The following is a 54,979-nucleotide window of genomic DNA, read 5'->3' on the forward strand; positions in this document are numbered from 1 at the left end:
GGGTGTTGCGCGTGGCCCCCCCGGCCGCCAGGTCGGAGACCCGGGGCGCCCGCGGTGAGTGGGGGGTGGGGGGGGGGGGGGGCGGCCCCCCCCCCCCGGGCCGAGCGTCCCATCCGGGCCACCGGGCGTCGAGACGCCGGTCGAGGTGACCGGAGGACCCTGGTGCGACCGCCCCTGGACACGGGATGCCGCCTGGCCGACCCAGGGACCGGGTCGGACCGGCCGGCGGGGCAGGCACCGGGCTCGACCGGTGCGGGACGAGGAGGCGGCCGTGCCGCAGACGCTGACGGTGTCCCAGCCGGGGACGGTCCTGGGGTCTGGGCCCATCCGGACGACGAGGCCTACCTGTCGGCCGCGCTGATGGCCGAGGCCGGGGACGCGGGGGCGGACCGTCGTCGTGGTCACCGCCACCGACGGCGAGTTCGCCGGGAGGGGGACGGTCCGGTCGCCGACCTGCGGCGGCTGGAGGTGGTGGCGAGCCTGGCCGCGGTCGGCGTCACCGACCACCGGTGGCTCGGCTCCCGGGACGGGCGGTGCGCCGCCGTCCCTCCGGACGACGGCGGCCGGGCGGTGCGCGCCCTGCTCGAGGACGTGCGGCCGGACACCGTGGTCACCTTCGGCCGCGACGGGCCGTCGGGGAGGACCCCCACCTCCGCTGGTGGTCGGAGGAGAGCTCCGGCCGGGTCCCCGCACCGCCGGTGGTTCCCGTCCCCACGCCCCGGGCCCCGGGTGATGCGGTTCCGCGGGGGGTGTCCGGTGGGGCGGCCCGCTGACCCGTTCCGCCCAGGGGGTCCTGCCGCCGCGCACCGCTCGCGCAGGATGGGTCGGTGCGCGCGGTGGTGAGCAGGGTGTCCTCGGCCTCGGTGACCGTCGACGGGGCCGTCATCGGGGAGATCGGGACGGGCCTGCTCGCGCTGGTCGGCGTCGGCCGGGACGACGACGCCGACCGGGCCCGCACCCTGGCCCGGAAGGTCCACGAGCTGCGGGTGTTCCCCACCGGGGACGGCGCCCGCTCGGCCGGCGACCTCGGCCTGCCGGTGCTCGTGGTGAGCCAGTTCACCCTCTACGCGGACACGCGGAAGGGCCGCCGCCCGTCCTGGGACGCCGCCGCGCCCGGGGACGTCGCCGAGCCGCTGGTGGACGAGGTGGTGGCGGAGCTGCGGCGGCGCGGGACCGGCGTGGCGACCGGCGTGTTCGGCGCGCGGATGGCGGTGGCGTCGGTCAACGAGGGGCCGATGACCTTGCTGCTGGAGGTCTGACCCGGCGACCGGACGGGTACGGGTGGTGACCGAACACACGGCCTGTGCGTTCACTGTGAACCCGGGCCGCGTGGAACACCCGGCCCCGTCGGGACCGTTGTACGGGGCGAAACACAACGGACCACAACGGACGAACGAACCGTGGGGGCCCCGCCGGACAACGGAGCCCCACCCCCCGACGCGGGTGCGCCACCGCCACCGGACAGCCGGCGGCGCATCCGAACTCCGAGCAAGGACGAAGACATCCCGTGACGCTCCTCCAGTCTTCCCCCAGTGACGCCCTCGAGGTCCGCTCGCCCCGCCGCGAGCCGGACACCAGTGGCCTGGTGTCGACCGACCTGGTGCGCGTGTACCTCAACACCATCGGCAAGACCGCCCTGCTGACCGCCGAGCAGGAGGTGGAGCTGGCCAAGCGCATCGAGGCCGGTCTCTACGCCGAGCGGCTGCTCGCCGAGCGGCAGCTCACCCCTGCCCTGCAGCGCGACTACAAGGCCCTCGCGGTCGACGGCAAGGCCGCCAAGCGGCACCTGCTCGAGGCCAACCTGCGCCTGGTCGTCTCGGTGGCCAAGCGCTACACCGGCCACGGCATGACGTTCCTGGACCTCATCCAGGAGGGCAACGTCGGCCTCATCCGCGCCGTCGAGAAGTTCGACTACACCAAGGGCTTCAAGTTCTCGACCTACGCGACGTGGTGGATCCGCCAGGCGATCACCCGCGCGATGGCCGACTCCGGCCGCACCATCCGGCTGCCCGTGCACCTGGCCGAGCAGGTCAACAAGGTCGTGCGGACCCGCCGGCGGGTGCACCAGGAGCTCGAGCGGGAGCCCACCGCCGAGGAGCTCGGCCTCGAGCTCGACATGACGCCCGAGCGGGTCACCGAGCTGCTCGAGTACAGCCGGGACCTGGTCAGCCTCGACCAGACGGTCGGCGCCGACGAGGAGTCCCGCCTCGGTGACTTCATCGAGGACGCCGACGCCGCGGTGGCCGAGGACGCGGTGGCCTTCCAGATGATGAAGGGCGACGTGCGCAACGTCCTCTCCACGCTGGAGGAGCGCGAGCGCGACGTGGTGGTGCTGCGCTTCGGCCTCGACGGCGGCCAGCCCCGCACGCTCGAGCAGATCGGCAAGCAGTTCGGCCTGTCCCGCGAGCGGGTCCGCCAGATCGAGCGCGAGACGATGGCCAAGCTGCGCGACCCGCAGCGCGCCGACGCCCTGCGCGACTACCTGGCGTAGACGGAGGACCCCTCTGCCCCCCACCGCTCGCACGCTCGCGGCGGGACCCTGCAGAGGGCCGCACCGAGAGCCGGCTCCCCCTCGCGGGGAGCCGGCTCTCGGCGTTGACAGGGGTCGCGCCCCGGGCCAGGCTCGTGCTCAACCGAACGGTTGAGGAGGCGGCCATGGCGGGCACGGCGGAGCGGTGGGCGAGGCTCGCGGACGACTTCGGCCGCAGGGTCGACGGCGTCCCGCCCGGACGCTGGGACGACCCGGCGCCGTGCGAGGGCTGGGTGGCCCGCGACGTCGTCCGGCACCTGGTGGAGTGGATGCCCGCGCTCTACTTCCCCGCGGTGGACCTCCCGCTGCCCGCGCACCCCCCGGTCGACGACGACCCCGCGGGCGCCTGGCGGGCCACCGACGCCGCGATCCGGGCCCTGCTCGCCGACCCGGACCTCGCCCGCCGGCCGACCAGCACCCGGGCCGGGGACATGCCGCTCGAGGACCTCGTCGCCATGACCGGCCTCATGGACCTCCTGGTGCACGCCTGGGACCTCGCCCGCGCCACCGGCCAGGACGAGACGATCGACGCGGACGAGGCCTCGGCGTTCCTCGCCGGCATCGAGCCGTGGGACGCCGCGCTGCGCGGCAGCGGCCACTACGGCCCGCGGGTGACCGTGCCCGAGGACGCCGACGACCGGGCGAGGCTGCTCGCCTTCACCGGCCGCCGTCCCTGAGGCAGGCGCGCCGATGAGTTCCGGCGCCGCCGGCGGTCAGCCCCTCGTCGACACCGAGGGAGGGACCGTGGGCCAGCTGTTGAGGGTGCAGAACTTCACCGTCTCGAGCGACGGGTACGGCGCCGGCGAGGGCCAGAGCCTGGAGCGGCCGTTCGGGCACGCCGACCCCATGACGTTGATGGCCTGGGCGGTCGCCACGGCCAGCTTCCCCAACCGCACCCGGCCGGGCGGCAGCCGCGGCCTGGACGACTACTTCACCCGCGACTTCACGCACGGCATCGGCGCCGAGATCATGGGCCGGAACAAGTTCTCGCCCCACCGCGGCCCCTGGGAGGACCTCGAGTGGCAGGGCTGGTGGGGCGAGGACCCGCCGTTCCACACGCCGGTCTTCGTGATGACCCACCACGTGCGGCCGTCGTTCACGCTGTCGGACACGACGTTCCACTTCGTCGACGCCGACCCGGCCACGGTGCTGGAGAAGGCGCGCGCGGCGGCCGGCGGTGCCGACGTCCGGCTCGGGGGCGGCGCCACGGTGATCCGCCAGTTCCTCGACGCCGACCTCGTCGACACGCTGCACGTCGCCGTCGCACCGGTCGAGCTGGGCGCCGGCTCCCGGCTGTGGACCTCGCCCGACGAGCTGCTCGACCGCTTCCACCACGAGGTCGTGCCCAGCCCGAGCGGCGTCACCCACCACCTGTTCTGGCGGAGGTGACCCGCCCTGCGGTGTCGTGCCCGAGCGGGGCCGGAGGGCTCCGCGGGCGGTGCCGGCCGGAGGCCGACGGTGTGATCAGTCGCGCATGCGGCGGGGACCCGGATCGACCCGGGCGGTCGGCGGCCCGACGCGCACGGTGCCGCCGGCGACCACGAGCGACCGGCCGCCGTGCCAGGGGTTCGCCGGGCCGACGATCACCGGCGACAGGGCGAGGCCGAGCACCTCGGGCAGGTCCTCGGCGAGCCGGGCCACCCGCAGCAGCAGGTCCTCCAGCGCCGCGACGTCGACCCGCTCGGCCCCCCGCCAGCCGTCGAGCAGCGGCCACGCCCGGGGCGCGCGGACCAGCTCGGCGGCGTCGAGGTCGGTGAGCGGCAGCGTGCGGTAGGCGCGGTCGCCGAGCAGCTCGGTGGCCACTCCCCCGAGGCCGAAGCTGACCAGGGCGCCGAACGACGGGTCGTCGACGACCTCGATGACGGTGGCCACGCCCGGCGCGGCCATCTCCTGCACGATCACCGGGTCGCCGGCCGGGATGGCCTCGAACGCGGCACGGACGGCGCCGGCGTCGGGCAGGTCCAGCCGCACACCGCCGAGGTCGGTGCGGTGCCGCAGCCACGGCGCCGTCGACTTGAGCACCACCGGGTAGCCGATCGCGCCGGCCGCGGCGACCGCCTCGTCCGCGGTGGTCGCCGTCCGCGTGCCGAGCAGCGGCACCCCGTAGGCGCCCAGCAGGGCGATGACCTCGTCGTCGCGGAGCTGCCGCCCCCCGGGGGACCCCGCCATCACGCCGAGCACCACCGACCGCGCCCGGTCGGCGTCGACGCCGGGCAGCTCGGGCACGGTGCCGGCCGGCCGGCGGCGCCAGCGGGCGTACTCGGCGACCCGCGCCAGCGCGATGACCGCCCGCTCCGGCGTCGCGTAGGACGGGACCGAGCCACGGGCGGGCATGCCCTCATCGTCGGGCACGGTGAGCTCCGGCGGGATGCCCTCCGCCGACAGGAACGTCGCGAGCACCGGCTTGGCCGAGCCCTGCGACACCTCGCGCAGCGCCCGGCCGTACGCGTCGGGCGAGGTCCGCACCAGCGGCGGGAGGAACACCGCGACGACGGCGTCCACCCCGTCGTCGTCGACCGCCTCCTGCAGCGCCGCGCGGAAGGCCTCCGGGGTGCCGGCGGTGCCGATGTCGACCGGCGCCTCGTGCGCCAGGGTCAGGCCCTGGTCGAGGACGGCGTCGGCGACCAGCACGCCCAGCGCCGTGGAGTTGCCGACGACGGCGACCCGGTCGCCCGCCGGCAGCGGCTGGTGGGCCAGCAGCATGCCGACCTCGAACAGCTGGGCGACGGTCTCCACCCGGATGACGCCGGCCGAGGCGAACAGCGCCGCCACCGACTGCTCGGGCACCGCGACCGACGTGCCGGCCAGGCCCGGCGTGAGCCCGCCGTGCCGGCCGCTCTTCACCGCCACCACCGGCTTGGTGCGGGCGACGCTGCGCGCGAGCCGGGCGAACTTGCGGGGGTTGCCGAAGCTCTCCAGGTGCAGCAGCACGACCTCGGTGCCGGGGTCGGTGGCCCAGTACTGCAGCAGGTCGTTGCCGCTGACGTCGGCGCGGTTGCCGGCCGAGACGAAGCTCGACAGGCCGATGTTGCGGCTGGCCGCCCGCTCCAGCAGGGCCACGCCGAGCGCGCCGGACTGGGCGAAGAAGCCCACCCGCCCGCGGCCGGGGACCCGCGGGGCGAGGCTGGCGTCGAGCCGGATCGCCGGATCGGTGTTGACGATGCCGAGGCAGTTGGGGCCGACCACCCGCATGCCCGAGGCCCGCGCCGCGGCGACCAGCCGCCGCTCGGCCTCCCGGCCCTCGGGCCCGGTCTCGCCGAACCCGCCGGAGATGACCACCAGGCCGCGGACCCGCTTGCGCCGGCAGGCCTCCACCACGTCCGCGACCTCGTCGGCGGGGACCGCGACGACGGCGAGGTCGACGTCGCCGGGGACGTCCTCGATGGAGGCGTAGGCGGGGACGCCGCGCACGTGCCGGGTGCCGGGGTTGACCGGGTAGACCGGCCCGTCGAAGCGGTAGTCGAGCAGGTTGCGCAGGACGAGGTTGCCGATCTTGCCCTCGTCGTTGCTGGCGCCGACCACCGCGACCGACGACGGGGTGAGCAGCCGCGCGATCGACCGGGACTCGCTGCGCTGCTCGCGCTCGTAGGCGACCGCCAGCGAGGTCTCGGTGGGGGCGATCGGGAAGGTCAGGTGGACCACGCCCTCCTCGTAGGAGCGGCGGGCCTGGTAGCCGGCGTCGAGGAAGACCCGGACCATCCGGCCGTTCTGCGACAGCACCTCGGCGACGAAGGTGGTGATGCCGCGCTCGCGGGCGGCGGCGGCCAGGTGCTCCAGCAGCACCGAGCCGAGCCCGCGGCCCTGGTGGGCGTCCTCGATGAGGAAGGCGACCTCGGCCTCGGTGGTGCCCGGGAGGCGGTCGTAGCGGCCGACGCCGATCAGCTGGTCGCCGAGCAGCAGGACGAACGCGACGCGGGTGTCGTGGTCGACGTGGGTGAACCGGTGCAGGTCCCTGTCCGACAGCCGCTTCATCGGCCCGAAGAACCGGTAGTAGCGGGTCTGGTCGGAGCTGCGGTCCATGAGCCCCGTCAGCCCCTCGGCGTCCTCCGGGCAGATCGGGCGCAGGTGCACCGTGCCGCCGTCCGCGGCGACGATGTCGGCCTCCCAGTGCGCGGGCGGCTGCGGCGCCACCTCGGCTGGGGCCTGGTCGACGGTCTGCTGCTCAGTCACGGGGGTCGTCCGGGTCGAGGCCGAACCAGGGGAAGGACGCCTTGCGGGTGCGGGAGATCGCCCGGTCGACGCGGGACTCGGTGAACGGGTCCCACGCGGAGAAGCCGGTGTAGCCGCCCTCGGTCATGTGCGTGGGCGGCCGGGCCCGCAGCCCGCGGGCGACGACGTCGTCGCGCCAGGACTGCGGGATCGCCGTCACCGGGTCCAGCCGCTCCCCCGACGCCTCGGCGAGCAGGTGCGTCCAGGCCCGCGGCACGCAGCGCACCAGCCCGTACCCGCCGCCGCCGAGGGCGACCCAGCGGCCGTCGCAGACCTCGTGCGCGAGCTCGTGCACCGCCCGGTAGCTGGCCCGCTGGCCGTCGACGGTGAGCGCGAGGTCGGCCAGCGGGTCCTCGTGGTGGGCGTCGCAGCCGCACTGGGTGACCAGTACCTGCGGGGCGAACGCGCGCACCACGCTGGGGACGACGGCGGTGAAGGCGCGCAGCCAGCCGGAGTCGTCGGTGCCGTTGGGCAGGGCGAGGTTGACCGCGGTGCCCAGCGCCTTCTCGGGGTCGCCGGTCTCCTCGGGGAAGCCGGTGCCGGGGAACAGCGTCAGCGGGGTCTGGTGGACGCTCACCGTGAGCACCCGCGGGTCGTCGTAGAACGCGGCCTGCACGCCGTCGCCGTGGTGCACGTCGAGGTCGACGTAGGCGATCCGCTCGTAGCCCTGGCCGAGCAGCCAGGCGATGGCGATCGCGGCGTCGTTGAACACGCAGAAGCCCGAGGCGCGGTCGCGCATGGCGTGGTGCAGGCCGCCGGAGATGTTGACCGCGTGCTGCGCCTGGCCGGAGTGCACCAGCTCGGCGGCCTGGACGCTGCCGCCGGTGATGAGCGCGGCCGCCTCGTACATGCCCTCGAAGACCGGGTTGTCGGCGGTGCCCAGGCCGAACGCCTCGTCGGGGTGGGTGGGCGCGCGCCGCACCGCCTCCAGGTAGGCGGGGTCGTGCACCAGGGTGAGCAGGTCCTCGCCGGCCGGCGTGGGACGGACCACCTCCACCCGGCCCGGTGCCAGCACGCCCAGCCCGTCGGCCAGCCGCATGGTGAGGTCCAGCCGCACCGGGTGCAGCGGGTGGTCACCGCCCATCGTGTAGCCGAGCAGGGCGTCGTCCCAGACGACGGCCACCGAGTCGCTCACGAGCCCTCCCTGTCGCCGTCCCCGCCGGGCGCGCCGCCCGGGCCGGTGCCCGCGCGGGTGGTGCCCGGTCCGGACGCTACCGCCGCGCCCTCCGGCCGTCCCCTCCACGGCACCGCGGCCGTGGCCTCGGTCGCCCGCCCGGGAACCCCGTCCGCGATCCCCGGAACGGGGCGCAGCGCACCGTACGATCGGGTCCGACACGGAGGAGTGCCAGTGAACGACCTCATCGACACCACCGAGATGTACCTCCGCACGATCTTCGAGCTGGAGGAGGAGGGCATCGTCCCGCTGCGGGCGCGCATCGCCGAGCGGCTGCACCAGAGCGGCCCGACGGTGTCCCAGACCGTGGCCCGCATGGAGCGCGACGGCCTGCTGACCGTCGAGGGCGACCGCCACCTGCAGCTGTCGGAGACCGGACGCGCCCTCGCCACCGCGGTCATGCGCAAGCACCGGCTGGCCGAGTGCCTGCTCGTCGACGTCATCGGCCTGGACTACGCCGAGGTCCACGAGGAGGCCTGCCGCTGGGAGCACGTCATGAGCGAGGCGGTGGAGCGCCGGCTGCTGTCCCTGCTGGGCAACCCGACGGTCTCGCCCTTCGGCAACCCGATCCCGGGCCTGGACGCGCTCGGCGGGGAGACCTCGGCCGTCCTCGACGCCCTGACGCTGCTGTCGAACACCGCGACCGCCGAGGGCCGGCAGGTGACCATCCGGCGGATCAGCGAGCAGCTCCAGGAGGACGCCGCGCTGCTCCGGCAGCTCGCCGACCAGGGCATCCGACCCGGCGCCACGATGGTGGCGCAGTCGGTGAACGGCACGATCAGCCTCGACGGGCACCCGCTGCCGCAGGGCGTGGCCCAGCACCTGTTCGTCTCGGCCATGGACGAGGACCTGACCCCGGTCGAGGCCGCCGCCCAGCTCTGAGAGGACCCCGCCGCCCCCACGCCTCGCGGGCTCGGCGCGGGGCCCGCAGCGGGGCCGTTCCAGCACGTCACCGAGCCCGGCGCCCGGTCCCCCGCTCCGGTGGGGGGCCGGGCGCTGCTGGTTACGGTGGGCGGCACCGTCCCGTCGTCCCCGCGAGGAGCCCCGGTGAGCCCGTCCGACGCCGTGCCCGAGACCGCTCCCGATCCCGATCCGGCGCACCCGTTCGCCCGGCTGGCCGACTTCGTCGCGATCCCGCGGGTGACCGGCCTGGCGCTGGCCCACGACGGCCGGCTGGCGGTCTCGGTGCAGACCCTCGACGCCGACCGGAAGAAGTGGGTCTCGGCGCTGTGGGACGTCGACCCCGACGGGCACCGCCCGCCGCGCCGGCTGACCCGCAGCGCGCCCGGGGAGGCGGCGCCGGCGTTCGCCCCGGACGGCACGCTGCTGTTCCTCTCGGCCCGCCCCGACCCCGCCGCCGGCAAGGACGGCGGCGACCCGAAGCCGGCGCTGTGGGCGCTGCCGCCCGGCGGCGGGGAGGCCCGGCCGGTGGTGACCCGGCCCGGCGGCGTGGGCGGGTTCGCCGTGTCGGCCGACAGCGGTGAGGTCGTCGTCGTGGCCTCGACCATGCCCGGCGCTGCCGACGCGGACGAGGACGAACAGCGCCGCAAGGCCCGCACCGACGCCGGGGTGTCGGCGGTGCTGCACGAGGCCTATCCCGTCCGGTACTGGGACAGCGACCTCGGGCCGGCGGCCCCGCACCTGTTCTGGGCCGGCGCGCTGCCCGCGGAGGACCCCGCCGGCGAGCCGGCCGGGCCGGTGCCGCTGCGCGACCTCACGCCCGACGCCCTCCCACCGCTCGGCGCCGGGGAGGCGGTGGCCCTCTCGCCCGACGGCCGGCTGCTGGTACGCGTGGACTCCGTCGCCGACGGCCCGGCCGGCCGGCGCGACCGGCTGGTCCTCGTCGAGACCGCGACCGGTGACGGCCGGGTCCTGGTCGACGACCCGCTGGCCGACGTGTACGCCGCCGCGTTCTCCCCCGACGGCGCCTGGGTGGTCTGCGTGCGCGAGTCGATGACCACCTACGCCGAGCCGCCGGACTACACGCTGCTGCTGGTCGACGTCGCCTCCGGGGACGCCCGCGACCTGACCCCGGACTTCGACCGGTGGCCCAGCGCCCCGCAGTTCAGTGCCGAGGGCGACGCCGTCTACTTCCTCGCCGACGACGACGGCCGGCACGCGCTGTTCCGGGTGGAGCTCACCGGCGGCGCCCCGGTCCGGCTGACCGCCGACGGCGCCTACAGCGACCTGCGGGTGGCCCGCGACGGCAGCGCCCTGTTCGCGCTGCGCTCGGCCTACGACGAGCCGCCGGCGCCGGTGCGCCTGGACCCGCGCGCCACCGGCCAGCACCCCGAGCCGCTGCCCGCCCCCGGCGCGCTCGGGCCGCTGCCCGGCACCCTGCACGAGGTGCGCGCCACCGCCGCCGACGGCGCCGAGGTGCAGTCGTGGCTGGTGCTGCCCGAGGGTGCGAGCGCCGAGGACCCGGCGCCGCTGCTGCTGTGGATCCACGGCGGGCCGCTGATGAGCTGGAACTCCTGGTCGTGGCGCTGGTGCCCGTGGGTGATGGCCGCCCGCGGCTACGCCGTCCTGCTGCCCAACCCGGCGCTGTCGCAGGGGTTCGGCCAGGACTTCGTCCGCCGCGGCTGGGGCGAGTGGGGCGGTGCGCCCTACACCGACCTGATGACCGCCGTGGACGCCGCCCTCGAGCGGCCCGAGGTGGACGCGGAGCGAACCGCGGCGATGGGCGGCTCTTTCGGCGGCTACATGGCCAACTGGGTGGCCACCCAGACCGACCGTTTCCGGGCGATCATCACCCACGCGAGCCTGTGGGACCTCGACTCGTTCGTCGGCACCACGGACGCCGCCTACTACTGGGAGCGGGAGTGGGGCGCGCCGCTGGTCGAGCCCAAGCGCTACGAGCAGAACTCCCCGCACCGGTTCGCCGACGCCATCCGCACGCCGGTGCTGGTGATCCACGGCGACAAGGACTACCGCGTGCCGATCGGCGAGGGCCTGCGGCTCTGGTACGACCTGCAGAAGCGCGGCGTCCCGTCGAGGTTCCTGTACTTCCCGGACGAGAACCACTGGGTGCTCACGCCCGGGAACGCGACGGTCTGGTACGAGACGGTGATCGCCTTCCTCGCCGAGCACGTCCTCGGGCAGGGGTGGCAGCGCCCCGAGCTCGTCTGAGCCCGCTCACCCGGCCTCCTCGAGGGTGCTGCTGATCAGCACGCGCAGCTGGGCGGGCGGCAGGCACTGCGCCAGGCCGTCGGCGAGCAGCCGGGGCAGCCGGGCGTCCGGGTCCGCGGCCAGCGCGCGGTCCAGGGCCACGTTGGCCGTGGCGCCGTCGCCGCGCAGCCAGGCGCTGACCGCGAGCAGCGTGGCCGGCGGCCCGTCGAGCGGTACCGGCGCGCGGCGGGTGCACTCGGTCCACAGCACCTCGGCGGCCGCGGCGTCCTCGCCCAGCGCGAGACCGAGCGCGCGGTCGCGGACGTCGGGGACGGTGAGCCCCCACAGCACCCGGGCCACCCGGGCGTCGGCGAGCCGGGTGGCCGCGGTGGCCGGTCCGGGCCGGCAGTCGGCCAGGGCCGCGGCGATCGCCGCGCCGGCCTCCGCGGCGACCACGTCCCGGCCGAGCGCCCGGAGCCGGGCGGCGTGCTCGCGGCCCTCCGCCAGGCAGGCCGCCGCCATCGCGGGCGCCGCCAGGTCGCCGTCGGGCGGGGTGATCCGCGCGGCGAGCGCGGCGCGGTCGGCGGCCAGGACCGCGCCGCCGGCCACCGCCGCGGCGGCCAGCGGGCTGGCGCCGGCGGGCAGCGGCGTCCCGGAGCCGGGCTCGCAGCACGGGTACGGGCAGTCGTAGTCCCACCAGCGGCCCGACCGGACCAGCAGCGCCTCGCGCACCGGCACGTCCCGGGCGTCGAGGGCGAGCACGAGCTCGTGCACCAGGTCGCGGTGCGGGAGCTCCGGGGCCGGCTCCCCCGGCCCGGACGGGAGGACGGGGACCGACCGGTCGTCGGGGACCATGACGTCGGGGACCATGACGTCGGGGACCATGACGTCGGGGGCCACGACGTCGGGGGCCACGACGTCGGGGACCTCGGACACCACCGCCAGCAGCACCGCGACGGGGTCGTCGGTGAGCACCTTCCCGGCCAGCGTGACCGCCAGCGCGCGGGCCGCGGCGGGCGGCGGGAGGTCGGCGCGCACGGTGAGGCCGACGCGGCTGCCGTTCGGGCCGCGCAGGCCGACCAGCACGATCGACTCGGCGGGGTGGAAGCCGAGCAGGTGGGGCAGGGCGGCGGCGACCTCGCCGGTGTCGCCGAGCCGGATGACGGGGATGCGGGGTTGGTCCACCCGGCCGACCCTGGGGCCGGACGGGCCCTCGCTGGGCTCGCGCAGGGTGCCTGTGGAGGGGGCCCGCTCCTGTGGACGGCCGGGACCGGGGGTGTCGGTCCTGGCTAGTCGAGGGCCTCGGCCTGCGTCTCGTACGCCTGCTCGAGCAGGCCGGTGAACGCCGTGGGGTCGGGCCGCCCGCCGGAGGTGTCGGTGGTCAGCAGCACGACCACCCGGTCCCCGTCCTGCACCACGCCGACCAGCGCCGGCACGGTCAGCTGCTGCCCGTCGGGCCCGGTCACCGTGGTCGTGTAGGTGACCCCGGCGGAGCCGTCACCGAGGTCGGGGACGTCGAGCCCGGCGAAGGCGATGGTGACCGTGCCGACCTGCGGCGCGCTGACCTGCACCTCCCGGCACCGGTCGAGCTGCTGCCCGAAGCCGGCCAGCGCGTCCTCGGCCGGGCCGCCGGAGGCCAGCGCCTGCACGGTGGTGACCGTCCCGGTGACGGCGACCTGCGCGGCGACGTCGTCGTACTCGTCGAAGGACGGCTGGGTGCCCTGCACCGCGGGCCCGCACTCCGGCGGGGTCACCTGCAGGTCCTCGGCCGTGCCGCCGGCCACCGCCGCGCCCTGCGCGAGCTGGGCCTCGGTCAGCGGGGTGACCTGCGCGCCCGCGCCGAACGCCTCGGCCGGCAGCAGGCCGGGCGCGAGGTCGGTCCCGGCGGACGAGGACGGCGACGCCGAGGACGAACCCGAGGCCGAGGACGACGAGGAGGTGGAGGCGGGCGAGGCCGCGCCCCGGACGTCCTCCCCGCCGCAGGCCGCGAGCAGCGGGACGGCGAGCAGGCCGGCGGTGGCGAGGACGGGGCGGCGTCCGGTCATGCGCCGGACGCTATCCAGCACCGGGCAGAACCGCAGGTCAGCCGACCGATCGGGTCACAGCTCGTACTGGACGGCGCTGCGGGCGGCCAGGTACGGGCGCACGTGCTCGGCGATGACCGCGAGGTGCACCCGGTCGGTGGCGTAGCGCCGGAAGGCCTCGGCGTCGGGGAAGTCGGCGACCAGGACCGCGTGCGCGTTGCCCTCGACCAGGCCGGCGTCGGGGGCGACGGTGAACCCCAGCGACCCGGGCACCTGCTCCGGCAGCCGGCGCAGCGCGGCCACCGTCTCGGCCCGCCGGGCGTCGTCGGCGGCGTCGGACCAGGTGAAGTGCACGACGTGTCGGATCACGCCGGTCACCCTGTCAGGCGGGCCCGGAAAGTGGACCGGACGGGGTCGGTAGGGTCCGGCGCATGGGACGACGGCTGCGGATCGCACTGCTGTCGTACCGCAGCAAGCCGCACGGCGGCGGCCAGGGCGTCTACGTCCGGGCCCTCTCGCGCGAGCTCACCGCCCTCGGCCACGACGTCGAGGTGCTCTCCGGCCAGCCCTATCCCGAGCTCGACGACGGCGTCCCGCTCACCCCGGTGCCGAGCCTGGACCTCTACCGCGAGCCCGACCCGTTCCGGACGCCGCGGCCCTCGGAGTTCCGCGACCGGATCGACGTCCTGGAGTGGGCGGCGATGTGCACCGCGGCGTTCCCCGAGCCGCTGACCTTCACGCTGCGCGCCGCCCGGCTGCTGCTCCCCCGCGCGCACGAGTTCGACGTCGTGCACGACAACCAGAGCCTGGGCTACGGGCTGCTGCGGCTGGTCCGCGCGGGCATCCCGACCGTGGCCACGGTGCACCACCCGGTCGCCATCGACCGGCAGCTCGAGCTCGCCGCCGCGCCCACGCTGCGACGCCGGCTGACCCTGCGCCGCTGGTACGCCTTCACCGCCATGCAGGCCCGCGTGGCCCCCCGGCTGGACGCGGTCACCACCGTCTCGGAGAGCTCGCGGCGCGACATCGAGACCCACCTGCACGTCCCCGCCGCGGCCGTCGAGGTCATCCCCGTCGGCATCGACCCCGACGTCTTCACCCCGCCGCCGGCCGACCGGCCGCGCGAGGCCGACTCGATCGTCGTCACCACCAGCGCGGACGTCCCGCTCAAGGGGCTGGTCCACCTGCTCGAGGCGGTGGCCAAGCTGCGCACCGAGCGGCCGGTGCGGCTGACCGTCGTCGGCACCGCCCGGCCCGGCGGTCCGGCCGAGTCGGCGCTGGACCGCCTCGGCCTGCGCGACGCCGTCCGCTTCACCGGGCCGCTGCCCGAGGCCGACCTGGTGCGGCTGCTGCAGACGGCCACCGTCGCCGCCATCCCCTCCCTCTACGAGGGCTTCTCGCTGCCCGCGGTCGAGGCCATGGCCTGCGGGACGCCGCTGGTCACCACCGACGCCGGCGCGCTGCCGGAGGTGGTCGGCTCCCAGGCCGGCCTGCGGGTGCGCGCCGGGGACGTCGACGAGCTGACGGCGGCGCTGAAGCTGGTGCTCGAGAAGCCGTCGCTGCAGGAGCAGCTCGGCCGCGCCGGGCGCCGCCGGGTGCTGGCCGCCTACACGTGGCGCTCGACCGCGGAGCGGACCGCGGACTGGTACGCCGGGGTGCTGGACCGGAAGGGGCGCCGCGGATGACGCCGGGCCCGACGCGCGACCGGGAGGGCCGTCCGTGCTGACCGTCGACTACGACCTGCTCGACCTGCGCCCCGGCATGACCGTGCTGGACCTCGGCTGCGGCGAGGGCCGGCACGCCTTCGAGGCCTACCGCCGCGGCGCGTCCGTGGTCGCCATCGACTGGGGCGTGCCCGAGGTGGAGACGACCAAGCGGTGGCTGGGCGCGATCGCCGAGGCCGGCGAGGCACCGGCCGGGGCACACCACGAGGTGGTCCGCGGCGACCTGCGGCACCTCCCGTTCCCCGACGGCAGCGTCGACCGGGTGATCGCCTCGGAGGTGCTCGAGCACATCCCCGACGACGGCACCGCGATGACCGAGATCGCCCGGGTGCTCAAGCCGGGCGGGCGGGTCGCCGTCACCGTGCCGCGGTACGGCCCCGAGCGGGTGTGCTGGGCGCTGTCGGACGCCTACCACGCCAACGAGGGCGGGCACGTCCGCATCTACCGCGGCGACGTGCTGCGCGCCCGGCTGTCGGTGGCGGGCCTGGTGCCCGGGCGCAGCCACCACGCGCACGCGCTGCACGCGCCCTACTGGTGGCTCAAGTGCGCCGTCGGGGTGGACCGGGACGCCGCCGTCGTCCGGGCCTACCACCGGCTGCTGGTGTGGGACCTGACGAGGCGGCCGTGGGTGACCCGGCTCGCCGAGAGGGTGCTCGACCCACTGATCGGCAAGAGCCTCGTGGTCTACGCGGACAAGCCCCGGGTGCCGGCGGCGGGCGCCCGCCCGGAGCGGGAGAAGACCGCTGCGGTCCGCTGAGCTGCCCGAGCTGCCCGGCGTCCTCGACGGGGCCGCCGTGCGGCGCACCGTGTCCGCCATCGCCGCCGAGCAGGGCCGCGACGGGTCGCTGCCGTGGTTCCGCGGGGGGCAGCTGGACCCGTGGGACTCGGTCGAGGCGGCGATGGCCCTCGACGTCGGCGGGGAGCACGCGCGGGCGGCGGCGGCCTACCGCTGGCTGGCCGCCCGGCAGCGCCCGGACGGCTCCTGGGCCGCCGAGTATCGCGACGGCGCCGAGACCCAGCCCGCCGTCGAGAGCAACCACGCCGGCTACCTCGCCGTCGGGGCGTGGCACACGTGGCTGGCCAGCGGCGACGAGCGACTGGTCCGCGAGCTGTGGCCGGCCGTCCGCCGCGGCCTGGACCTCGTCGTGGACATGCAGCTGGCCTCCGGCGCCATCGGGTGGGCGCTGCGGCCCGACGGCACGCCGGACGACGTCGCGCTGCTCACCGGCAACGCCAGCCTGTTCCAGGCGCTGCGCTGCGGCATCGCGCTGGCGGAGCTGGCCGGGCAGTCGCAGCCGGACTGGGAGCTGGCGGTCACCGGCCTCGGCACGGCGCTGCGCACCGAGCCCGCCGCCTTCGCCGACCGCTCCCGCTGGTCGATGGACTGGTACTACCCGGTGCTGGCCGGCGCGGTCACCGGCGGGCCCGCCCGCGCCCGGCTGGCGGCGGACTGGGACCGCTTCGTCGTCCCGGGCCTGGGCGCCCGCTGCGTGGCCGACCGCCCGTGGGTGACCGGCGCGGAGACCTGCGAGCTGGCGCTGGCGCTCGTCGTCGCCGGGCAGCCGGAGGCCGCCCTGGAGCAGGTGGCGGCCATGCAGCACCTGCGCCACGACGACGGCTCGTACTGGACCGGCTTCGTCTACCCCGACGACGCGCGCTGGCCGGTCGAGCGGACGACGTGGACCGCGGCGGCGGTGGTGCTCGCCGCGGACGCGCTGGCCGGCGCCACACCCGCCTGCGGGTTGTTCGCCGACCCGGCGGCGCTGCCCGCGCCGGGCACCGAGGACGCCGGTTCGGCAGCGACGCTGCCGGGCAGTGCCTCCGCGTGACGCGCACGTCGGTACGGCCCCGCACCCCCCGCACCCCCACCCCCGACGGCGTCAGCGTCGTCGTGATGAGCCGCGACCGGCGCGCGGACCTGCTGGCCACGCTCCCGCGCCACGAGGCGCCGGTCGTGCTGGTGGACAACGGCTCCACCGACGGGACCGTCGACGCCGTCCGCGCCGCGCTGCCGCAGGTGACCGTGCTGCCGCTGGTCGAGAACGCCGGGGCCCACGCCCGCACGATCGGCGCCGGGCACGCGGGCAGCGAGTTCGTGGCCTTCGCCGACGACGACTCGTGGTGGGCGCCCGGCGACCTCGCCCGCGCCGCGGCGGTCATGCGCGCGCACCCGCGGCTGGCGGTGCTCAACGCGCGGGTCCTCGTCGGCCCGGAGGAGCGGCTGGACCCGCTGTGCCCGGAGCTGGCCGCGAGCCCCCTCGGCACCCCGGCGCACCTGCCCGGACCGCGGCTGCTCGGCTTCATCGCGTGCGCGGCGATGGTGCGCACCGAGGCGTTCCTGTCCGTCGGCGGCTTCGACCCGGTGGTGCGCTTCCCCGGCGAGGAGGAGCGGCTGTCGCTGGACCTGGCCGCCGCCGGCTGGGACATCGCCTACGTGGACTCGGTGACCGTGCACCACCACCCCTCGGTCCGGCGGTCCGACCCCGCCGCCCGGCAGGCCGCGATCTGGCGCTCGAAGCTGCTCACCGCGGTGATGCGGCTGCCGCTGCGCGACGTCGCCCGCACCGTGGGCGCCGCGCTCCGGGCCGGGGCGCCCGGGCGCCAGGGGGTGCGGCGGGCGCTGCCGGACCTGCCCGCCGCGCTGCGCCGCCGTCGCCGGCTGCCCGCCCAGGTCCTGGCCGACCTGCGCCTGCTGGCCGGGGACGCCGCGTGACGGCCACCGCCGCACGGCCGCAGGAGATCGGGAGCGACCCGCGGGTCGCCGTCGTCGTGATCACCCACCAGCGCCGCGACGAGGTGCTCGGGGCGCTGTCCCGGCTGCGGGCGCTGCCCGAGCGGCCGCACGTGGTGGTCGTCGACAACGGCTCCACCGACGGGACCGCGGAGGCGATCACCCGGCGCTTCCCCGCCGTGGAGCTCGTCGCCAGCCCGGAGAACCTGGGCGCGATCGGCCGCAACGTCGGCGTCGGCCGGCTGGACACGCCGTACGTGGCCTTCTGCGACGACGACACCTGGTGGGACCCGGGGTCGCTGCGGACGGCGGCCGACGTCCTCGACGCGCACCCGCGGCTGGCCGTGGTGACCGCGCGGATCCTGGTCGAGCCCGGCGGCCGGGAGGACCCGATCGTGCCGGAGCTGCGCGACTCCCCCGTCCCCGGCGCCGGCTGGCTGCCCGGCCCGGCGCTCGGGTCCTTCCTCGCCGGCGCGAGCGTCGTCCGGCGGGAGGCGTTCCTCGAGGTCGGCGGCTTCAGCGAGCGGCTGTGGCTGGGTGGGGAGGAGGAGCTCATGGCCGGCGACCTCGCCGCCGCCGGCTGGGAGCTGTGCTACCTGCCCGAGCTGACCGTGCACCACCAGGCGTCGAAGGCCCGCGACGGGCACCGCCGCCGCCGCGACGGCATCCGCAACACCCTCTGGACGACGTGGCTGCGGCGCCCGCTGCGCCCGGCGCTGCGGCGCACCGTGCACCTGCTGGCCACGCTGCCGCGGGACCGGGTGACCGCGCAGGGGCTGTGGGCCGCCGTCCGCGGGATCCCCTGGCTGGTGCGCGAGCGGCGGGTCCTGCCGCCGCACGCGGAGGCCCGGTTCGCCGCGCTCGACGCCGCCCAGCGCCGCTCCACCGCCCGCCGCTACGTCAGCTGAGGGGACCCCGTGACGCCGCCGGACCACCGCACCGACCCGCCGCTGGTGGCGGAGGAGACGGCCACCGTCCTGGGTTTCCTCGAGTACCAGCGGCAGACGCTGGAGTGGAAGTGCGCGGAGCTGACGCCGCGGCAGCTGGCGACCCGGGCGGTGCCGACGTCGGAGCTGACCCTGCTGGGGATGGTCCGGCACCTGGCCGCGGTGGAGGCCGGCTGGCTGGTCGGGTTCGGCGGGCTGCCGTTCGACCTCTGGCCCGACGTGGTGCGGGACCGCGACGAGCAGTTCCGGGTGGACCCCGCGACCGTCACGGCGGCCGACGTCGAGGCGGCGTGGGCGACGTGGCGGGCGGTCGCGGAGGCGGTGCGGTCGGTCGTCGGCCGGCTGCCGCTGGACACCGCGGACCGGCCGTGGGGCCGTGACGACGAGTTCTCCCTGCGCTGGATCCTGGTGCACCTGGTCGAGGAGTACGCCCGGCACAACGGCCACGCCGACCTGATCCGCGAGGCCCTGGACGGCGTCACCGGCGAGTGAGCGCCGGCGCTCCGGCGCCCGGTGTCGACCTGCTGCTGTCTCGGCCCCGCTGAGGCGGCACCAGGTCGACGACGGGCGCCCCGGGACCAGGCCAATCCGGGCGATTGGCCCGTAGGAGCCGGGCCGGGCGCGCAGCAGAGTGGCGGTCGTGTTGCAGCACCGTCCGGTTCCCGTGTCGGCCCGTCTCCCGCGCCGCCTCGTCCAGCTCTACGCCGGCCTCGCGCTGTACGGGGCGTCGATGGCCCTGCTGGTGCGGTCCTCGCTCGGGGTCACGCCGTGGGACGTGCTGCACCAGGGCCTCGCGCAGCGGCTGGGCTGGTCGCTCGGGCTGGTCACCGTGGTCGTGGGTGCGCTGGTCCTGCTCGCGTGGATCCCGCTGCGGGAGCGGCCGGGGATCGGCACGGTGAGCAACGTCGTCGTCATCGGCGTCGCCGTCGACGGCACGCTCGCCGTCCTGCCCGCGCCGTCGCACCTGGCGGCGCAGGCGGCGTTCGCGGTGTCGGGCATCGTCCTCAACGCCGTCGCCACGGCCGCCTACGTCGGGGTGCACCTGGGGCCGGGCCCGCGGGACGGGCTGATGACGGGGCTCGTGCGGCGCACCGGCGGGTCGGTGCGGCTCGTGCGCACCACGATCGAGGTCGCCGTCGTCGCGACCGGGTGGGTGCTCGGCGGCACCCTCGGCGTCGCCACCGTCGCCTACGCCCTCGCCATCGGCCCGCTCACCCAGCTGCTGCTGCCCCGCCTGTCGGTGCGAGCGGAGGTCAGCGCGCGCAGCTGATGCAGGTGCGGGCGGTGGGCCGGGCGGCCAGGCGCTCGGGCGCGATCGGCCCGCTGCAGGTCTCGCAGCGGCCGTAGGTGCCGGCCTCGACGGCGGTGACGGCGGCGTCGACGTCGGCCAGCCGGCGGCGCGCCTGCTCCAGCAGCGCCGCCACCTGCTGCCGCTCGAAGGCGATGGTGGCGCCCTCCGGGTCGTGCTCGTCGTCGGCGTTGGACGCCCGCGACGCGGCGACGATCTCGTCGAACTGGCGGGTGAGCGCCTCGATCTGCGCCTGGGCGGCCGCCCGCTCGGCGCCCAGCGCGTCAGCGGACACGGCGCAGCAGCCGCAGCGAGCCGGTGCCCGGCAGCTCCTCGAAGTCCCCGGACGCGAGCACCCGGCGGTACACGCCGAAGGGTGCCTGGCCGCCGTCGGCGGGGTCGGGGAAGACGTCGTGGATGGCCAGCGTGCCGCCGACGGCGAGCTTGTCCACCCAGGCGTCCTGGTCGCGGCGCGCGGACTCCTCGGTGTGGCTGCCGTCGAGGAACAGCAGTGCCAGCGGGGTCGTCCACAGCGGCGCGAGCACCTCCGACCGCGCGACGACGGCGACGACGACGTCCTCGGCTCCCGCGTCGGCGATCGTGCGGCGGAACCGCGGCAGGGTGTCGATGCGCCCGACGGCGGGGTCGACCAGCGACGGGTCGTGGTACTCCCAGCCGGGCTGGTGCTCCTCGGACCCGCGGTGGTGGTCGACGGTGACCACCTGCCGGCCGGTCTCCCGCGCCGCGGCGGCGAGGTACAGCGCCGACTTGCCCATCCACGAGCCGATCTCCAGCAGCGGGCCGGGCACCGCCACCGCGCGGGCGGCCTCGTAGAGGGCGCGGCCCTCGTCGGCCGGCATGAACCCGGGTGCGGCCTCGGCGGCCGCCAGTAGTCGAAGGACCCCGTCCTCCTCCCGCCTCGCGAGCTCGGCGCGAGCCTCTGGACGGGGCCGGTCGGTGCGCGTGTTCACCGGGCGAACCTCGCACGCAGGCCCGACAGGCGTCGCTCCGGGGCCGCGCCGGCCGCCGTCCCGGCCGCGGTCGCGAAGAACGCGCCGACCGCCGTCGTCACCGGGACCGCCAGCACCAGCGCGATCGCGCCGACCAGCGTGCGGATGACCTCCTCGGCCACCGCGGCGCTGGTGAGCGTGACGCCGGCGGGCTGCGTGTAGACCTCGAACAGCAGCAGCAGCGGCAGCGCGGCCCCCGCGTAGGCGAAGACGATCGTGTAGACGGTGGAGGCGATGTGGTCGCGGCCGACGGCCATGCCGCGGCGGTACAGCTGCCGCCACCCCATCGCCGGGTCGACCTCGTTGAGCTGCCAGATCGCCGAGGCCTGGGTGATCGTGACGTCGTTGAGCACGCCGAGGCCGGCGACGACGACCCCGGCGATCACCAGGCCGGAGAAGTCCAGCGTCGGGTCGAACGTCAGCAGCTGGATGGTCTCCTCGCTGGTGAGCCCGGTCAGCCGCGCGACGTCGACGGCCACCGACCCCAGCACGGTCACCAGCGCCAGGCCGAACAGGGTGCCCACCAGCGCCGTCGTCGTCCGGGCGGAGAAGCCGTGCGCGAGGTACAGGACGACGAACATGATCGCCGCCGAGCCGACCAGGCTGACCAGCGTCGGCGAGGACCCCTCCAGCAGCGCCGGCAGCACGAACCGCAGCAGCACGAAGAACGCGAAGGCGAGGCCGACCAGCGCGGCGAGCCCGCGCAGCCGCGCGACCGCCCCGACGACGAGGGCGAACGCCACCGCGAGGACGACGATCGGCGTGGTCCGCTCGAAGTCGGCGAACTGGTAGTCCGGGCCGCCCTCGGCGCCGGGGTCGCGGGTGAGCACGAGGGTGTCGCCCTCGCCCACCCCGTTGGCGACCACCTCGGCCGACAGGTCGACCTGCTGGTAGTCCCCCGCGCCGTCGCCCTCGAGCACCTCGACGACGGCGGTGGCGCACGTGGCCTGCCCGGTCCCGGCCTCACCGCAGGGCAGCGTCTGCAGCGAGACCACCCGCGCGTCGGCGTAGGTGGTCCCCGCCGGGAGGAAGGTGGCCGCGACCTGCTCGGCGCGGGTCGGCTCGCCGCCGGGCCAGAGCGCGACCAGGCCGACCACGGTGGCCAGCCCGACCGGCACGAGCAGCAGGAGCATCAGCGTGACCGCGCGGCGTCGCCGGGTCAGCGTCTCCGGGCTCGGCGGGGGCGCGTCGGGGTCGGGCCCGTGGCTGTGGGTGTGGGGCGGCACCCGGCCAGGCTAGGAGCAGCCCCCGGCCCGGGACCGCCCGACACCGCGGTCGCGCGGCGCCGGTCAGGCGCTGCGGCCGTCCGGCCCGTCCGGGCGCCGCGAGGGACCCCCCGACGGCGGCGCGCCGCCGGCGTCGGCCGGTCCGGCGCCCTCGCCCACCACCTCGAAGCGGCGCCACAGGCCGGTCAGCTGCAGCGGCCGCGCGACCGCGGCCGGCGGCTCGACCAGCGCGACGGTGACCGCCCGCGGCTGGGTCATCCGCTGCAGCTGCACGAGGACGGCCATCCCGGCGGAGTTCATGTAGGAGACGCCGCTCAGCTCCAGCTCCACCCGCGAGAGCGTGGGCACCGACAGCAGCTGGTCGGTGACCACGCGGACCAGCGGCCGGCGGGCGGCCTCGGTGAGCTCACCGGTCACGGTGATGCAGCTGACGTCGCCGTCGAGCCGGGCGTCGACCTGGGGCTCGCCCTCGTGGGGCGCGGCGCCGGGGTCCTCGGCCGCGGGTCCACCGGTCTCTCGGTGCTCGTCCATGCCCGGGGTCTGCCCCCGTTGCCCGCGGTCCATGCGCGGCCGGGAACAATAGCCGACGAGAGACGTTTACAAGGGTGTCCGGTCGAGGTAATCTCCAGTTGCCACTGGAGGTTCATCCCCGGGCAGCGAACTCCACACCGGATCTCCCAGGAGGTTCACCAGCCATGCTGACCGCGTACGACCCGTTCGCCGCCACGTCCGCCGCCTTCCGCGCGCTGGACCAGCTCACCGGCCGCCCCGGCACCGCCCGCGCCCTGTCGGGCATGCCGATGGACGCCTACCGCGTCGGTGACAAGTTCGTCGCCCACTTCGACCTGCCCGGCGTGGACCCGGGCTCGATCGACCTGTCGATCGAGGGCACGACGCTCACCGTCAGCGCCGAGCGCTCCGTCCCGCAGCTGGAGGGCGCGGAGTGGGCCGTCGCCGAGCGTCCCTACGGCGCCTACACCCGGCAGCTGGTCCTCGGCCGCAGCCTCGACACCGACCGGCTGGAGGCCAGCTACCACGACGGCGTGCTCACCGTGAGCATCCCCGTGGCGGAGAAGGCCCGCGCCCGCAAGATCACCGTGACCCGCGCCGACGTGCCGGCCGCGGTGGAGAGCCGGACCATCGAGGGCGAGCAGGAGCCCGCCCAGGGCGAGACCCGGGCCGTCGAGAGCTGATCGGCGTCCCGTCCGCGGGGGCCGGGCCGGTACGGCCCGGCCCCCGCGCCACATCCGGGGCCCGTCGGGCCCCGGCACCGCAGGGAGGAGGAGGTCCCGTGGCCGGCCCCGACGACCGCCGGCAGGGCGAGCCGCAGCAGGCCGACCCGGCGGCCGACGCCGTGCGCCGGCTCGACGACCCCGACTTCCCGGCGCTCACGATGAGCCAGGCCGCCGCGCTGCTCGGTGTCCAGGCCGCCTTCCTGCGCAGCCTCGACGGCTCCGGGGTCCTGCAGCCGCACCGCTCCCCCGGCGGCCACCGGCGCTACTCGCGCCACCAGCTCGTCCTCGCCGCGCGGCTGCGCGGCCTCCTCGACGACGGCCACACGCTCGCCTCCGCCGAGGTCATCCTCGGCCTGCAGGACGAGCTCGCCGACGCGCGCGCGGACACCGTGCGGCTGCGCGAGACCGTCGCCCGCCTGCGCGCCGGCCGCCCGGAGGAGCCGGAGCAGGACGGAAGTTGATACCCCCTGGGGGTAGGGGTACAGTCGTCCGCGTGACCGACTCGGAGAGCGCCCCCGGCCACGTCCACGGCTACATCCACCGCAAGGACGACCACCTGAAGCGGCTGCGCCGCATCGAGGGCCAGGCCCGCGGGCTGCAGCGCATGGTCGAGGACGAGAAGTACTGCATCGACATCCTCACCCAGGTCTCGGCGATGACCTCCGCGCTGCAGTCGGTGGCGCTGAGCCTGCTCGAGGAGCACCTGTCGCACTGCGTCGCCGAGGCCGTCGCCACCGGCGGCCCGGAGGCCGACGCGAAGGTCCGCGAGGCCTCCGCCGCGATCGCCCGGCTCGTCCGTTCCTGATCCCCACCCCCACCCGGAGGACCCCGCCATGAGCACCGCCAGCTACACCGTCACCGGCATGACCTGCCAGCACTGCGTCGCCTCGGTCACCGAGGAGGTCAGCGGGATCTCCGGCGTCACCGACGTCGAGGTCGACCTGGCCAGCGGCGGCCTGACCGTCACCAGCGACGCCCCCGTCGACGACGCCGCCGTGCGCGCCGCCGTCGCGGAGGCCGGCTACGAGGTCGCCGGCCGCTGACGCGGCCGGTCGGGAGGGAGCCGTCGTGCGCACCGCCACCCGGGTCGCCGCCACGCTCGGCGCCGCGGCCGCCGTCCTCGGCGCCGGCTGGGGCGTGGGCGCCCTCGCCGGCCCGGTGGGCGGACCACCGGCCGCCACCGGGGACGCCACCGCGGAGCACGCGGACGAGGGCGGGCACGCGGCGGCGGCTCCCGCCGAGGAGCACGACCTGCCCGCCGGGCTCGCCGTCTCGGCCGAGGGCCACACCCTCGACCTCGCCGACGACGTCCTGCCCGCCGGGGCCGCCGTCCCGCTGTCGTTCCGGCTGCTCGGGCCCGACGGCGACCCGGTGACCGCCTACGAGACCGTGCACGAGCAGGACCTGCACCTGGTCGTCGTCCGCCGGGACCTCACCGGCTACCAGCACGTGCACCCCGAGCTGTCCCCCGACGGCACCTGGACGACGACGGTCGCGCTCGAGCCCGGCGCCTGGCGGGTGCTGGCCGACGCCACGCCCACCGACCTCGGGCGCGACGTCGTGCTCGGCGCGGACCTCGCCGTCGGCGGCGCGTGGGAGCCCGCGCCGCTGCCCGCCCCCGCGGCGACCGCGGAGGTGGACGGCTACACCGTCACCCTCGACGGCGACCTGGTGGCCGGCCGGGAATCCGAGGTCGTGCTCACCGTGAGCCGCGACGGCGCGCCGGTGACCGACCTGCAGCCCCACCTCGGCGCCCGCGGCCACCTGGTCGCGCTGCGCGCCGGGGACCTCGGCTACCTGCACGTCCACCCCACCGGGGACGCCGGCGGGCAGGTGCGCTTCGCCGTCGAGGTGCCCGCGGCCGGCGAGCACCGCCTGTTCCTCGACTTCCGCCACGGCGAGGTCGTCCGGACCGCCGCCTTCTCCCTCACCGCCCGGAGCGCCCCGTGACCACCCCCACGCAGATCGAGCTGTCGATCGGCGGCATGACCTGCGCCTCCTGCGCGGCCCGCATCGAGAAGAAGCTCAACCGGCTCGACGGCGTGACCGCCACGGTCAACTACGCGACGGAGAAGGCCCGGGTCACGTTCGGCGACGGCGTCGCGCCCGAGGACCTCGTCGCGACCGTGCAGAAGGCCGGCTACACCGCCGCCCTCCCCGTTCGGCCCCGTCCCGAGGCTCGCCCCGAGCTCGCGAGGGGTGAGGAGGACGGGGCCCTCCCACCGGACGCCGGGCTGCGGCAGCGGCTGCTCGTCTCCGCGGCGCTCAGCCTGCCGGTCGTGCTGCTCGGGATGGTCCCGGCGCTGCAGTTCGAGTACTGGCAGTGGGCCTCGCTGACGCTGGCCGCCCCCGTGGTCGTGTGGGGCGGCCGGCCGTTCCACCGCGCCGCCTGGACCAACCTCCGCCACGGCGCGGCCACCATGGACACCCTCGTCTCGCTGGGCACCCTCGCCGCGTTCGGCTGGTCGCTGTACGCGCTGTTCCTCGGCACCGCCGGCGAGCCCGGGATGACGCACCCCTTCTCGCTGGCCGTCACCCGCGGCGACGGCAGCGGCGACGTCTACCTCGAGGCCGCCGCGGGCGTCACCACCTTCCTGCTGGCCGGCCGCTACGCCGAGGCGCGCGCCAAGCGGCGGGCCGGGTCGGCGCTGCGGGCGCTGCTGGAGATGGGCGCCCGCGAGGTGTCCGTCCTGCGCGGTGACCTCCGCAACGGTGGCGCCGAGGTGCGCGTGCCGGTGGAGCAGCTGCACGCCGGCGACCTGTTCGTCGTCCGGCCCGGCGAGCGGGTGGCCACCGACGGCGAGGTCGTGGAGGGCTCCTCCGCCGTCGACGCCTCGATGCTCACCGGCGAGCCGGTGCCGGTGGAGGTCGGCCCGGGCGACGCCGTCGTCGGGGCCACGGTCAACGCCGGCGGCCGGCTGGTCGTGCGGGCCACCCGGGTCGGCGCGGACACCCAGCTCGCGCAGATGGCGCGGCTGGTCGAGGAGGCGCAGAACGGCAAGGCGCAGGTGCAGCGGCTGGCCGACCGGGTGTCCGGGGTGTTCGTGCCGGTCGTGCTCGCGCTGGCGCTGGCCACCCTGGGCTTCTGGATCGGCACCGGCGCCGGCGTGGCCGGGGCGTTCCCCGCCGCCGTCGCCGTGCTGATCATCGCCTGCCCCTGCGCCCTCGGGCTGGCCACGCCGACCGCGCTGATGGTCGGCACCGGCCGCGGCGCGCAGCTCGGCATCCTGGTCCGCGGCCCGGAGGTGCTGGAGTCCACGCGGCGGGTCGACACCGTCGTGCTCGACAAGACCGGCACCGTCACCACCGGCCGGATGAGCCTGGCCGGCGTCGTCGCCGCCGACGGCGAGGACGCGGCCGAGGTGCTGCGTCGGGCCGGCGCGCTGGAGGACGCCTCCGAGCACCCGATCGCCGCGGCCGTGGCGTCCGCCGCCCGCGAGCGCACCGGCGCACTGCCGGCCGTCACCGGGTTCCGCAGCGAGGCCGGGCTGGGCGTCCGGGGCACCGTCGAGGGTGTGCCGGTCGTCGTCGGCCGGCCCGCGCTGGTGGGCCCGCTGCCCCCGGAGCTGGCCGCGGCGGTCGCCGACGCGGACGCCGCCGGGCGCACCGCGGTCGCCGTCGGCTGGGAGGGCGCCGTGCGCGGCGTGCTCGTCGTCGCCGACACCGTCAAGCCGACGTCGGCGGCGGCCGTGCGGCAGTTCCGCGCGCTCGGGCTGCGGCCGGTGCTGCTCACCGGCGACTCAGCCGCCGCCGCCCGCGCGGTCGCCGCCGAGGTCGGCGTCGACGACGTGGTCGCCGAGGTGCTGCCGCAGGACAAGGTCGACGTCGTCAGGCGGCTGCAGGCCGAGGGCGCGACGGTGGCGATGGTCGGCGACGGCGTCAACGACGCGGCGGCGCTGGCGCAGGCCGACCTGGGGCTGGCGATGGGCACCGGCACCGACGTCGCCATCCAGGCCAGCGACCTCACCCTCGTCCGCGGCGACCTGCGCGCCGCCGCCGACGCCGTCCGGCTGGCCCGCCGCACGCTCGCGGTGATCAAGGGGAACCTGTTCTGGGCGTTCGCCTACAACGTCGCCGCGCTGCCGCTGGCGATGGCCGGGCTGCTCAACCCGATGATCGCCGGGGCCGCGATGGCGTTCAGCTCCGTCTTCGTCGTCACCAACAGCCTGCGGCTGCGCCGGTTCCGCCCGCTGCCGGGCAACGACACCTCCGCGGTGCCGCCCGGCACACCGGCGCCCGCCGCCGCGTTGGACCCGGCATGACGAGCAGCTGGACCCCCGCCGACATCCCCGACCAGACCGGGCGCACCGTCGTCGTCACCGGTGCCACGAGCGGGCTGGGCCTGGCCACCGCCCGGGCGCTCGCGGAGCGGGGCGCGCGCGTCGTGCTCGCCGTGCGCGACCCCGCCCGCGGCGAGTCGGCCGCCGCCGGCCTGCCGGGCGACGTCGAGGCGCGCTCCCTCGACCTCGCCGACCTCGCCTCGGTGCGTGCCTTCGCCGACGCCTGGGACGGTCCGCTCGACGTCCTCGTGAACAACGCCGGGATCATGATGGTGCCGCAGGGTCGCACCGCCGACGGCTTCGAGCTGCAGTTCGGCACCAACCACCTCGGCCACTTCGCGCTCACCAACCTGCTGCTGCCGCACCTCACCGACCGGGTGGTGACGGTCGCCTCGACGGCGCACCGGATGGGCGGCCTCGACCTCGCCGACCTCGACTGGCAGACCCGGCGCTACTCGGCCGAACGCGCCTACGGCGCCTCGAAGCTGGCCAACCTGCTGTTCACCCTGGAGCTGCAGCGCCGGCTCACTGCCGCCGGCTCGCCGGTGCGGGCGCTGGCCGCGCACCCGGGCTGGGCGGCCACCAACCTGCAGGGCCGCACCGGCAACCGGCTGAAGGACGCGTTCGCGCTGCTGGGCAACCGGGTGGTCGCCCAGTCCGCCGAGCAGGGCGCGCTGCCGACGCTGTTCGCCGCGACCGCCGACCTCCCCGGCGGCAGCTACGCCGGCCCGGGGCAGCTGATGGAGACCCGCGGCGCCCCGACGCTCGTGGGGCGCTCCAACGCGGCGAGCGACGTCGCGACGGCGGCCCGGCTGTGGACGGCGTCGGCCGAGCTCACCGGCGTCGACTTCCCCGCGACGCTGCCCACCCGGGCCTGAGCACCTCCGCGGAGGCGCCCCTCAGAGGGCGGGGAGCAGGAGCAGGACGGTCGGGACCAGCAGGAGCAGGCCGGCGCAGAGCAGGGCGACGGCCCGGGCGGCGGCCGGCAGCGGGGCGGGCGGGCTGACCAGCCGCAGCACGCGGGCGGCGACCGCGCCGCCGGTCACCGCCAGCGCGCCGCTCGGCACGCCCCCGCCCGCTCCCCCGGCCGTGACGACGATCGCCTGCGCCAGCGTGCGCCGCGGGTCGGGCCCGGCCAGCGAGGTCACCGCCCGGTCGTCGGCGCGCATCTCCACCAGCTCGCGGACCGCGGCGTGCGCGCGGGCGGCCGCGGGCAGCACCGGCAGCGCCGCCTCCCACGCGACGAACGGCAGCAGGTAGAGGTGGTGGTGCTCGGCCAGGTGCGCCCGCTCGTGCGCGACGACGGCGGCCAGCTGCCCGTCGTCGAGCTCGGCGACCATCCCCGAGGACAGCACCAGCAGCGGGCGGGCGCCGGGGATGCAGAACGCCACCGGCGCGGGGTGCTCGAGCAGCCGGGCGTCGGGGGCGGCCGGCGACGGCTGCACGACCAGCTCCAGCAGCGCCCGGTGCCGCCGCCGCGTGCGCGCGGTCCGCACCCACGACAGCGCGAGGACGCCGAGCAGCTCGGCGGCGAGGACGCCGGCCAGGGTGAGGGTGACCCAGTGGTCGCCCCGGACCGGGTCGCGGGCGGGGTGCCCGGTCAGCACCGCCCAGCCGGCCTCCGGCAGCGAGTGCCCCCACGGCGCCAGCCCGTGCACGAGCAGCGCGCCGATGATCGACAGTCCACCGGCCAGCCCGATCGCCTGCCAGCAGACCAGCGCCACCAGCGGATCGCGCCGGGGCCACCGGGCACGGCCGAGCAGCGCCGGCACCGGCCAGGCCAGCAGGGCGGCGAGGACCGCGAGCGCCGCGGCGGTCGCGGGCAGCACGTCAGCGCGCGTCCGGCGCCGTCTCGCTGAGCAGCTGCCGCAGGAGGCGGGCCTCCTCCGGGTCGACGCCGCCGACGAACCGGGCGAGCACCGCCTGCCGGTCGCCGGCCTGGCCGAGGACCTCGTGCATGAGCTCGGCGGCGTGGTCGGCGCGGCTCGCCCGCGGCCGGAAGCGGCGCGGCCGGGCGTCGTCGTGCTCGACGAAGCCCTTGGCCTCCAGCCGGGACAGCACGGTGTGCACGGTGGTGAGCGCCAGCTCGCGGTCGGCCAGCGCGTCGCGCAGCTCGGCCGCCGCGACCGGCCCGTCGGCCGCCCACAGCACGTCCATGACGGTGCGCTCCAGGTCTCCCAGCGACGCCACGACGACTCCTCCCCCGGCCCGGCTTCTCTACCCAGCGTAGAACGTGCTCCGCCGGCCGGCCGTGCCGCAGGTCCCCGCCCCCTCCGGAGGGAGGTCCCCGCCTGTCCGCGACCTCACACGCCGGTCGTCTACACGTTGTAGAAAATAAGTTCTACGAGGCGTAGAAAGAAGGTGTCGGCGCAAAGCACAGACGAGGAGCGGCGCGCGTGGACGTGCTCGACATCGCCCGGTGGCAGTTCGGCATCACGACCGTCTACCACTTCCTGATGGTCCCGCTGACCATCGGACTCGGGATCCTGGTGGCGGTCATGCACACCCTCTGGGTGCGCACCGGCAAGCCGGAGTGGCTGCGGATGACGCGGTTCTGGGGCCGCGTCTACCTGGTCAACTTCGTGCTCGGCGTGGCCACCGGCCTGGTGCAGGAGTTCCAGTTCGGCCTGGCGTGGAGCGAGTACTCGCGCTTCGTCGGCGACGTGTTCGGCTCGCTGCTGGCGATGGAGGCGCTGCTCGCCTTCTTCCTCGAGTCGACCTTCCTGGGCCTGTGGATCTTCGGCTGGGGCCGCATCCCGAAGAAGCTGCACCTGGCGGCGCTGTGGGCCGCGGTCATCGGCTCGATCGTCAGCGCGTACTTCATCATCGCGGCCAACTCGTGGATGCAGCACTCGGTCGGCGTCACCGTCGGCGACGACGGCCGCCCGCAGCAGGTCGACTTCCTCGCCGTCCTCACCAACAACACCGCCCTGGCCGCCTTCAGCCACGCGATCGTCGCCGCGCTCATGGTCGCCGGCGCCCTGCTCGTCGGCATCGGCCTGTACCAGCTGCGCAGGCGCGAGCTGGCCGGCGCCCCCGCCACCGACGTCGACCACTCGGTGTGGCGCCGCTCGGTGCGGCTCGGCGGGTACGTGTCGCTGGCCGCGTTCGTCCTGGTCGCCGTCACCGGCGACTGGCAGGGCAAGCTCATGTACGCGCAGCAGCCGCTCAAGATGAGCTCCGCCGAGGCGCTCTGCGAGACCGAGGCGCCCGCGCCGTTCTCGGTCTTCGCCTGGGGCAAGCTCGGCTCCAACGAGTGCGACGACGTGCACAGCTGGACCGTTCCCGGCCTGCTCTCCTTCCTCGCCCACAGCGACTTCGAGACCGCCGTCCCCGGCGTGAACGAGCTGCAGGAGGAGTACTCCGCGGTCTACGGCGCCACCTACCCCGACGACCCGTCCTTCGGCGACCGCGCCGGCCAGCCGATCGACTACACGCCGGTGCTGGCGGTCACGTACTGGAGCTTCCGGCTCATGATCGGCATGGGCGCGGTCTCGGCCGGCGTCGCGGCCTACGCACTGTGGGCGACCCGCCGCGGCCGGGTGCCGACGTCGCGGATCGGGGTCTACGGCTCGCTGCTCGCCGTCGGCGCGCCGTTCGTGGCCAACGCGACCGGGTGGGTGTTCACCGAGATGGGCCGCCAGCCCTTCGTCGTCTACCCGAACCCGGACGTCCCGGTCGGCGAGCAGGTGTACTTCTTCACCGCCCAGGCCGTCTCCCCCGGCGTCACCGCCGCCGAGGTCTGGACCTCGCTGATCAGCCTCGGCCTGCTCTACGGCGCGCTCGCGGTGGTCGAGCTGTTCCTGCTCGTCCGGCTGGTCCGCCGCGGCGTCACCACCGGCGACACGACGCCGACCCCGCCGGCGGTCGGGTCGTCCCGCAGGGACGACGACGACCCGCGTCCGGGCGACGACCGGGCCGACGACGACGTCCTCTCCTTCGCGTACTGACCGGAGTGCCTGACATGGACCTGCAGACCCTGTGGTTCGCCGCCGTCGCGGTGCTGTGGACCGGCTTCCTGCTGCTCGAGGGGTTCGACTTCGGCGTCGCGGCGCTGCTGCCGGTGCTCGGGCGCCGCACCGCGGACAAGCACCTCATGCTGCGGACCATCGGCCCGGTCTGGGACGGCAACGAGGTCTGGCTGATCACCGCCGCCGGCGCGGTGTTCGCCGCCTTCCCCGGCTGGTACGCCACCTGGCTGCCGGCGCTGTACCTGCCCTTCGTCCTGGTGCTGCTCGGCCTGATCGTGCGGGCGGTGGCCTTCGAGTGGCGGCACAGCTCGCACGACCCGCGCTGGGACGCCACCTGGACCCGCGTCATCACCGGCGGCTCGCTGGTGGCCGCGGCGGGCGTGGGCGCGGCGCTGGCCGCCACCACGCTCGGCCTTCCGATCGACGCGGCGGGCACCCGGGTCGGCGGCGCGTTCGCCGGGCTGGGCTGGTCCTCGCTGCTCGGCGCGGCCGCGGTGGTCGGCTACTCGCTGGTGCACGGCGCGCTGTTCCTCGCGCTCAAGACCGACGGCCCGGTGCGGCTGCGGGCGCGGGCGTTCGCGCTGCGCTGGTCGCCGCTGGCCGCGCTGCCGCTGCTGGTGTGGGCCGGGCTGGTGCAGCTGCGCTCGGGCACGGCGCTCACCGGCGCGCTGTGGCTGGTGGCCGCGCTCGCCGTCGTCGTCACCTGGACCCGGGTGCGGCTGGACCGCGAGGGGCAGGCCTTCGCCGGCTGGGCCACCGTGCTGCTCGCCTCGGCGGCCACGCTGTTCGGCTCGGCCCACCCGGTGGTGGTGCCCTCGACGGTCGACCCGGCCTTCGACGTCACCGTCGCCGAGGCCGCGGTCAGCGACTACACGCTCACCGTGATGACCTGGGTGGCCGCGGTCGGCCTGCCGGTGGTGCTCGCCTACCAGGCCTGGACGTACTGGGTGTTCCGCCGGCGCCTGACCGCCGAGCCGCAGTCCGAGCCGGTGGCCGCGTGAGGAGCCCGGTGCACGACAGGGGCCCCTCGCGGGGGCCGCTGGCCCCGCTGGCCGGCGTGCCGGGGCTGCCCGGCGCGCTGGCCCGGGCGGCGGCCGCCGCCCTCGGCTCGACGGCGGGGCTGGTGCTGCTCGCCGCCGGCCTCGCGCACGCCGTCGCCCGCGCCGCCGGGTACGCCGACGGCGCCCTGACCGGCCCGCTCGCGCTCGCCGCCGGCGGCGCCGTGCTGCGCGCGCTGGCCGGCACCCTCGGCGACCGCGCCGCCGCCCGCGACGCCCGCCGCGCGGAGGACGCGCTGCGCCGCGCGCTGCTCGACCGGCTGGCCGCCTCCCCCGCCGCGGTCGCCGCCGCGGGCGGCCCGGCCCCCGCCGCGGTGCTGGCCACCACCCGGCTGGCCGACCTCGCGCCCGCCCTCGCCACCTACCTGCCGGCGCTCGCGCAGACCGCCGTCGTCCCGCCGGTGCTGCTGGTCGTGCTCGCCGCCACCGACCTGCTGTCGGCCGGCCTGGTCGCCGCCACCCTGCCGCTGGTGCCGCTGTTCATGGCGCTGGTCGGGCTGGCCACCCGCGACGGCACCACCGGCGCCGCCCGCGCCCTGGACCGGCTGGCCGCGCACGTCGCCGAGCTGGTCCGCGGGCTGCCGGTGCTGGTCGGCCTCGGCCGCGCCGCCGACCAGGTCACCGCGCTCGCCGAGCTGGGTGAGGCCACCCGCCGCCGGACGCTCGCCACCCTGCGCCTGGCGTTCCTCTCCGCGCTGGTGCTCGAGCTGATCGCCACGCTGTCGGTGGCGCTGGTCGCGGTCACCGTGGGCCTGCGGCTGGTGCACGGCGACCTCGGGCTCGCCGTCGGGCTCACCGCGCTGCTGCTCGCCCCCGAGGCCTTCGCGCCGCTGCGCGCACTGGGCACCGCCCACCACGCCGGCGAGGCCGCCACGCTGGCCGCCGCGGAGGCGCGCGCCGTGCTGTCCGCACCGGCCGCCTCCGCTCCCCCGGCGGCGGACGACGACGACCCGCGCGGCGCCGACGTCGTCGTCTCCGGGCTGACCGTGCGCCACCCCGGCCGCGCGCTGCCCGCCCTCCCGCCGGTCGACCTCGCGCTGCGGCCGGGCGAGCTGGTCGTGCTCCGCGGCCCCAGCGGCTCGGGCAAGTCCACCCTGCTGGCCGCGCTCACCGGCGCGCTCGACCCGGCCGCGGACGTCGCCGGCACCGTCACCGGCGTCCCCGCCGGCGGGATCGCGCTGGTCCCGCAGCACCCGCGGACGACGGCGCGCACGGTGGCCGACGAGCTGCGCCGGCACGCCGCCGCCTCGGCGGGCGTGGACGCGGTGGTGGCCGAGGCGTTCGTCGTCGAGGCGCTGCAGCGGGTGGGCGCCGAGGCGCTGGCCGGGCGGGACTGCACCACCCTCTCCCCCGGTGAGCTGCAGCGGGTGGCGGTCGCGCGGGCGCTGGTGCGCGTGCGCCGCGGCGCCCGGCTGCTGCTGCTCGACGAGCCCACCGCGCACCTCGACGAGGCGTCGGCGGCCCGCGTCGCCGCCGTCCTGGCCGGCCTGCGCGGCACGGTCACGGTCCTGCTGGTCACCCACGACCCGGCGCTGGCGGCGCTCGCCGACCGCAGCGTCACGCTGTCCGGTCCCGCTGTCGCCGCGTCCCCCGGCGCGACATCGGCGGTCTCGGGGCGATCGGCGGCTGATGGCCACGAGACCGCCGATCTCGCGGGCCCGGCGACGGCCGCCCCCGCGACCACCCCGACGGCGGGGCTCGGCTGGCCGCGGCGGGCGCTGCTGCGGGCCGTCGCCGCCGGCACCGCCTCGGCCGGCGCGGGCGTCGCGCTCACCGCGGTGAGCGGCTGGCTGATCGTCCGGGCCGCGGAGATGCCGCCGATCCTCACGCTGCTGGTCGCCATCGTCGGCGTGCGCGCCTTCGGCCTGGGCCGGGCGGCGCTGCGCTGGGTCGAGCGGCTCACCGCGCACGACGCCGCCCTGCGCACGGCCGCCGGCCTGCGGGTGCGGGTGTGGCGGGCGCTGGCCGCGCAGGGCGTGGCCGCCGACCGGACGCCGGGCAGCGCGCTGGCCCGCGTGGTCGGCGACGTCGGACTGGTGCAGGACCTGTCGGTGCGGGTGGTGCCGCCCGCCGTGGTCGCCGCCGCCGTCCCGGTGCTCACGCTGGCCGCGCTGGCGCTGCTCTCCCCGGCCGCCGCGGGCGCCGCGGCGGCCGTCCTCGCGCTCACCGCGGCCGGCGTGCTGCTGGCGCACCGGCGGGTCGACGCCGGCGCCGCCCGCACCGAGGGCGCGCTGCGGGTGGCCGCGCTGCGCGACGTCACCACCGCCCTCGACGGCGCGGCCGACCTGCGCGCGCACGGCCTCGCGGCCGCCACCGCCGCCGACCTGGCCGCGGTGGCCGGCCGCCGGTCCGCCGTCGCCGCGGCCGGCGCCCGGGCCGGCGCGCTCGGCACCGGCCTGGTCGTCCTCGGCACCGGGCTGGCCGCCGTCGCCGCCACCGCGGTCGGGGCGGCATCGGGCCTGGGTGGCCCGGAGGTCGCGGTCCTCGGCCTGGCCCCGCTGGCGCTGGCCGAGCCGCTGGCCGGCCTGGTGTCCGCGCTGCAGCGGCGCGGCGCGCTGGGCGACGCCCGCGCCCGCCTCGGCGCCGTCCTCACCGCCCCGGCACCAGCGGACCCCGCCGATCCGCTGCCCGCGCCCGCGCCGGTGCGCGACCTCGACGTCGCCGACCTGGTCGCCGGCTGGCCCGGCGGCCCCGACGTGCTGCGCGGCCTCACCGCGCGGGCGGCCGCCGACGGCGGCTGGCTGGTGGTCCGCGGCCCGTCCGGCGCCGGCAAGTCGACGTTCCTCGCCGTGCTGCTCGCGGCGCTGCGCCCGCGGGCGGGGCGCTACGCGCTCGGCGGCACCGACACCGCCCGGCTGACCGGCGCGGCCGTCCGCGCGCGCACCGCCTGGCTCCCGCAGGACGCGCACGTCTTCGCCTCGACGATCCGCGCCAACCTGGCCCTGGCCGCCCCGCGCGGTGAGCTGGCCGGCCCCGGCGGCGAGGCGCGGATGACCGCCGCGCTCACCGCCGCCGGCCTCGGCCCGCTGCTGGCCGGGCTGCCCGACGGGCTGGACACCCCGGTCGGCGCCGGCGGCACCGCGCTGTCCGGCGGCGAGCGGCGGCGGCTGGCCGCCGCCCGCGCCCTGCTCGCCGACCGCGACGTCGTCCTGCTCGACGAGCCGACCGCGCACCTGGACCCGCCGACGGCGGCCGCCCTGGTGCGGGACCTGCGCGACGCGCTGGCCGGCCGGGTCGTCGTCTGCGTCACCCACGACGACGCCGTGGAGCAGCCCGGGGACACCGTGCTCGACCTGGGCGACCGGCTGGCGCTCACCGGCTGAGGACAGGATCCGACGGCGCACGTCCCGGCGCCGCCGGCCCCGCCCGGGGCCCGCCCCGAGCCTGCGGGGGTCCTTCCTCAGGCGGCAGCGGCGCCGGACCAGTGGCGGACGCCGGGCCGGACCCGGCGCACCTCGAAGCCCGGGCTGGCGGGCAGCCGCGGGTCGACGACGAGCGGCACGCCGGCCGGCTCACCGAGCGAGCGCGGACCGGTGCCGTGCCGGCCGAGCTGCGCGCACAGGCGCTCGTACAGCTCCGGCCGGACGGCGATCTCGCGGGGCGGCGCGGTGCCGGGCGCCCAGGCGACGGCGAGCAGGTCCCCGGCGGCATCGGACGGGCCGGGGTGCGTGCTCGCGGGGAGGGAGACGACGGTGAGGGTCGTGGTGGCCATGACGAGCCTCCAGGGGCGGTTCCCCCGTGCTCCCGTACAACGCCGGGGGGAACGAGGTCATGCCTACCGCCTGGGTCCGACAGTTCCCCGTCAGTACCCAGGAGACGGCCGCGGACACCGCTGACGCAGGACTCCCGCGCGGGGACGGACGGCGACCGCCACACCGGGTCGCGCACCGGCCCTCCTCCGGCACCCCCGGCGGGTCGACACTGGCGGAGCCGTCCACGGGGGACCCGTCCTCGGGAGGGAGAGCACCGTGTCCGAGCACCCCAACCTCGTCCGCAGCCGCGAGGGCTACGAGGCGTTCGCCAAGGGCGACCTGGCTTTCCTGACCGAGCAGTGGCGCGAGGACGTCCGCTGGCACGAGCAGGGCACCACCGAGCTGGCCGGCGACTACGAGGGACCGCAGGCCGTCTTCGGCATGTTCGCCCGGATCATGGAGCTGACCGAGAGCAGCTTCCGCGCCGAACCGCTGCAGATGTGCGCCGACGACGAGTACGGCATCGCCCTGGTCCGGTTCACCGCCCGGCGCGGGACCGCGCACCTGGACACGCTGACCGCCCAGGTGGCCCGCTTCGACGGGAACGGGAAGCTGGCCGAGTTCTGGAACTGCCCCACCGAGCCGGCCGTCCTCGACGCCTTCCTCGGCGAGCAGCGGGCATGACGGATCCGGAGCACCCCAACGTCGTCCGGATCCACGAGGCGTACGCGGCCTTCGGCAAGGGTGACCTCGACCGCCTCCGTGAGCTGTTCGCCGAGGACGTCCGCTGGCACGAGCCCGGGCAGAACCAGCTCAGCGGCGAGTTCACCGGCGCCGACGAGGTCTTCGGGATGTTCGGGCGCCTCGCGGCGATCACCGAGGGGACCTTCCGGGTCGAGGTGCGGGCCGCCTTCGCCGACGACACCGACGGCGTCGGCGTCCTGCGGCTCACGGCCTCCCGCGGTGACCGGGCCCTCGACGTCCTCACGGCCCCCGTCTTCCGCTTCGAGGACGGGCGGATCGCCGAGTTCTGGGAGGCGAACACCGACCAGGCCGCGATGGACGCGTTCTACAGCTGAGCCCGCCGACGACGAGGAGGCGACCGTGGCCGGCTCCCCGCACCCCCACGCCACCGTGCTGCTGGAGGCCTGCGAGGCCTTCGGCAAGGGCGACCTCGACCGCCTGCCCGAGCTCTGGACCGACGACGTCCGGTGGCACGAGCCCGGAGCGCACCCGCTCGCCGGCGACCACACCGGTCCGCAGGAGGTCGTCGGCCTCTTCGGTCTGGCGTTCGAGGTCACCGAGGGCAGCCTGCGGGTCGAGGTGAGATCCGCCTTCGCCGACGACACCGACGGCGTGGCGGTCGTCCGCATGACCGCCTCCCGCGGCGACCGGCACCTCGACGTCCTCGCCGCCCAGGTGCACCGCTTCGAGGACGGGCGGATCGCCGAGGTCTGGGACGCGCACACCGACCAGGCGGCGGTGGACGCGTTCCTCAGCTGACCCCGCCCGCGGGGAGCACCGGCCCCTCGTCCTTGAGCGCGACGCCGGAGGCGCCCAGCTCGCGGGCGGCCGACAGCAGGGCGGCCACGGTGTCGGCGGCCTGCGCGTGGGACAGCCCGTGCGGCGGGCGGACGTTGGAGACGCAGTTGCGCTCGGAGTCCACCCGCCCCGGCCGCGGGTCCCAGGTGAGGTACACGCCGAGGGAGTCCGCCGACGACAGCCCCGGACGCTCGCCGATCAGCACCACGACCGCGCGCACGCCGAGGGCCTCCCCCACCGCGTCGCCCAGCGCCACCCGCGCCTGCGTGGCGACCACCGGCGGCGCGACCGACCAGCCGGGCAGCCGCTCGAGCAGCGCGGCGGCCAGCGCCGGCCCGTGCGCCTGCACCGCCCGCGGGGACAGCCCGTCGGCCAGCACGACCGCGAGGTCGGCGCCGGTCCGCGGCAGCGCCGTCCCCTCCGCGAGCTGCCGGCCGAGGTCGGGGCGCTGCAGGTAGGTGGCGCGGTCGGGCGCGGCCGAGGCGACGGTCAGGACCTCCCCGCCGAGCGCCGCGCGGACCGCGTCGACGTCGAGCGGCGAGTGGACGGCGTCCCGGGCGGCGGCGTGCGCGGCGCGGAACTCCAGCTCGCGGTGCGTGGGCAGCGCGTCCCCGGCCCGCCCGAGCGCCACCCGCGCCCGGGTCGCCGCACGCAGCACCGCCCACGGGTCATCACCGTCCACGCGCGGGAGGCGGTCGCCGGTCACGAGGACGCCGCCGCGAGGAGGGCCCGCGCCGCCGGGGCGTCGGGGGCGAGCTCGCGCACCCGGCCGGCGTCGTCGAGCAGGTCCATCCGGGCCAGCCACGCCTCGAACTCCGGGGCCGGGCGCAGGCCGAGCACCTGCCGGGTGGTGAGGACGTCGGAGAACGACAGCGACTGGTAGTGCAGCATCACGTCGTCCGAGCCCGGGACGGCGATGACGAACGAGCAGCCGGCCGCGCCGAGCAGCAGCACGAGGGAGTCGGTGTCGTCGCCGTCGACCTCGGCGTGGTTCGTGTAGCAGACGTCGACGCCCATCGGCAGGCCGAGCAGCTTGCCGCAGAAGTGGTCCTCCAACCCGGCGCGCAGCACCTGCTTGCCGTCGTAGAGGTACTCCGGGCCGATGAACCCGACGACGGTGTTCACCAGCAGCGGGCGGAAGTGCCGGGCGACGCCGTACGCGCGCGCCTCGAGCGTCTGCTGGTCCACCGGCCGCCCGCCGACGCCGAGGTGCGCGCCGGCCGACAGCGCCGACCCCTGCCCCGTCTCGAAGTAGGTCACGTTCTCCCCGACGGTGCCGCGGCCCAGCGCGAGCGCCCCCGCGCGGGCCTCGGCGAGCAGGTCGAGGGTGACGCCGAAGCCGCGGTTGGCCTCCTGGGTGCCGGCGACCGACTGGAACACCAGGTCCACCGGCGCGCCCTGCTCCAGCGCCCGCAGCGTCGTCGTCACGTGGGCGAGCACGCACGACTGCGTCGGGATGCCGTAGCGGCCGATCACCGCGTCGACCAGCTCCAGCAGCGCCACCGTGCGGGCCGGGGAGTCGGTGGCCGGGTTGATGCCGATGACCGCGTCGCCGGAGCCGTGCAGGAGCCCGTCGACGATCGAGGCGGTGACGCCGACCGGGTCGTCGGTGGGGTGGTTGGGCTGCAGCCGGGAGGCGAGCGTGCCGGGCAGCCCGACGGTGCTGCGCAGCCCGGTCACCACCCGCGTCCGCCGGCCGACGGCGACCAGGTCGGCGTTGCGCATGAGCTTCGACGTCGCCGCCACCATCTCCGGGGTGAGGCCCGGCGCGAGCGCGCTGATCGACGCCTCGTCGCCGGCCGCCGCCCAGGCCAGCAGGCGGTCGCGGAACTCGCCCACCGTCAGCGAGGCGACCGGCGCGAACGCCGCGGCGTCGTGGGTGTCGAGCACCAGCCGGGTGACGTCGTCCTCGTCGTAGCCGACCACCTGCTCGTCGAGGAAGGTGGCCAGCGGCAGGTCGGCGAGCACGGTCTGGGCGGCCACCCGCTCGGCGGCCGACCCGGCCGCGCACCCGGCGAGCACGTCCCCGGAGCGCAGCGGGGTGGCCTTCGCCAGCAGCTCGACGAGGGTGGGGAACTCGTAGGTGGAGCCGCCGAGGGTCGTGCGGCGGACGGTCACGGCGGCTCCCCGGGTCGGCGGCCCGGTCAGCGTGGCCCGGCGCCGCCCGGCGGGTCAACGGGGCGGGACGGAACCGGACGCGCCGCTCACGGGATGCCGTGCCAGCGCCCCTTCTCGGCGTTGCCGGCCGGCCGGGACCGGAAGACGTTGCCCTCCGTCGGCTCCGTCCGGTGGTCGTCGGCGAGGGCGAACACGCGCAGCAGCGGCCCGACGAGGGCGTCGTAGACCGCCGGGAGCAGCCGGAAGCCGAGGATCACGGCGGGGTTGGCGAAGCCGGACTGGATCAGCCGGCGCGGCCGGTCCAGCCGGGCGACGACCGAGCGGGCGACCCGCTCCGGCGAGTAGACCGGGATCGGCGGGCGGCCCTTGAGGCCGATGTAGCTGCCGGCCTGCGAGTAGATCGGGGTGTTCACCCCGCCCGGCGCCACCGCCGACACGTGGATGCCCGCGACGTCGCGCGTCTCCTGCTGCAGGACGCGGATCAGCCCGAGCTGGCCCCACTTGGCGGTGATGTAGCTGCCCATGAGCGGCGTGGTCACCGAGGCGAGCAGCGAGCTCACCACCACCAGGTGCCCGGTGCCCTGGCGGCGGAACTGCGGGAGGACGACGCGGGCCAGGTTGGCCGTGCCGTGCAGGGCGGTGTCGACCACCCGCTCGTACACCGCCTTCGGCACGTCCTCGATCCGCCCGTAGGCGACCACCTGCGCGGCGTGGACGACGACGTCGAGGCGGCCGGAGCGGACCACGGTGCCCTCGACGACGTCGCGCAGCGCGTCCTCGTCGAGCACGTCGGCCGGGCAGACGACGACGTCGGCCGCGCCCTCGGCGCGGACCTCGGCCGCGGTCTCCTCCAGCGCCTCGCGGCCGCGTGCCAGCAGGACCAGCGACGCGCCCCGCCGGGCGAACAGGCGGGCGGTGGCGCGGCCGATGCCGCTCGAGGCACCGGTGATGAGCACGGTCTGGGGCATGCGGGGACGACTCCTCGGCTCGGCGGTCCTCCCCCGCTACCCCGGTCGGTTGCCCGCCATGCGATCGAGCACGCCCAGCAGCCAGCCCGGCCCGCGGACGTCGGTGCCGGCGGGCAGCCGGGCGCCCAGGCCGCGGTCGGCGGTCACCGCGAGCACCGTCCGGCCGGTGCCGGCCAGCGCGGCGGCCTCCGCGGCCAGGGCGTCGTCCCCGCTGCCGGCCGCGCGCACCAGGCGGACGCCCTCGGGGGCCGGGACCTCCCGCGCGGCGCCCTCGACGACGACCACCACCTCGTCGACCACCACCTCGTCGACGTCCACCCCGCCGACGTCCACCCCGCCGTCCCGGAGCGCCGCGTCGGCCAGCCGCCGCAGCAGCCGGGTGGTCGCGCCGGCGCGGTCGCGCCACCAGCCGTCGGGGCGGGCGCCGACGACGTTGGCGGCGTCGACGAGCAGGACGGCCACGTGTCCTCCCTGCGGGTGACCTCGTTCGCGCAGGTCCGGAGGCGGGTACCGGGGCGCCAGTTCCCCCAGACGAGGAGGTCCGATGGCGAGCACCGACCGTACCCACCACGACCACGACGCGACGGCGACCACCGAGGGCGCGCACGCCACCCGCGGCGCCGCCCGCGACGCGATCGACGCGCAGCGCCACCGCTTCGGCGGGATCAAGTGGGGCGCGGCCTTCTTCGGCTGGCTCTCGGCGAACGGGCTGGCGGTCGTCCTCGTCGCGCTGCTGGCCGCCGCCGGTGTGGGGCTCAGCCTCGCCGAGGTCGACGGCGTCGAGGACGTCCCGGCCGACCCGACCACCGCCCTCGGCGTCGCCGGCGGGATCGCGCTGCTGGTCGTCCTGTTCCTGGCCTACCTCGCCGGTGGGTACGTGGCCGGGCGGATGGCCCGCTTCGACGGCGCCCGGCAGGGGCTGGCGGTGTGGCTGATCGGGCTGCTCGTCGTCGTGCTGCTGGCCGCGGCCGGGACGGTGCTGGGGGCGCAGTACAACGTGCTCGAGCAGCTGAACCTGCCGCGCATCCCGATCGACGAGGGCACCGCGACCACCGCCGGGATCGTCACGCTGGCGGCGGTCCTGGTCGTCACGCTGGCCGGCGCCCTGCTCGGCGGCAAGCTCGGCACCCGCTACCACCGCAGGGTCGACCGCGCCGGCTTCGGTGTCTGACCGACCGCGGGGCCCCCGTCGACGACCGGGGCCCCGCGGTCGTACCCCGGCCATACGCTGCGCCGCATGTGCCGCAACATCCGCCCCCTGTCGAACTTCGAGCCGCCGGCCACCGAGGACGAGGTCCGGGCCGCGGCGCTGCAGTACGTCCGCAAGATCAGCGGGTCCACGCACCCGTCCCGGGCCAACGCGGAGGCCTTCGAGCGCGCCGTCGAGGAGGTGGCCGCCGCGTCCGCCCGGCTGCTGGAGTCCCTGGTGACGACGGCCCCGCCGAAGGACCGCGAGGTCGAGGCGGCCAGGGCGCGCGCCCGCGCCGCCGTCCGCTACGGGACCTGAGACGCCAGCGGGTCGTGCACGACCCACTTGCTCCCCCGGGCATGGCCTCCGGCGGAGCGGGTAGGGGGCGGTCTCCCGACCCCTTCCCCTCCAGGAGAGTCCCGATGGCCCGCAACACCCTGTCCCGCGCCCTGCACGACCTCGGTCTGTCCGCCTGGTTCGGCGGCACGCTGGCCAACGCCGTGGCCCTCAACGCCGCCGCAGCGGACGCCGGCGGGGACGCCGGCCGGGTCGCCAACACCGGCTGGAACCGGTGGACGCCGGTGAACGCGCTGGCCATCGGCGCGCACCTGGTCGGCAGCGTCGGCCAGCTCATCGGCAACCGCGGCCGGGTGGCCCAGCAGGAGGGCGTGGCCGGCATGTCCGCCGTCAAGACCCTGCTCACCGCCGCCGCGCTGGGCGTCACCGCCTACAGCCGCTCGCTGGGCCAGATCGTCAACAGCCAGGACAACCCGTCGGCGAAGTCCGGCACCAAGCCCACCAAGCGCACCAAGGCCGAGATCGCCCACGCGCAGCAGCAGCTGGACTCGCTGCAGTGGGTCATCCCGGCCCTGACCGGCGCGCTCGTCGCCGTCAGCTCCTACGCGGGTGAGCAGCAGCGGCCCGGCGAGGTCGCGAAGGGCGTCGCCCGCCGCTGACTGCGGCACCGCCCCGCCCGCACCGACCCGGAAGGGGACCCGTGTCCCGGACCGATGCCCGCACGACCACGTTCTCCGGCAACACCGTGGCGGGTCCGGGCCCGGGTGGCCGCGGCGCCACCGTCTGCGCGCACTGCAGCGACGGCCTCGGCCGGCCGCGGCCGGTGCCGCAAGGCTCGTGGCGCGACCGCGTCCGGCAGAACCCGCCGCTGCACCTGGCGTACCGGATCGCGGTGTTCGTGGCCGGGCTGCTGTTCGTGCTGCTCGGCGTCGCGCTCACCGTGCTGCCCGGGCCGCTCACGATCCCGCCGGTCCTGGCCGGGCTGTGGGTGTGGTCGACGGAGTTCGACTGGGCGCGGCGCTTCTTCGCCGCGTTCCGCCGCAAGGCGGTCGCGGCGTGGCAGCACGCGAGGCAGCACCCGGCCGGCTCGGCGGCGGCGACCGTCGGCGGGCTCGCGGCGGCGGCGCTGGCGTTCTGGGCGGTCGGGCACTTCTCCCTGGTCGACCGGGCCACCACCGCGCTCGGCCTCGGCTGACCGCACGTCCCCGGCCGCCGTCCGCACCCGCGGACGGCGGCCGGCGCGTGTCCGGGCCCGCTCCGCGGGCACACCGGAGACCGTGGCCGGACCGCACGCCCTGCCCCGCCGGCTGCCCCGGCTGGTCCGGCGCGGGCGCACCCCCGGGCTGCGCACCGGGAAGACCGTGCTCGCCGCGGTGCTGGCGTTCCAGGTCGCGACCTGGCTGGACACCAGCAGCTCGCCGGTCCTCGCGCCGCTGACCGCGCTGCTGGTCGTGCAGCTGACGATGTACGAGACGGTGGCGACCGGCTGGGAGCGGATCGCCAGCGTCACCGCCGGCGTCCTGATCGCGGCGCTGTTCGCCTCCGTCGTCGGCCTGTCCTGGTGGAGCCTCGGGCTCGTCGTCGGGCTGTCGCTCGTCGTCGGCCGGCTGCTGCGGCTGGGGCCGCACCTGGCCGAGGTGCCCATCAGCGCGATGCTCGTGCTGGCCGTCGGCGGGGCGGAGAGCGCGGCGCTGGCCCGCGTCACCGAGACGCTGGTCGGCGCGGCGGTCGGGGTGCTGGTCAACCTGGTGGTCGCGCCACCGCTCTACGTCCAGCCGGCCGGCGAGGCGATCGCGGAGCTCGCCGAGCGCATGGCCGGGCTCTGCGAGGACCTCGCCGCGGCGCTGCGCGGCCCGTGGTCGCGCCGCCTCACCGACGAGCTGCTGGCCCGCGCCCGTGCGGTGAGCACGGAGGTGGCCCGCGCCGACCGCCGGCTCGCCCGCACCGAGGAGAGCGCCCGCCTCAACCCGCGTGGGCGGGCGGCGCGGGAGGCCCAGCCGCGGCTGCGGAACACGCTGACCGCCCTCGAGCGGGTGCACGTCACCCTGCGCAACATCGCCCGCGTGCTGCTGGACCGCACCTACTTCCTGCCCGAGGAGGACGCCGACCGGGCGTGGTCGCGGCCGGCGCGGGAGGCGCTGGCCGACCTGCTGGTCGCCGTCGCGGCCACCCTCCGCGACGCCGCGGCCGTGGCGGCCGGCACCGGGCCGGCCGCCGGCATCGACCCCGCCTGCCTGGAGACGCTGCTCGCGCTGCGCGGGCGGCTGGCCGAGGCGCTGCTCGTCGACCCCCGGGCCGATCCCGCCGCCTGGTCCCAGCACGGCGCCCTGCTCGACGCCCTGGACCTGCTGCGCGTGGAGCTGGGCACCGCGCTGCAGCCGCCTGCGGCGTCGTGGGCGCCGCCCCCGCTGGCCGCGGCGCAGCGGCGCGCGGTCCGCCGGGCGATGACCTGGCGCCGGCGCCGCTGACCTCAGGGAGCGGTGAGCACCACGGGGCCGTCGTCGGTGACCGCGACGGTGTGCTCGACGTGTGCCGCGCGCCGGCCGTCGGCGGTGACCACCGCCCAGCCGTCCTTCTTGTGCCTGTACCGGTCGCCGCCGGCCAGGAGCATCGGCTCGATGGCCAGGGTGCTGCCGGCGTGCAGGCGCACCCGGTCCAGGCCGGCCGACGGCCGGTTGGGCACGAACGGCGGCTCGTGCATCGAGCGGCCGATGCCGTGCCCACCGTGGTCGGGCAGGTGCGCGTAGCCGTACCGCCGGGCGACGTCGTCGACGGCGCGGGCGACGTCCTGCAGCGTCGCGCCGGGCACCGCGGCGGCGATGCCGGCGGCGAGCGCCTCCTCGGTCGCGGTGACCAGCCGCGCGTCGTCGTCGGAGGCCTGCTCCCCCACCAGCAGCGAGATCGCGGCGTCGCCGTTCCAGCCGTCGACGACGGTGCCGCAGTCGACGCTGAGCAGGTCGCCGTCCTTCAGCCGCTGGCCGCTGGGGCGGCCGTGCACGACGACCTCGTTGGGCGACAGGCACAGCACGCCGTTGTAGGCCGTCGGCGCCCACGCCGGCTTGTAGCCGAGGAACGACGACGTCGCGCCCGCCTCGTACATCGTGGTCTTGGCGAGGTCGTCGAGCTCGCGCAGCCGCACGCCGGGGACCGCCGCCGCCCGCACCGCGGCCAGCGTCCGCGCCACCACGCGCCCGGCCTCGCGCATGGTGTCGAGCTCGTCGGCGGTCCGCGGGGGCAGCACGGTCAGGTCCACGCCCCCGACGGTACGAGACGCCCGGCGCACGGCTGGCCGCGCCGCCCGGCCGGTGCCACGGTGACCGCCATGGACTTCCGCAGGGTCAGGCCCGGGCAGTGGCACAGAGCCGCCCGCATCGAGATCACCGAGCCCGGCGGGCTCCCGACGGCGCGCGAGGTGCACGAGCGCTGCCACGTCCTGTTCACCGAGGGCTGGTGCTGGGTGGAGACCTCCGACGGCAGCATCGACGTCTACCCCGCCTACCGGGTGCGCGCCGCGCACGACCTGCGCGAGGCCGACCAGGCCGACGAGGTCCCCGGGACGGCGCCCAGCCCGCTGCTCTAGCCGGCGTCCGTCCCCCGCCGGACGTCGCCGGGGTCGGGCGTGCGGAAGACCGTGTCCTGGCCCTCGGCGCCCGGGGGCGACCCGCCGCCCTCCTCGGGACGGTCGGGCTCCTCGCCGCCCACGCCGAACCCCTCGGCGGGCGGCGGTGCGCCGGCGCCCGGGTCGGCGGCGGCGACCTCGTCGTCCGGGCGGTACCGGTTCGGCGTCATCGGCTCCCACATCGACATGGCCCTCCCCTACCCCGCGCGGGCTCCTCCGGTCGACGCCCGGGTGACCAGCGGGTGACCAGCAGGTGATCACCGGGCGTACGGCGGGTACACGGCCCTCCGAACGGCCGGGATCACGGGGATCCGCGGGGCGGCCGGTCACGGAGGGAGCGCGCGACGATGGCGACGACGGGCTCTGGTCAGCGGGCACGACGGGACGCCCGGCCGGTCCCCGCCCAGCACGGGATGGACGGCGCGGACGACGGGCGGCGGGAGAGCCGCGCCGAGCGGATCGACCGCGAGCTGATGGAGCTGCTCAACGAGCTGCGCGTGGCGCTGCCCGGGGTCCAGTTCCTCTTCGCCTTCCTGCTCATCGTGCCGTTCCAGCAGGCGACGTCCCGCGCGACCGACTTCCAGCGCGACGTCTACTTCGTGACCCTGGTCGCCGCCGTGGCGGCCACCGCGCTCCTCATCGCCCCCGCCGCGCAGCACCGCGCGCTGTTCCGCCAGCACGACAAGGAGGACCTGCTGCGGCGCAGCAACCGCAACGCCTTCCTCGGCCTGTGCGTGCTCGCCGTCGCGATCGTCTCGGCGGTGGTGCTGGTGGTCGACTTCCTCTTCGCCCTCCCGCAGGCGCTGGTCACCGGCGGCGTCGTGGCGCTGCTGCTGGGCTGGCTGTGGATCGGCAGCCCGGTCGTGCAGCGCGCCCGCGGCGGCACCGGCCGCCACTGACACCGGGGCACGTGTCCGCCCCAGCCGACCGTCGGACCCGGATGGCCCACTCCCCGGCCCCGAGCGGGCCACCGGGGTTCACCCCTCCGACGGGGTGGGCCGGCCGAGGGCGGCGCAGACGGCGTCGGCGACGGTGTCCGGGTCCTCGTGCTCCCAGAACCGCAGCACCCGCCAGCCGAGCCCGGTGAGGACGGCGTCGGCGCGACGGTCGCGCGCGACGTTGCCCGCGAGCTTCGCCGCCCACCAGTCGCGGTTGGCCCTCGGCAGGTGCCCGCACTCCGGGCAGCCGTGCCAGAAGCACCCGGTAAGGACCCCGTCCCCTCACCCCTCGCAGGCTCGGGGCGAGCCTCTGGACGGGGCCGGGGCCGGACGTCGACGCGGTAGCGGACGCCGCGGGCGTGCAGCCGCCGCCGCACCGCCAGCTCGGGAGCGGTGTCGCGCCGGCCCTGCCGCCGGAAGCGGGCCGCCACCGCCTCGGACGACGGCGCGGGCGCGGGCCCGGGACCGGGCGTCGGGTCGGAGCCGGCCGGGGACACCCCCGCATCCTGCTCCGCGGCACCGACGGTCCGGCGGCGCCGCTCCCCTAGGCTGGCGTCCCGTGCAGACGGCGGTGACGACGGGTGCCCCGCCGCGACCGGACGGCGGCCCCCTCCGCTGGTCCCCCGTCGAGCTGCTCCCACCGGCGGTCCTCGCGCTGCTGTGCGCCGTGCTGCTGGCCCCCGGGCACGGGCTCTGGTTCGACGAGGCGTTCACCGCCGAGGTCGCCCGCCGCCCGCTGGCCGACATCCTGCGCGCGATCGTCACCGGCGAGGGCGTGACCAGCTACCTCGCCGACGTCCCGCCCTCCTACAACGCGCCCTACTACCTCGTCGTGCACGCCTGGGTGTCGCTGCCCGGGGCGGGCGGCGACACGTCGCTGCGGGTGCTCTCCGTGCTGGCCACCGCCGGCGGGCTGGCGCTGGTGACCCGGGCGGTCACCCGGCTGGCCGGGCGGGCGGCCGGCGTGCTGGCCGGCGTGGTGCCCGCCACCGCGCCGCTGCTGCTCGAGCAGGCCGTGGAGGCGCGCAGCTACGGGCTGGCCGTCCTCGCCACCGGCGGGGCGCTGCTGGGCCTGACCCGCTGGCTGCAGACCGGGCGCGGGCTGCTGCTGTTCGGCCTCGCCGGCGCCGGCATGGGCCTCGCGCACTGGTACGCGGTCACGGTGCTGGCGGCGTTCGTCGTCGCGGCGCTGCTGCTCCGCGGGCGGGCGACCGTCCGGGTCGCCGTCGTCGGGACCCTCGCCGCCCTGCCGGTCGCCGGCCTGGTCGGCGTCAACCTGCTCAACGGCACCGGCGCGCGCAACGCCGAGCACCTGCGCGACACCGGCGGCACCCTGGCGGACCTGGCCGTCGAGGCGTGGGCCGGCGGGCGCACGCCGCTTCTCCACCTCACCGTCGGGCTGGCCGTGGTCGGCGCGCTGCGCGGCGCGGGGCTGCGGGTGGTCGGCGTCTGCTGGGTGCTGGTGCCGCTGCTGCTCCTGCTGGCCGCCGAGACGGTCCGGCCGGTCTACCTGCCCCGCTACCTGCTGGCCGGGCTGGTCGGGCTCGGCGTGCTCGCCGCCGCCGGGGTCACCGCCCTCCCCCGGGGCGCGCGGACGCCGGTGGCCGCGGTCCTGGTCGGCCTGTCGCTGGTGGCGAGCGCGCCCCTCGCCACGCGGGAGCCGCGGGAGCGGTCGGACGACGTCGTCGCGCTCCTGCTGCGCGAGCAGCGGGCCGGTGAGCCGGTGGTGGCCGCCGACCAGCGCGCGGCGCTCGGGCTCGACCACTTCGTGCGCACGACGGGCCCGCGGCTGCGCCCCGACGTCGTCCTGCCGCCCGACGACGCCCCCGCCGGCGCCGACCGCGTCTGGCTGGTCCGGCGGCTGATCGACGGCGAACCGGTGCCCACCGACGACGACGCGGTCCTCAGCGACGCCGGGCTGTCGCTGACCCGGACCGAGGACTTCCCGGCGGCGAAGACCGACCTCGTCGTCCAGCTCTGGGAGCGCTGACCCCGCGCGAGGCGGCCCAGGCCAGCGACCGCAGCGACTGCCGCAGCCGCGCGCGGGCGGTCCACGCCGAGGTCCCCACCGGCCGGCGGTCCCGGGCGACCGGCACGCTGGTCAGCGGGGCGCCGGCCAGGCCGGCGGCGAGCACGACGCTGGGCGCGTCCCCGGCCGGCACGGTCGCGACGACGGCGTCGCGCACCGCCGGTCCGAGCGCGAGGAACGCGCCGGCGTCGGGCGGCAGGCCGGTGAGCCGGGCGGCGACCCGCCGGTGCAGCTCGCCGGTCACCCGGCGCACCGGGGACTCGTACCGCCCGCGGCGGCCGGCGAACACCGCGCCGACGTCACCCCGGGCCAGCCGGTCGAGCAGGACCGGCACCGCCTCCGGCGGGTCCTGCAGGTCGGCGTCGAGGCACACCCACACGTCGGCCTCCTCGTCGGCCAGCCCCGCGGCCAGCGCCCGGTGCTGCCCGACGTTGACCTCGAGCGCGGTGACCGCCACCCGCGGGTCGGCCGCCAGCTCGCGCGCGACCGCCAGGCTGCCGTCGGGCGAGGCGTCGACCACCAGGCGCAGCCGCCAGTCCCGCCCGGCCAGCGCCGCGGCCAGCCGCTCCGCCAGCGGCCGCAGCGTCGCCTCGTTGCCGTACACCGGGACGACGACGGCGACGCGGGGACCGCTCACGGCGCCGCCCACGTGCGCGCCAGCCCGTCGGCGAGGTCGACCGTCGGGGTCCAGCCGAGGAGCGTGCGGGCGGCGCGCGGGTCGCACACCCAGTCGGCGGCGTCCCAGTGCCGGCCGGGGTGGGCGCCCGGGGCGGTGGCGATCTGCCGGCCGGTGACCCGCTCGGCGGTCGCGACCAGCTCCGCGACGTCGGTCTGCACGCCGGTGCCGACGTTGACCACGGTGCCCGGAGGGAGGTCGTCGGCCAGCGCGGCCCGCAGGCAGGCGTCGACGACGTCGCCCACCCACACCCAGTCGCGGCGGCTGACCCCGGCCGGCAGCGGCACGGTCGCGCCGGTGCGCGCGGCGGCGAGCACCACCGGCACCAGCCGGGTCGGGTGGTCGCCGGGCCCGTAGACCTGGAAGGCGCGCAGCACCGCCGCCCGCACGCCGCGCTCGGCGGCGGCCGCCTGCAGCAGCAGCGACCCGGCCGCCTTGGTGGCGCCGAAGAAGCCGCGCGGCCGCAGCGGGGCGTCCTCGGCCAGCGGCACCGGTGCGGCCGCGTACTCGGTCGACGAGCCGAGCCGCACGACGGCGCGGCAGTGGTCGGGCAGGGCGTCGACCAGCCACGGGCTCGTGTTCACCGCGACCGTGGCGGCGCGCTCGGCCGGGGTCGCCTTCGCCCGCCCGGCGGCCAGGGAGAAGACGACGTCGGGGGCGGCGGCGCGGACCGCGGCAGCGGCGGCGGCGGGGTCGGCGAGGTCGACGTGGGCGCGGGTCAGCCCGGTGACGTCCCAGCCGTCGGCGCGCAGCCGCGCCACCAGGTGCCGGCCGACGAAGCCGCCGGCGCCGGTGACCAGCGCCCGGCCGTTCACGCGGGGACGGGCACGGGCGCGGCGGCAGCCTCCACGGCGGCCACGAAGGCGTTCCGCCGGTCGGCTGCGGTCGGCGCGTCGGCACGGGTGAGGTCGGCCAGGGAGGCGAGCAGGCGCGGCACCTCCACGAACGGGTCGCGCCCGGCCATGTCCGCGGTGAACGAGCGGCGCAGGAAGGTGAAGCCGGTGCCCAGCCGCACGAGTTCGGCGGCCAGCAGGTCCCCGGGGACCGGGGACCCCCTGCCGGGCAGGGTCAGCCCGCCGACGCCGAAGGGCACCGGGACGGCGGCGCGCACGGCCTCGACGGTGCCGTCGACCAGCGGCCGGAACAGCTCCCGCGACCGCCGGTCGATGCGCAGGTCGTTCAGTCCGACGTAGACCCGCGACAGGGGCCGCCGGGCCAGCTCGGCGACCCGGTCGACGGCGTCCTGCGTCTCGACCAGGATGCCCAGCCCGCAGCGGCCGGCTACCACGTCCAGCGTGCGGTCGACCTCCTCGGGCGTGCGGACCATGGGCAGCAGGACCTCGTCGGCGCCTGCCGCCACCGCGTCGGCCACCTCGCGCGCCGTCCACGGACCCGCGGCGTTGATCCGGCACAGCACCCGCCCGTCGGTCGCCGCGCGCACGCGCTCGAGGTCCGCGAGGGTGTCGGCGTTGATCTGGGTGCCCTCGCCGGCCTGCCGGCGGTGCTTCCCGCGGCGCTCCCAGTCGACGACGAGCCCGGCCGCACCGGCCGCGACGACGTCGCGTCCCCAGGCGGCGTCCACGGTGAAGAGGAACAGGTCCACGCAGTGAGCTTAGGCACACCTAACCCACAGCCGGCGCCCAGGGTCAGGCAGCGGCCGGGGCCCGCGGGACCGGCGGTGGCGCGACCGGAGGCACCGGGAACGGCACCGCCGTCCCCTGCACGGTGACGGTGACCTCCGCGCCGCGCAGCGGCAGGTCCGCGCCCTCGGTGCGCGCGCTCACCCGCCGGCCCGACGGCAGCTCCAGCTCGACGCGCGCGTCGTGCCCGTAGAAGTCGACGTCGCGCACCCGGGCGCCGGGACCGGTCGTCAGCCGCAGCTGCTCGGGACGGAGCAGCACCCGGACCGGGCCGTCCGGGCAGGGCCGGGCCAGCACCAGCTCGCCCAGCTCCGAGGCCACCCGACCCCCCGCGGCGACGCCGTCGAGCACCACGGCCTCGCCGACGAAGGCGGCCACGTCCAGGTCGCGCGGGTCGCGGTAGAGCGTGCGCGGATCGGCCAGCTGGGCGAGCGTCCCGCCGCGCAGGACCGCCACCTGGTCGGCGGTCGACAGCGCCTCCGCCTGGTCGTGCGTGACCAGCACGGCGGTCGCGCCGGTGGCCCGCAGCGCCTCGACGACGGCCCGCCGGGTGTCCTCCCGCAGCGCGGCGTCGAGGGACGAGAACGGCTCGTCGAGCAGGACCAGCGACGGCTCGGGCGCCAGGGCCCGGGCCAGCGCCACCCGCTGCTGCTGGCCGCCGGAGAGCTGGTGCGGCGCGCGGCCGGCGAGCGCGGCGTCGAGGCCGACGAGGGCGAGCAGCCCGGCGATCCGCACCCGGTCGCGGCGCAGCCGGCGGGGCAGGCCGAAGGCGACGTTGCCCGCCACGCTCAGGTGCGGGAACAGCCCGCCCTCCTGGGGCACGAACCCGATGCCGCGCCGGCGGGCGGGCACCGTGCGGCCCGCCCCGGACACCACCCGGCCGCCCAGCTCGACGGTCCCGGCGTCGGGGTCGTCGAAGCCGGCGACGATGCGCAGCAGCGTCGTCTTCCCGCAGCCGGAGGGGCCCAGCAGCGCGGTCGTCGTCCCGGTGGGGACGTGCAGGTCCACCCCGGTGAGCACGGGGGTGCGGCCGTAGGACTTCGCCAGGCCGGTGACGGTCAGCGCGCTCATGTGGTCAGACCTCGTCGGACGTCTCGGGAGAGCAGCACCGTGGCCGGTGCCGAGAGCAGGACCATGACGACGGCGTAGGGAGCGGCGGCGCCGTACTCCAGGGCGCTGCTGGCCGACCAGAACGCCGTCGCGAGGGTCCGGGTGCCGGTGGGGGCGAGCAGCAGGGTGGCGGTGAGCTCGGTGACCACCGCGAGGAACACCAGCGCCGCACCCGCGCCGATCCCCGGGGCCAGCAGCGGGAGGGTCACGCGCCAGAGCCGGGCCGGTGCGGAGGCGCCGAGGGAGGCCGCGACGTCGTCGTGCACCGGCGGCGACTGCTCCACCGCCGCGCGCACCGTGACGATCGCCCGGGGCAGGAAGAGGATCGCGTAGGCGGCCAGCAGCACCGGGACGGTCTGGTAGAGCGCCGGCACCACCCGGATGCTCACCGTGACCAGCGCCAGCGCGACGACGATCGCCGGCACGGCGCTGCCCAGGTAGGTGGTGCGCTCGAGCACGGTGGCGAGCGGCCCGCGGCGGCGCACGGCGAGCCAGCCGGTCGACAGGGCCAGTGCGGTGGTGACGGCCGCGGCCGCGGCGGCCAGCGCGAGCGTCGTCCCGGTGGTGGTGGCCAGGGCCGCCCAGTCGATCCGCGCCGAGGCGCCGGTGAGGAACCAGGACGCGAGCGCGGCGACCGGGACGACCAGCGAGAGGCCCACCAGCGCTGCGAGGGCCAGCAGCACCGGCCCGGTGAGCAGCCCGAGCCGGACCGGGCGCGGCCGGCGGGCGGCGCCGGCCCCGGTGCGGGCGTAGCCGCGGGCGCCGCGCAGCCGGATCTCGGCCACCAGCAGCACCAGGCACAGCAGCACGAGGACGCCCGCGAGCATGGTGGCGGCCGGCCCGTTGAAGGTGGCGCGGTACTGGTCGTAGACCGCCGTCGTGAAGGTCGGGTAGCGCAGCATCGCCAGGGCGCCGAACTCGGCCAGCACGTGCAGGGCGACCAGCAGCGCCCCGCCGAGCACCGCCACCCGCAGCTGGGGCAGCTGCACCCGCCGGAACACCGCCCAGCCCGACAGGCCCAGGCCCCGCGCGGTCTCCTCGAGCGCCGGATCGGTGCCGCGGAGGGCGGCGACCGCGGGCAGGTACACGAACGGGAAGTAGGCCAGTGAGACGACCAGCAGCGCGCCGCCGTACGTGTCCAGCCCGGGCAGCAGGGAGATCCACGCCGAGCCGGTGACGAACGCGGGCAGGGCCAGCGGCGCGACCATCAGCACGTGCCACACCCGGCGGCCGGGCAGCGCGGTGCGCTCGACCAGCCAGGCCGCGCCCACGCCGAGCACGACGCACACCGCGACCGAGCCGGCGACCAGCCGGACGGTGTTGCCCAGCAGCTCGGCGACCCGCGGCCGGAGGACCAGCTCCGCCACGCCGCCCCACCCGACCTCGGCGACGGCGACCGCGATGTGCACGAGGGGCAGCAGCGCGAGCGCCGCCACGGCCACGGCCAGCGCCACCGTCACCGGCGCGCGCCGGGCCCGGGACGCGCGCCGGCCCCGCGACGCCGGCGGGGCGGGCGCAGCGGGGCGCGGACGGGCGGGGACCGGGGAGGCGCTCAGAGCAGGCCCACCTCCTGCATGAGCTCGGTGACCCGCTCCTGGTCCAGCGAGCCGGGGTCGACCGCCGGCGCGCCGAGGGTGTCCAGGGGCGGCAGCGCCTCGGCGGAGGCGACCCCGGTGCCGACCGCGTACTCCAGGGCGGTGCTCTCGGCCAGCCGCTCCTGCGCCTCCCGGCCGGTCAGCCAGGCGACCAGCCGCTGGGCGTCGTCGGGCTGGTCCGACGAGGCGAGGACGCCGGCCCCGGAGACGCTGAGGAAGGCGCCCGGGTCCTGGTTCCCGAAGAGGTGCAGCCGGGCGTCGTCACCCTTCAGACCGCCCTCGGCCTGGTCGCGGTACCAGTAGTAGTGGTACATGACGCCGGCGTCGATCTCGCCCTCGTCGGCGGCCACCATCACGGCGGTGTTGCTCTGGTAGACGCCGGCGTTGCGCTCGAGCCCCTCCAGCCACGCCCGGGTGGCGTCCTCGCCGCGCAGCGCCAGCACCGCGGCGACGATCGCCTGGAAGTCCGCACCCCCGGCCGCGATGCCGATGCGGCCCTCCCACGCCGGGTCGGCCAGGTCCAGGATCGACGCCGGCAGCTGATCCTCCGGCAGCGCGGTGGGGTCGTACACCAGCACCGTCGAGCGGGCGGCGAAGCCGGTCCAGGTCCCCGACGACGGGCGGAACTGCGCACCGACCTGGTCCAGGGTCCCCTGCTCGAGCGGCGCGAGCAGGCCCTCGCGGTCGAGGACGGCGATCGACGGGCTGTTCTCGGTGAGGAAGACGTCGGCGGGCGAGGCGTCGCCCTCCTGCACGATCTGGTTGGCCAGCTCCGCGTCGTTGCCGTCGCGGAACTCCACCTCGATGCCCGTCTCCTCGGTGAAGCCCTCGAGCATCGTGCGCACCAGGCTCTCGTGCTGGGCGCTGTACACCGTGAGGGTCTCCGCGTCCGACGCCTCGGCGCTCCCGCAGGCGGCCAGCGCGCCGGACAGGCAGACGGCGGTCAGGACGGCGGCGGTCGCCCGCCCGGGCGTGGTCACGGGTCCTCCAGGAAGACGTGCACGGCTGGGATCGACAGCCAGGGTAGGCACACCTAACCAGATGCGCTGAC

The 54,979-nt window shown here is 77.0% G+C and carries 60 protein-coding genes; 35 read left to right on the forward strand and 25 right to left on the reverse strand.

Annotated features, from left to right (window positions below; translation table 11 throughout):
* Positions 1 to 162: 162 nt before the first annotated feature.
* The 5 genes from ACI79Z_RS04270 to ACI79Z_RS04290 all read left to right on the forward strand — a co-directional run bounded on the left by ACI79Z_RS04270 (position 163) and on the right by ACI79Z_RS04290 (position 3,919).
* Positions 163 to 843 carry a PIG-L family deacetylase gene (locus ACI79Z_RS04270; protein WP_456901793.1) on the forward strand — a complete coding sequence of 227 codons (681 nt, stop codon included), beginning with the start codon at positions 163 to 165 and terminating at the stop codon, positions 841 to 843.
* Positions 828 to 1,259, forward strand: a complete 432-nt coding sequence (dtd, locus tag ACI79Z_RS04275; RefSeq protein WP_456901794.1) for a D-aminoacyl-tRNA deacylase — start codon at positions 828 to 830, stop codon at positions 1,257 to 1,259. Before ACI79Z_RS04270 ends, dtd begins: the two co-directional genes overlap by 16 nt.
* A gap of 248 nt (positions 1,260 to 1,507) precedes the next feature.
* The gene (sigB, locus tag ACI79Z_RS04280) at positions 1,508 to 2,491 is read left to right on the forward strand and encodes an RNA polymerase sigma factor SigB (protein ID WP_387990790.1); all 984 of its coding nucleotides are present in this window, start codon (positions 1,508 to 1,510) and stop codon (positions 2,489 to 2,491) included.
* Positions 2,492 to 2,655: 164 nt separating this feature from the next.
* On the forward strand, positions 2,656 to 3,207 hold the full coding sequence (locus tag ACI79Z_RS04285; protein ID WP_456901795.1) for a TIGR03086 family metal-binding protein: 552 nt from the start codon (positions 2,656 to 2,658) through the stop codon (positions 3,205 to 3,207).
* A 67-nt stretch (positions 3,208 to 3,274) separates the two neighbouring features.
* A complete protein-coding gene (locus tag ACI79Z_RS04290; protein WP_456901796.1) occupies positions 3,275 to 3,919 on the forward strand; it encodes a dihydrofolate reductase family protein in 645 nt (214 codons plus the stop codon).
* A gap of 75 nt (positions 3,920 to 3,994) precedes the next feature.
* On the opposite strand, the gene ACI79Z_RS04295 is transcribed toward ACI79Z_RS04290, so the two are convergent.
* Together ACI79Z_RS04295 and ACI79Z_RS04300 are read right to left on the reverse strand one after the other, a co-directional pair.
* Positions 3,995 to 6,700, reverse strand: coding sequence for a bifunctional acetate--CoA ligase family protein/GNAT family N-acetyltransferase (locus tag ACI79Z_RS04295; RefSeq protein ID WP_456901797.1), 2,706 nt, complete (start codon positions 6,698 to 6,700; stop codon positions 3,995 to 3,997).
* A complete protein-coding gene (locus ACI79Z_RS04300; RefSeq protein ID WP_456901798.1) occupies positions 6,693 to 7,874 on the reverse strand; it encodes an acetoin utilization protein AcuC in 1,182 nt (393 codons plus the stop codon). The genes ACI79Z_RS04295 and ACI79Z_RS04300 overlap by 8 nt, the downstream gene beginning before the upstream one ends.
* Before the next feature lie 213 nt (positions 7,875 to 8,087).
* Between ACI79Z_RS04300 and ACI79Z_RS04305 the strand changes: the two genes are divergently transcribed.
* Together ACI79Z_RS04305 and ACI79Z_RS04310 are read left to right on the forward strand one after the other, a co-directional pair.
* Positions 8,088 to 8,795: a metal-dependent transcriptional regulator gene (locus ACI79Z_RS04305; protein ID WP_387990778.1), complete on the forward strand. Its 708-nt coding sequence runs from the start codon at positions 8,088 to 8,090 to the stop codon at positions 8,793 to 8,795.
* 165 nt (positions 8,796 to 8,960) lie between these two features.
* Positions 8,961 to 11,042 (forward strand): S9 family peptidase, encoded by a 2,082-nt coding sequence (locus ACI79Z_RS04310; protein ID WP_456901799.1) that lies wholly within the window; start codon positions 8,961 to 8,963, stop codon positions 11,040 to 11,042.
* Positions 11,043 to 11,048: 6 nt separating this feature from the next.
* On the opposite strand, the gene ACI79Z_RS04315 is transcribed toward ACI79Z_RS04310, so the two are convergent.
* From ACI79Z_RS04315 to ACI79Z_RS04325, 3 genes are all read right to left on the reverse strand, one after another.
* The gene (locus ACI79Z_RS04315; protein ID WP_456901800.1) at positions 11,049 to 12,206 is read right to left on the reverse strand and encodes a DUF4192 domain-containing protein; all 1,158 of its coding nucleotides are present in this window, start codon (positions 12,204 to 12,206) and stop codon (positions 11,049 to 11,051) included.
* A 104-nt stretch (positions 12,207 to 12,310) separates the two neighbouring features.
* The gene (locus tag ACI79Z_RS04320; RefSeq protein WP_387990771.1) at positions 12,311 to 13,066 is read right to left on the reverse strand and encodes a hypothetical protein; all 756 of its coding nucleotides are present in this window, start codon (positions 13,064 to 13,066) and stop codon (positions 12,311 to 12,313) included.
* Between the two features lie 54 nt (positions 13,067 to 13,120).
* A complete protein-coding gene (locus tag ACI79Z_RS04325; protein WP_456901801.1) occupies positions 13,121 to 13,414 on the reverse strand; it encodes a Dabb family protein in 294 nt (97 codons plus the stop codon).
* A 62-nt stretch (positions 13,415 to 13,476) separates the two neighbouring features.
* Here ACI79Z_RS04325 and ACI79Z_RS04330 point away from each other — a divergent pair, with 62 nt between their 5' ends.
* From ACI79Z_RS04330 to yczE, 7 genes are all read left to right on the forward strand, one after another.
* Positions 13,477 to 14,730 (forward strand): glycosyltransferase family 4 protein, encoded by a 1,254-nt coding sequence (locus ACI79Z_RS04330; RefSeq protein ID WP_456901802.1) that lies wholly within the window; start codon positions 13,477 to 13,479, stop codon positions 14,728 to 14,730.
* A 34-nt stretch (positions 14,731 to 14,764) separates the two neighbouring features.
* Positions 14,765 to 15,526, forward strand: coding sequence for a class I SAM-dependent methyltransferase (locus tag ACI79Z_RS04335; protein WP_456901803.1), 762 nt, complete (start codon positions 14,765 to 14,767; stop codon positions 15,524 to 15,526).
* 37 nt (positions 15,527 to 15,563) lie between these two features.
* On the forward strand, positions 15,564 to 16,598 hold the full coding sequence (locus tag ACI79Z_RS04340; protein WP_456901804.1) for a prenyltransferase: 1,035 nt from the start codon (positions 15,564 to 15,566) through the stop codon (positions 16,596 to 16,598).
* A 65-nt stretch (positions 16,599 to 16,663) separates the two neighbouring features.
* The gene (locus tag ACI79Z_RS04345; RefSeq protein ID WP_456901805.1) at positions 16,664 to 17,482 is read left to right on the forward strand and encodes a glycosyltransferase; all 819 of its coding nucleotides are present in this window, start codon (positions 16,664 to 16,666) and stop codon (positions 17,480 to 17,482) included.
* Entirely contained in the window at positions 17,479 to 18,408 is a 930-nt protein-coding gene (locus tag ACI79Z_RS04350; RefSeq protein WP_456901806.1) for a glycosyltransferase family 2 protein, read from the forward strand. The genes ACI79Z_RS04345 and ACI79Z_RS04350 overlap by 4 nt, the downstream gene beginning before the upstream one ends.
* Before the next feature lie 9 nt (positions 18,409 to 18,417).
* Entirely contained in the window at positions 18,418 to 18,939 is a 522-nt protein-coding gene (locus tag ACI79Z_RS04355; protein WP_456901807.1) for a DinB family protein, read from the forward strand.
* Positions 18,940 to 19,111: 172 nt separating this feature from the next.
* Positions 19,112 to 19,717 (forward strand): membrane protein YczE, encoded by a 606-nt coding sequence (gene yczE / locus ACI79Z_RS04360; protein WP_387990748.1) that lies wholly within the window; start codon positions 19,112 to 19,114, stop codon positions 19,715 to 19,717.
* Here yczE and ACI79Z_RS04365 read toward each other — a convergent pair.
* From ACI79Z_RS04365 to ACI79Z_RS04380, 4 genes are all read right to left on the reverse strand, one after another.
* Complete coding sequence (locus tag ACI79Z_RS04365; protein ID WP_456901808.1) at positions 19,701 to 20,030, reverse strand: TraR/DksA family transcriptional regulator; 330 nt, start codon at positions 20,028 to 20,030, stop codon at positions 19,701 to 19,703. The two genes, yczE and ACI79Z_RS04365, sit on opposite strands and share 17 nt — an antisense overlap.
* Complete coding sequence (locus ACI79Z_RS04370) at positions 20,020 to 20,595, reverse strand: class I SAM-dependent methyltransferase (protein WP_456901809.1); 576 nt, start codon at positions 20,593 to 20,595, stop codon at positions 20,020 to 20,022. Before ACI79Z_RS04370 ends, ACI79Z_RS04365 begins: the two co-directional genes overlap by 11 nt.
* 107 nt (positions 20,596 to 20,702) lie before the next feature.
* Positions 20,703 to 21,971: a YibE/F family protein gene (locus ACI79Z_RS04375; RefSeq protein ID WP_456901810.1), complete on the reverse strand. Its 1,269-nt coding sequence runs from the start codon at positions 21,969 to 21,971 to the stop codon at positions 20,703 to 20,705.
* 63 nt (positions 21,972 to 22,034) lie between these two features.
* Positions 22,035 to 22,502 (reverse strand): STAS domain-containing protein, encoded by a 468-nt coding sequence (locus ACI79Z_RS04380; RefSeq protein WP_387990737.1) that lies wholly within the window; start codon positions 22,500 to 22,502, stop codon positions 22,035 to 22,037.
* 164 nt (positions 22,503 to 22,666) lie between these two features.
* Here ACI79Z_RS04380 and ACI79Z_RS04385 point away from each other — a divergent pair, with 164 nt between their 5' ends.
* The 7 genes from ACI79Z_RS04385 (at position 22,667) to ACI79Z_RS04415 (ending at position 28,364) form a co-directional block, all read left to right on the forward strand.
* Entirely contained in the window at positions 22,667 to 23,164 is a 498-nt protein-coding gene (locus ACI79Z_RS04385; RefSeq protein ID WP_387990735.1) for an Hsp20/alpha crystallin family protein, read from the forward strand.
* 98 nt (positions 23,165 to 23,262) lie between these two features.
* Positions 23,263 to 23,667 carry a helix-turn-helix domain-containing protein gene (locus ACI79Z_RS04390; protein WP_456901811.1) on the forward strand — a complete coding sequence of 135 codons (405 nt, stop codon included), beginning with the start codon at positions 23,263 to 23,265 and terminating at the stop codon, positions 23,665 to 23,667.
* Positions 23,668 to 23,699: 32 nt separating this feature from the next.
* Positions 23,700 to 24,011: a metal-sensitive transcriptional regulator gene (locus tag ACI79Z_RS04395; RefSeq protein ID WP_387990729.1), complete on the forward strand. Its 312-nt coding sequence runs from the start codon at positions 23,700 to 23,702 to the stop codon at positions 24,009 to 24,011.
* Positions 24,012 to 24,039: 28 nt separating this feature from the next.
* On the forward strand, positions 24,040 to 24,249 hold the full coding sequence (locus ACI79Z_RS04400; RefSeq protein WP_456901812.1) for a heavy-metal-associated domain-containing protein: 210 nt from the start codon (positions 24,040 to 24,042) through the stop codon (positions 24,247 to 24,249).
* A gap of 25 nt (positions 24,250 to 24,274) precedes the next feature.
* On the forward strand, positions 24,275 to 25,156 hold the full coding sequence (locus ACI79Z_RS04405) for a hypothetical protein (protein ID WP_456901813.1): 882 nt from the start codon (positions 24,275 to 24,277) through the stop codon (positions 25,154 to 25,156).
* Complete coding sequence (locus ACI79Z_RS04410) at positions 25,153 to 27,468, forward strand: heavy metal translocating P-type ATPase (RefSeq protein ID WP_456901814.1); 2,316 nt, start codon at positions 25,153 to 25,155, stop codon at positions 27,466 to 27,468. The genes ACI79Z_RS04405 and ACI79Z_RS04410 overlap by 4 nt, the downstream gene beginning before the upstream one ends.
* The gene (locus ACI79Z_RS04415; protein WP_387990717.1) at positions 27,465 to 28,364 is read left to right on the forward strand and encodes an oxidoreductase; all 900 of its coding nucleotides are present in this window, start codon (positions 27,465 to 27,467) and stop codon (positions 28,362 to 28,364) included. The genes ACI79Z_RS04410 and ACI79Z_RS04415 overlap by 4 nt, the downstream gene beginning before the upstream one ends.
* Before the next feature lie 21 nt (positions 28,365 to 28,385).
* On the opposite strand, the gene ACI79Z_RS04420 is transcribed toward ACI79Z_RS04415, so the two are convergent.
* Positions 28,386 to 29,315, reverse strand: coding sequence for a M56 family metallopeptidase (locus ACI79Z_RS04420; protein WP_387990714.1), 930 nt, complete (start codon positions 29,313 to 29,315; stop codon positions 28,386 to 28,388).
* A gap of 1 nt (position 29,316) precedes the next feature.
* Complete coding sequence (locus ACI79Z_RS04425; RefSeq protein WP_387990711.1) at positions 29,317 to 29,676, reverse strand: BlaI/MecI/CopY family transcriptional regulator; 360 nt, start codon at positions 29,674 to 29,676, stop codon at positions 29,317 to 29,319.
* 206 nt (positions 29,677 to 29,882) lie between these two features.
* Between ACI79Z_RS04425 and ACI79Z_RS04430 the strand changes: the two genes are divergently transcribed.
* From ACI79Z_RS04430 to cydC, 3 genes are read left to right on the forward strand one after another with little or no spacing between them, the layout of a single operon-like run.
* Positions 29,883 to 31,436 (forward strand): cytochrome ubiquinol oxidase subunit I, encoded by a 1,554-nt coding sequence (locus ACI79Z_RS04430; RefSeq protein ID WP_456901815.1) that lies wholly within the window; start codon positions 29,883 to 29,885, stop codon positions 31,434 to 31,436.
* A gap of 14 nt (positions 31,437 to 31,450) precedes the next feature.
* Entirely contained in the window at positions 31,451 to 32,458 is a 1,008-nt protein-coding gene (gene cydB, locus ACI79Z_RS04435) for a cytochrome d ubiquinol oxidase subunit II (protein ID WP_387990705.1), read from the forward strand.
* A gap of 8 nt (positions 32,459 to 32,466) precedes the next feature.
* Entirely contained in the window at positions 32,467 to 35,838 is a 3,372-nt protein-coding gene (gene cydC / locus ACI79Z_RS04440; protein WP_456901816.1) for a thiol reductant ABC exporter subunit CydC, read from the forward strand.
* A gap of 77 nt (positions 35,839 to 35,915) precedes the next feature.
* On the opposite strand, the gene ACI79Z_RS04445 is transcribed toward cydC, so the two are convergent.
* Complete coding sequence (locus tag ACI79Z_RS04445; RefSeq protein WP_456901817.1) at positions 35,916 to 36,227, reverse strand: hypothetical protein; 312 nt, start codon at positions 36,225 to 36,227, stop codon at positions 35,916 to 35,918.
* Between the two features lie 256 nt (positions 36,228 to 36,483).
* On the opposite strand from ACI79Z_RS04445, the gene ACI79Z_RS04450 reads away from it, so the two are divergent.
* Genes ACI79Z_RS04450 through ACI79Z_RS04460 form a run of 3 tightly spaced genes read left to right on the forward strand, consistent with a single transcriptional unit; the run spans position 36,484 to position 37,710 of the window.
* A complete protein-coding gene (locus ACI79Z_RS04450) occupies positions 36,484 to 36,891 on the forward strand; it encodes a nuclear transport factor 2 family protein (protein WP_456901818.1) in 408 nt (135 codons plus the stop codon).
* Positions 36,888 to 37,286 carry a nuclear transport factor 2 family protein gene (locus tag ACI79Z_RS04455; RefSeq protein WP_456901819.1) on the forward strand — a complete coding sequence of 133 codons (399 nt, stop codon included), beginning with the start codon at positions 36,888 to 36,890 and terminating at the stop codon, positions 37,284 to 37,286. The genes ACI79Z_RS04450 and ACI79Z_RS04455 overlap by 4 nt, the downstream gene beginning before the upstream one ends.
* A 25-nt stretch (positions 37,287 to 37,311) precedes the next feature.
* Positions 37,312 to 37,710: a nuclear transport factor 2 family protein gene (locus ACI79Z_RS04460; protein ID WP_456901820.1), complete on the forward strand. Its 399-nt coding sequence runs from the start codon at positions 37,312 to 37,314 to the stop codon at positions 37,708 to 37,710.
* Here ACI79Z_RS04460 and eutC read toward each other — a convergent pair.
* From eutC to ACI79Z_RS04480, 4 genes are all read right to left on the reverse strand, one after another.
* Positions 37,703 to 38,431 (reverse strand): ethanolamine ammonia-lyase subunit EutC, encoded by a 729-nt coding sequence (gene eutC, locus ACI79Z_RS04465; RefSeq protein ID WP_456901821.1) that lies wholly within the window; start codon positions 38,429 to 38,431, stop codon positions 37,703 to 37,705. The genes ACI79Z_RS04460 and eutC overlap by 8 nt on opposite strands.
* Positions 38,432 to 38,451: 20 nt before the next feature.
* Complete coding sequence (locus tag ACI79Z_RS04470; RefSeq protein WP_456901822.1) at positions 38,452 to 39,867, reverse strand: ethanolamine ammonia-lyase subunit EutB; 1,416 nt, start codon at positions 39,865 to 39,867, stop codon at positions 38,452 to 38,454.
* 86 nt (positions 39,868 to 39,953) lie between these two features.
* Positions 39,954 to 40,835 (reverse strand): SDR family NAD(P)-dependent oxidoreductase, encoded by an 882-nt coding sequence (locus ACI79Z_RS04475; RefSeq protein ID WP_456901823.1) that lies wholly within the window; start codon positions 40,833 to 40,835, stop codon positions 39,954 to 39,956.
* A 36-nt stretch (positions 40,836 to 40,871) separates the two neighbouring features.
* Positions 40,872 to 41,297 carry a hypothetical protein gene (locus ACI79Z_RS04480; RefSeq protein WP_456901824.1) on the reverse strand — a complete coding sequence of 142 codons (426 nt, stop codon included), beginning with the start codon at positions 41,295 to 41,297 and terminating at the stop codon, positions 40,872 to 40,874.
* Between the two features lie 82 nt (positions 41,298 to 41,379).
* Here ACI79Z_RS04480 and ACI79Z_RS04485 point away from each other — a divergent pair, with 82 nt between their 5' ends.
* The 5 genes from ACI79Z_RS04485 to ACI79Z_RS04505 all read left to right on the forward strand — a co-directional run bounded on the left by ACI79Z_RS04485 (position 41,380) and on the right by ACI79Z_RS04505 (position 44,789).
* Positions 41,380 to 42,006 carry a hypothetical protein gene (locus tag ACI79Z_RS04485; RefSeq protein WP_456901825.1) on the forward strand — a complete coding sequence of 209 codons (627 nt, stop codon included), beginning with the start codon at positions 41,380 to 41,382 and terminating at the stop codon, positions 42,004 to 42,006.
* A 66-nt stretch (positions 42,007 to 42,072) separates the two neighbouring features.
* Positions 42,073 to 42,342 (forward strand): DUF2277 domain-containing protein, encoded by a 270-nt coding sequence (locus ACI79Z_RS04490; protein ID WP_387988839.1) that lies wholly within the window; start codon positions 42,073 to 42,075, stop codon positions 42,340 to 42,342.
* A 104-nt stretch (positions 42,343 to 42,446) separates the two neighbouring features.
* Entirely contained in the window at positions 42,447 to 42,980 is a 534-nt protein-coding gene (locus ACI79Z_RS04495; RefSeq protein ID WP_387988838.1) for a hypothetical protein, read from the forward strand.
* A 41-nt stretch (positions 42,981 to 43,021) separates the two neighbouring features.
* Entirely contained in the window at positions 43,022 to 43,516 is a 495-nt protein-coding gene (locus tag ACI79Z_RS04500; RefSeq protein WP_456901826.1) for a PGPGW domain-containing protein, read from the forward strand.
* A gap of 82 nt (positions 43,517 to 43,598) precedes the next feature.
* On the forward strand, positions 43,599 to 44,789 hold the full coding sequence (locus tag ACI79Z_RS04505; RefSeq protein ID WP_456901827.1) for an FUSC family protein: 1,191 nt from the start codon (positions 43,599 to 43,601) through the stop codon (positions 44,787 to 44,789).
* A 2-nt stretch (positions 44,790 to 44,791) separates the two neighbouring features.
* On the opposite strand, the gene map is transcribed toward ACI79Z_RS04505, so the two are convergent.
* A complete protein-coding gene (gene map, locus ACI79Z_RS04510; protein ID WP_387988835.1) occupies positions 44,792 to 45,574 on the reverse strand; it encodes a type I methionyl aminopeptidase in 783 nt (260 codons plus the stop codon).
* A 69-nt stretch (positions 45,575 to 45,643) separates the two neighbouring features.
* Between map and ACI79Z_RS04515 the strand changes: the two genes are divergently transcribed.
* On the forward strand, positions 45,644 to 45,901 hold the full coding sequence (locus ACI79Z_RS04515) for a hypothetical protein (protein WP_387988834.1): 258 nt from the start codon (positions 45,644 to 45,646) through the stop codon (positions 45,899 to 45,901).
* Here the strand turns inward: ACI79Z_RS04515 and ACI79Z_RS04520 are convergent.
* Positions 45,898 to 46,128, reverse strand: a complete 231-nt coding sequence (locus ACI79Z_RS04520; protein WP_387988833.1) for a hypothetical protein — start codon at positions 46,126 to 46,128, stop codon at positions 45,898 to 45,900. The genes ACI79Z_RS04515 and ACI79Z_RS04520 overlap by 4 nt on opposite strands.
* Positions 46,129 to 46,353: 225 nt before the next feature.
* Between ACI79Z_RS04520 and ACI79Z_RS04525 the strand changes: the two genes are divergently transcribed.
* Positions 46,354 to 46,839 (forward strand): DUF6328 family protein, encoded by a 486-nt coding sequence (locus tag ACI79Z_RS04525; RefSeq protein WP_456901828.1) that lies wholly within the window; start codon positions 46,354 to 46,356, stop codon positions 46,837 to 46,839.
* A 78-nt stretch (positions 46,840 to 46,917) separates the two neighbouring features.
* On the opposite strand, the gene ACI79Z_RS04530 is transcribed toward ACI79Z_RS04525, so the two are convergent.
* On the reverse strand, positions 46,918 to 47,106 hold the full coding sequence (locus ACI79Z_RS04530; protein WP_456901930.1) for a DUF559 domain-containing protein: 189 nt from the start codon (positions 47,104 to 47,106) through the stop codon (positions 46,918 to 46,920).
* 331 nt (positions 47,107 to 47,437) lie between these two features.
* On the opposite strand from ACI79Z_RS04530, the gene ACI79Z_RS04535 reads away from it, so the two are divergent.
* Entirely contained in the window at positions 47,438 to 48,868 is a 1,431-nt protein-coding gene (locus tag ACI79Z_RS04535; protein WP_456901829.1) for a hypothetical protein, read from the forward strand.
* Here the strand turns inward: ACI79Z_RS04535 and ACI79Z_RS04540 are convergent.
* The 6 genes from ACI79Z_RS04540 to ACI79Z_RS04565 form a co-directional block, all read right to left on the reverse strand.
* The gene (locus ACI79Z_RS04540) at positions 48,783 to 49,544 is read right to left on the reverse strand and encodes a glycosyltransferase (RefSeq protein WP_387988830.1); all 762 of its coding nucleotides are present in this window, start codon (positions 49,542 to 49,544) and stop codon (positions 48,783 to 48,785) included. The two genes, ACI79Z_RS04535 and ACI79Z_RS04540, sit on opposite strands and share 86 nt — an antisense overlap.
* Positions 49,541 to 50,398 (reverse strand): NAD-dependent epimerase/dehydratase family protein, encoded by an 858-nt coding sequence (locus tag ACI79Z_RS04545; protein WP_456901830.1) that lies wholly within the window; start codon positions 50,396 to 50,398, stop codon positions 49,541 to 49,543. The genes ACI79Z_RS04540 and ACI79Z_RS04545 overlap by 4 nt, the downstream gene beginning before the upstream one ends.
* Complete coding sequence (locus tag ACI79Z_RS04550; RefSeq protein WP_456901831.1) at positions 50,395 to 51,186, reverse strand: aldolase/citrate lyase family protein; 792 nt, start codon at positions 51,184 to 51,186, stop codon at positions 50,395 to 50,397. The genes ACI79Z_RS04545 and ACI79Z_RS04550 overlap by 4 nt, the downstream gene beginning before the upstream one ends.
* 43 nt (positions 51,187 to 51,229) lie before the next feature.
* Positions 51,230 to 52,294: an ABC transporter ATP-binding protein gene (locus ACI79Z_RS04555; protein ID WP_387988827.1), complete on the reverse strand. Its 1,065-nt coding sequence runs from the start codon at positions 52,292 to 52,294 to the stop codon at positions 51,230 to 51,232.
* Positions 52,291 to 53,793, reverse strand: a complete 1,503-nt coding sequence (locus ACI79Z_RS04560; RefSeq protein WP_387988826.1) for an ABC transporter permease — start codon at positions 53,791 to 53,793, stop codon at positions 52,291 to 52,293. Before ACI79Z_RS04560 ends, ACI79Z_RS04555 begins: the two co-directional genes overlap by 4 nt.
* Positions 53,794 to 53,885: 92 nt before the next feature.
* Positions 53,886 to 54,908, reverse strand: coding sequence for an iron ABC transporter substrate-binding protein (locus tag ACI79Z_RS04565; protein WP_456901832.1), 1,023 nt, complete (start codon positions 54,906 to 54,908; stop codon positions 53,886 to 53,888).
* Positions 54,909 to 54,979 lie beyond the last annotated feature (71 nt).

The organism is Geodermatophilus sp. SYSU D00663 (assembly GCF_054050655.1).

Bases quoted from the DNA above. Each gene is read 5' to 3' on its own strand.
- ACI79Z_RS04345 (WP_456901805.1), top strand. From the start codon at position 16,664: ATGAGCCGCGACCGGCGCGCGGACCTGCTGGCCACGCTCCCGCGCCAC.
- ACI79Z_RS04485 (WP_456901825.1), top strand. From the start codon at position 41,380: ATGGCGAGCACCGACCGTACCCACCACGACCACGACGCGACGGCGACC.
- ACI79Z_RS04555 (WP_387988827.1), bottom strand. From the start codon at position 52,294: ATGAGCGCGCTGACCGTCACCGGCCTGGCGAAGTCCTACGGCCGCACC.
- ACI79Z_RS04380 (WP_387990737.1), bottom strand. From the start codon at position 22,502: ATGGACGAGCACCGAGAGACCGGTGGACCCGCGGCCGAGGACCCCGGC.
- ACI79Z_RS04475 (WP_456901823.1), bottom strand. From the start codon at position 40,835: ATGCCCCAGACCGTGCTCATCACCGGTGCCTCGAGCGGCATCGGCCGC.
- cydB (WP_387990705.1), top strand. From the start codon at position 31,451: ATGGACCTGCAGACCCTGTGGTTCGCCGCCGTCGCGGTGCTGTGGACC.
- ACI79Z_RS04445 (WP_456901817.1), bottom strand. From the start codon at position 36,227: ATGGCCACCACGACCCTCACCGTCGTCTCCCTCCCCGCGAGCACGCAC.
- ACI79Z_RS04330 (WP_456901802.1), top strand. From the start codon at position 13,477: ATGGGACGACGGCTGCGGATCGCACTGCTGTCGTACCGCAGCAAGCCG.
- ACI79Z_RS04525 (WP_456901828.1), top strand. From the start codon at position 46,354: ATGGACGGCGCGGACGACGGGCGGCGGGAGAGCCGCGCCGAGCGGATC.
- ACI79Z_RS04385 (WP_387990735.1), top strand. From the start codon at position 22,667: ATGCTGACCGCGTACGACCCGTTCGCCGCCACGTCCGCCGCCTTCCGC.
- ACI79Z_RS04490 (WP_387988839.1), top strand. From the start codon at position 42,073: ATGTGCCGCAACATCCGCCCCCTGTCGAACTTCGAGCCGCCGGCCACC.
- ACI79Z_RS04520 (WP_387988833.1), bottom strand. From the start codon at position 46,128: ATGTCGATGTGGGAGCCGATGACGCCGAACCGGTACCGCCCGGACGAC.
- ACI79Z_RS04495 (WP_387988838.1), top strand. From the start codon at position 42,447: ATGGCCCGCAACACCCTGTCCCGCGCCCTGCACGACCTCGGTCTGTCC.
- ACI79Z_RS04415 (WP_387990717.1), top strand. From the start codon at position 27,465: ATGACGAGCAGCTGGACCCCCGCCGACATCCCCGACCAGACCGGGCGC.
- ACI79Z_RS04285 (WP_456901795.1), top strand. From the start codon at position 2,656: ATGGCGGGCACGGCGGAGCGGTGGGCGAGGCTCGCGGACGACTTCGGC.
- ACI79Z_RS04320 (WP_387990771.1), bottom strand. From the start codon at position 13,066: ATGACCGGACGCCGCCCCGTCCTCGCCACCGCCGGCCTGCTCGCCGTC.
- ACI79Z_RS04370 (WP_456901809.1), bottom strand. From the start codon at position 20,595: ATGCCGGCCGACGAGGGCCGCGCCCTCTACGAGGCCGCCCGCGCGGTG.
- ACI79Z_RS04515 (WP_387988834.1), top strand. From the start codon at position 45,644: ATGGACTTCCGCAGGGTCAGGCCCGGGCAGTGGCACAGAGCCGCCCGC.
- ACI79Z_RS04400 (WP_456901812.1), top strand. From the start codon at position 24,040: ATGAGCACCGCCAGCTACACCGTCACCGGCATGACCTGCCAGCACTGC.
- ACI79Z_RS04455 (WP_456901819.1), top strand. From the start codon at position 36,888: ATGACGGATCCGGAGCACCCCAACGTCGTCCGGATCCACGAGGCGTAC.